The sequence below is a fragment of the Diaphorobacter oryzae DSM 22780 genome (genome assembly GCF_059568935.1).
The window spans coordinates 1-54,165 of record NZ_JCANUL010000006.1; the positions used below are offsets into that span (position 1 = coordinate 1).

The window sequence follows — 54,165 nt, forward strand, 5'->3', positions numbered from 1 at the left end:
GTCCCCGTCAAACGCGTGGTGGACTACAACGTGAAGGTCCGAGTGAAATCGGACAACACGGGCGTAGACATCGCGAACGTGAAGATGAGCATGAACCCCTTTGACGAGATTGCCGTCGAAGAGGCCGTACGCCTGAAGGAAAAGGGCATTGCCACCGAAGTCATCGCCGTCAGCTGCGGCGTGGCGCAGTGCCAGGAGACGCTGCGCACGGCGATGGCCATTGGCGCGGACCGCGGCATCCTGGTGGAGACCGATGCCGAACTGCAGCCCCTGGCCGTGGCCAAGCTGCTCAAGGCGCTGGTGGACAAGGAACAGCCCAGCCTCATCATCCTGGGCAAGCAAGCCATCGACGACGACGCCAACCAGACCGGCCAGATGCTGGCCGCGCTGGCAGACCTGCCCCAGGCCACCTTCGCCTCCAAGGTCGAAGTGGCGGACGGCAAGGCCAGCGTCACCCGCGAAGTCGACGGCGGCCTGGAAACCGTGCAGCTCGCCCTGCCGGCCGTGGTGACGACCGACCTGCGCCTGAACGAGCCGCGCTACGTCACGCTGCCCAACATCATGAAGGCCAAGAAAAAGCAGCTGGACACCGTCAAGCCCGAAGAGCTGGGCGTTGACGTGGCCCCGCGGCTGAAGACGCTGAGCGTGGTTGAGCCGGCCAAGCGCGGCGCCGGCGTGAAGGTGCCCGACGTGGCCACCCTGGTGGACAAGCTCAAGAACGAAGCCAAGGTCATCTAAGGCACGGCACGAAGGAGAACAGAACATGACCGCACTCGTCATTGCAGAACACGACAACGCCAGCCTCAAGGCCGCCACCCTCAACACCGTCACCGCGGCCGCCGCATGCGGCGCAGACGTGCACGTGCTGGTGGCCGGCGAAGGCGCCGGCGCCGCCGCCCAGGCCGCCGCGCAGATCGCCGGCGTCGCCAAAGTCATCCACGCCGACGGCGCCGCCCTGAAGGACGGCCTGGCGGAAAACCTCGCCGCCCAGGTGCTGGCCATCGCCGGCAACTACAGCCACATCCTGTTCCCGGCCACCGCCAGCGGCAAGAACGTCGCGCCGCGCGTGGCGGCCAAACTGGACGTGGCGCAGATCAGCGACATCACCAAGGTGGTGAGCCCCGACACCTTCGAGCGCCCCATCTACGCCGGCAACGCCATCGCCACCGTGCAAAGCGCAGATACCGTCAAGGTCATCACCGTGCGCGGCACCGGCTTTGACGCCGCGCCCGCCATGGGCGGCAGCGCCGCGGTGGAGACCGTGGCTGCGGCGGCCGACAGCGGCAAGAGCAGCTTCGTGGGCCGCGAAGTGACCAAGAGCGACCGCCCCGAACTCACGGCGGCCAAGATCATCGTCTCGGGCGGGCGTGCGCTGGGCAGTGCGGAGAAGTTCCAGGAAGTGATCACGCCGCTGGCCGACAAGCTGGGCGCGGCCATTGGCGCGAGCCGGGCGGCGGTGGACGCGGGCTACGCGCCGAACGACCTGCAGGTGGGGCAGACGGGCAAGATCGTGGCGCCGCAGCTGTACATCGCGTGCGGCATCTCGGGGGCGATCCAGCACCTGGCGGGGATGAAGGACAGCAAGGTGATCGTGGCGATCAACAAGGACCCGGAGGCGCCGATCTTCTCGGTGGCGGACTACGGGCTGGAGGCAGACCTGTTCGCGGCCGTGCCGGAACTGGTTTTGCAACAAGGAGCCTAGAGATGCGCGAACCCAAGTGGCGGCAGGAAGGGGTGGAGCCCGACTACCGCTTCTCTCTGGCGAATGAGCGTACTTTCCTCGCTTGGATTCGCACGGCACTGGCGCTGTTGGCTGGTGGTGTGCTACTGGCGCAGTTGCCCACCAAGCTGGGCTCGTACCTGCTGGTTGCTTCCCTGTCGGTCACGCTCGGCGCAGTGGCTGCCGTGCTGTGTGCTCTGGCCTATGCGCGCTGGCGCGCCAATGAAATTGCGATGCGCCATGCACGCCCATTGCCGGGAACACTCGCAATCCCGCTGATCTCTGCGGTCACGCTGGGCATCTCCGCGGTGATCGTGCTTCTTTTGTCGGCACAGACATGAGTCGGCGTGAGGTGGGCCAGCGGCGGCCTCGGGACCCAGGCTTGCAGGCCGAGCGCACGGCACTGGCCTGGAGCCGTACGGGCTTGGCAATGCTGGTCAATGCCCTGCTGGCGCTGCGCTCGGGTTGGACGGTCAGGGATGCGCCTATCACTGCCTTGGGCTTTGTGCTATTGGCTGCGTCAGGGGTGACCATTGTCTATGGCGCTTGGCGACGGCGCACTCTGCTGGTTGAATATGAGGTGTTTGCGCCATCTGCACACGCCGTTACGGCAGTGGTGGCCGTCACGCTGCTGGCGTGTGCTGTCGGAGTCGCGTCTGTTCTTGTGGGCGGGGGCAGTGATTCCGCGCCCCCCCGCAGCAGCTATCCCGGTGCGACAGGTCTCCAGATGCGGTGACATCGAACCCCGAGAGGGGGCGCATCGAGGACGCATGCGCGGTGAATGCTAGGCGCATGCCGGCCAAGAATGAACCGCGGCAACTGGTTCTGGGCCTTGGGAAGGAGGCATCTCCTGGAGGTGCCGCCACGCGCAGGCGGAGCGATATTCCGCCGGCCTGGAAAACAAAAAAACCCGCTATCTTTGCGATAGCGGGTTTTGTATTTGTGGTGGGCCCTGAGTGACTCGAACACTCGACCAACGGATTAAGAGTCCAGCCTTCAATCTAGCATCCATGCGGTTCTCGGGCCGATTCGTGGGAATTTTCACGTTCTCCTGACGGTCGCTCAGCGCGGCTTTGCTGAGCTGCCTTCCCGTGAAAACGGGCGCGATCAGAGCCCCTTGCGCACCGACACCCGCGAGCGGTCGTACACCTTGGCTGTGGTGTTCGTGTCCGCGTGCAGTTCGGGTAGGGCCCCGTACTGCGCCTTATGCTGGGTTGTGTAGTAGGCCCGCAGGTCGTGGAACGTGAAGCGGCGGGGCGCCACCTTGTCCTTCAGCGCCTTGGTCATTGCTCGTTGCCACGTTGAAGAGAATCCGCTATCGGTGTACGGGTTGCCATCCCTGGTGACGAACACATGCAGGCAGCCTTCAGGCCGCGGCAGCGCGCGGAGCCGGCGCACCAAGCCCTCCATGGCTTGCGAGATCAGCACGTTCTCCACACGCTTTGCGCCGCCGTGTTGCTTCGCGCGCATGAGCCGGATCACCTCGCCGTCGTCGTCAATCTGTGGCAGGGTCAGGTGAATGAACTCGATGCGACGCGAGCCCGCCAAAGCGGCGAACTCGGCCATCAGGGCGATCACCCGGCGTTGTCCGCCCTGGTCTTGTAGCCAATCGATGAACTTGGACAGCTCGGCCGGCTCGGGCGCCTCGGTGCGTGGCCGCTCCTGATTGCGCTTGACCTGCTTGCAGGGGTTGGCGTCAATGTCGCCGCGCTCCACAGCCACGTTCATCAGGTTGGACAGCAGAGCAACTTCCCGGTTTGCGCGCACTGGCGCGTCGGCGCGCTCCACGCGCAGGTAGCGCGCAACGTCTGCTGGTCGGATAAGCCGCGCTGACACCTTCCCCATCACCTCGAGCAGCTTCACGCTGTAGACCTCGTAGTCTGACTTCGTGCGCACGCCCAGACGCTTCCACTGTGGCATATCCTGATAGGCCCGCCACAACTCCTGCACCGTGCCGGTGTCGCTGCTCGTGCCATTCAGGTCCAGCACCTTCTGGATGGCGGCGCGCTTGTCCGTGCCCAGCGCGATCGGCTTGCCGCCCACGGGGTGGTAGCGGTAGCTGACTGTCTTGCCGTCACTCCAGGGTCGTGCTTCCATCCGGGGCAGCAGGCCGAAGCCGGATGCGCGATCTCGTTTTCGCCCCATCATCTACTCCAGTTGAAGCCGGCCGGAGCCTTGTATGTGCCGGCCTGGTTCAGACGCTCCTCGATCATCCGACGACCCACCAGCGGTAGGCCGTCAGGTCGGCGCGGCAAATTGTCCACCCCCAGCAGGGCGCAAAGGCGGCGCATCTGGGCGTGCCGTTGGGTGAGCGGCGCGCACAGCTCATCTACCTCGGCCGCCGTCAGAAAAGGAGTGGCAGGGGCATCAACCAACATGGTGGTGTTCCTTCTCTTGCGCGCGCACCAGCGCGCGGTATGCATCCAGTGCGGCGCGCAGGTCCGCGCGCAGCCCGCGGTTTTCGTCGGCGAGCTCGGCGGCCAGGCGCTCCAGAGTCTCCCGGTCCCATCGCGCAAAGTCGGCCATCAGTGCGTCCTCCTTGCTTTCATGGATTCCAGCAGCAGGTCTTGAACCTCACGCTTCGTGTCAATGCGTTGCATGACCAGCTCGTCTACCGTGTCGCGCGCCACTATGCTGTGGATGAACACCGGGCGGTCATGGCCGGCCTGCATCTGGCGGGTGGGCCCGACACGCTCGATCATCTGCAGGCGTTCCTCCAGGTTCCACCAGTGGCCGAAGAAGGCCAGGATGTTGCAGTGCTGCTGCAGGCCGTCCACGCCGTGACCCATGCTGGCCGGATGGCCGAACCAGATTCGGCCTTTGCCTGCCTGCGCCGCGCGTAGCCCGTCATCGGTGGACAGCAGCAGGCCATCAGGGAAGGCGCGTTGCAGGCGCGCGAGGTCGCTTTTGAAGTGGTAGGCCACCAGCACTGGCGCGCCGCCGGCCTCCTCCACGATGCTGTCCAGGGCCTGCAGCTTCGCGTCGTGCAGCTCCTTCCAGGTGTCGTTGCCTTCGCCAACGTAGGCCGCGCCGTTGGCGATCTGCAGGCACTTTATGGTGCGCGCTGCAGCGTTGAAGGCCTCCACCTGGTGGTTCTCGATCTCCGTGAACATGGCCTTCTCCATCTCGCGGTAGTGCTTGCGCGCCTGCATGGGCAGGTCCACAAAGATGTTGTTCACGATGGGCTCGCGCAGGTCAAACCAGTCCTTGGCGTCCACCGTGAGACACACGTCCCGCATCAGGTCCTGGATTTCGCGCTGGGCGTGGTCCAACGGCGTGGAGCCGTAGCCATCGTGCGAAGTCTGGAACCACCGCTGGCTGAAGGCGGAGTAGGTGCGCCCCAGGCGCTGGCCCTTGTCGATGAACCAGGCTTGGCCCCAGAGATCCTGCAGCCCGTTGGGGCTGGGCGTGCCGGTCAGTTCCACGAGGCGCCGCACGCGGCTGTGCGCCACCTGGGCCAGTGCCTTCGCGCGCTGGGTGCCCTGGCGAAGCCGGAACCCCTTGACCTTCGTGGCCTCGTCCAGCACCACGGTGCGGTAAGGCCAACGGTCGCCCCACTGGGCCACCAACCATGGCAGGTTCTCGTAGTTGACCGTGTAGACGCTGGCGGGCGTGCGAAGGGCCTGCAGCCGCTCGGGCTCGCTACCCACGATGGGCATCACGACCAGGCCGCGCAGGTGCTCCCACTTGCGGACCTCGTCGGGCCAGGTGGTGCGCGCCACGCGCAGCGGGGCGACCACGAGCACAGGGTCGTCCTCGACCAGCTGCAGGGCGTCGATTGCGTTCAGCGTGCTCACGGTTTTGCCCATGCCCATGCCTGCCCAGATCGCGCAGCGGTCGTGTGACAGGATGTGATTGGTGATCAGGTGCCCATAGGGGCGGGCAGTGAAGTGCTTGCGCGGGGTCACGGGGCCTCCGGGTGAGGGCAGTCTTCAGGCACATCCACCACGCACCAGACCGCGACGAACCTCTTCGAACCGTTGCGCGCGGGCTGCCAGCGGTCGATGTAGGCGTCGGGCATGCTGCGCAGCGAGCGCACCAGGTTGCCCGAATCGACGCCAATTTGCTGCTCCAGCTCAGAACAGGATGCGCCGTCCGTACCCCGCAGCAGCTTGCGAATGGCTTCGTGGTTCGACTTACGCATGGTGCGCCCCCAGCAGCCGCTCGATGCCGGCCTCGTCGTCAATGACGTGCACCGCGGCGCCGGCCGCGCGCATGCGCTCATGTTGGCGTACCTGCTCGGGGCGCGGGCGCTGCCCCTTGCGCTTGAGCTCCACGAACTCGGGCGCGCGGCCGGGCAGCATCACCACACGGTCGGGCACACCGCGCCGTCCGGGGCTGGTGAACTTCCATGCCAGGCCACCAGCGGCTTCCACACGCTTGACCAGAGCAACTTCTACTTTGCGCTCACGGATAATCTTTGGTTCAGTCATGTTGGAGAGTGGAGTATGTTGTTCGAAAAATGGGGGCGATTCGAAAGATTTATTGCTGTGTGGTCCCTTGCGCTTGGAACAATGTCTTTGTTCTATATTGCATTGGCTCTGAGTAAGCTGCTGTTTTCGGATTTAAATGTGGTTGCGAGTTGGGTTCAAGCATTCGGCTCTATCGCTGCTATTTGGGCTGGTTTCCGGTTGGCAAAAGAACAGTACTTTCGACGGCAAGAAGAAAGTAGGCGGATAGAGGCTGAGGCTCAGAGGAAAGCATCGATTTCATCTTTCTTGCTCTTTAGAACTATTTTTGATACTTGTGGAAAAAATTCAAAAGCCATAATTTCGATTTTGAAAAAATATGATGACGTTAGGCCGGCCGAGTTAAGTCTTGTGGCTAGCACAGTTCGAGGCTGCCTTGCTCCGCTTGAGCAAAATGCCATAAACCAATTAGCCCTTCCCGCAGCTTCTACTGTTGCCGAGTTGGTGAGGGTGGCGCTTGTGGGTGTCTTGTTCAATGTGGAGAAGGCATCCCAGAAAAGTCGGTTGAAATTTATTCGTAAAGTTGAGGGCGGATACGTTTTTTTGGCGCTTGACTCGGGATGCCCGGGGATGTCGCTGGAAAATAAAGAGGAGACTATTAAGTCCGTGCAGTACGCATTGGATTTGCTAAAAATCGGCGTGCGTTGGGCTGATGATCAAATTAAGCTTGCTGGCGGAATCGAAGAGCTAGAAGAATACGAGAAGCAAACGAAGGACATGATGTTGGTTATATCTAATAAATTTAATTAATCTTTCTTATACCGATCAGTCTCGAAGCCCGCTGCCGCCAGCGGCATGTCGGGCGCCCAGGGCGGGTTTGCTGCGAGCAGGCCGGCCAGGTGCGCGGCGCTGTAGTCGCTGGTGTTGGGCGCCTCGGTGATCACTTCGTCGTGCACCGTGAGCACGATTTGGTAGCCGGCGGCCTCGATGGCAGGCATGTTGTGGGCCATCACGTCGCGCGCGACGCTCTGGCAGACGTTCTCGAAAAGCTTGCCGCCATAGGTCTTCAGGCGCGACCACTTGCGGCTGTACTGGTTGTTGCCCGCGTACGTGATCTGGCCGCCCACCACCTGGGGCGACGGGTAGCACATGACGTTGCCCGAAGGGAGGCCGATGCGCAGCCAGTTGCCGTCGCGCCGGGCCTTGAGCATGCCGATGTGCACCGTCTGGCTGGGCCACTCGATGGCCTGTGTTACGCCCGCCTGCAACTCGCCCCATAGGCTGGCGATGGCCTTGTGCGCGCTGCGCCAGCCTAGCTTGAACGACTCGCACACCAACCATGCCAGATCGGACAGACCCAGGTCGTGGGGTGGGTTGCGGCCTTGGTCGCGGTGCCACTGCAGCATGATGTGCGCTTGGCCCATCGTCTCCGGCGGAATGGCGCGCGCGGCTTGTTTGGCCAGGGCCTCCAGGTCGATGCCGTAGGCGGCTGCGAATGTCACGAACGCGCCCACGCCGCCCTCATAGCCCAGGGCCAGCTCCTGCACCTTGCCGACCTGGCGCTGATCCTTGGTCACGTCGTCGGGCTTCACGCCGAACGACTTGCCGTAGGCCAGCTTGTAGAGGTCGGGGCCCGTGCCGGTGTCGAAGTCGCGGAAGGCCTGGAGCTTCCACTGCTCGCCCGCCAGCCATGCCTGATCGCGGCCCTCGATGTTCGAGAGGTCGGCGATCACCAGCTTGCAGCCGGGCCGCGCCACCAGCGTGCCGCGGATGGCTGAGCTGGCCAACTCCATGACGTTGCCATAGAGCAGGTCCGCGCAGCGCGACTTCATCGCGTCGATGCCCAGGTCAATGTCCTCCTGCTCCAGCACAGGCCGGGGCAGGTTCTGCGGCTGGAACAGGCGCCCGGCCCAGCGCCGGGTACGGCTGGCGCCCGAGAACTGCAGCGTGCCGCGCAGCCGGCCGTCGGCGCTGGTGGCGCGCGCCAGGGTCTTGTATTTGGCCGTGCTGGAGGTGCTGGCCTGCAGGCGGATGCCAAGCAGTTCGCGCAGCGCGGGCGGTAGGTCAGGGTCAGCGATGCGGCGCTCCAGCGTCGCCATCTGCGTGTCGGGCAGATCCACGCCGTGCTCCTCCAGCACAAACGCCAGCAGCTTGTCGCGCTTCGTGGTGCTTTCCACCTGGCCGGCGGTCAGCTCCTGCGTGCGCTCGGCCAGCGCCTGTTGCGCGTGCTCTACCGAGGCGATGGCGGCGTGCACCAGTTCCAGATCGACCGCGACGCCGCGGTCGTTGATCTTCTGATCGAGGTGCCACAGCGCCAGTTCGGCGCCCTTGTAGTTCCATACGGGCAGGCGCTTGTGCACCTCGCGCATGGCGTTGATGTCGAGGGCGGCGTATTCGACGAAGCGTGCCCACTCCACGGGGTGCGTCTCGCGGGTGGCGCGGCGAATCTTGCTGTTCTTGGGCCGGGGCTTGCAGAAAAGCTGGATCAGCTGCTTGCCGGCCTTGTCCTTGGCCTGATCGACGGGCACCTGCAGCACCTCGCACAGCGCACCCAGGGAGCCAGGCAGTCCGTGCACCAGCGCCTGCACCATGGTGTCGCGCCAGCGCTCAACGTCCTGGGCTGCGGCGTGGGCCGCCTTGCATGGCGCGGCGTGCTGCAGCACCGTGCGGTCGAAGTGGCTGTTGTGCGCCCAGATTTCGACCGCAGGGTCTTCCAATGCTTCAAGCAGATCGATAGGCACACGCACGACGCCGTTCGTGTTGGTGGTGCAGTCCCAAACAGAGACTGGGCCGTCGTCCACGGCCCAGGCGAACAGCATCACTTCGGCTGCGGCGGCGTAAACGTGCGTGCCGTGGGTGATCGGCACTTCGCTGTAGGTTTCGAGGTCGAGCCAGAGTTTCATGCTGCTTTCCGCAACTCAGCGGCCTCCGAGTAGTTGGCGGCCACGATCAGGCGCATTGGCAGCGGGCTCACGCCGTTGCCGGCCATGCGCACCTGGGCTGTCTTCGTGAGCGGCTTCCCGCTTGCGGTGCGGTCGATCACGTAGGTGGGCGGAAAGTCCTGGGCGTTGTAGAGCTCGCGCGGCACAAGCATGCGCAGCGTGATGTCCACGATCACCCACGGTTCGCCCTTGAGCCACACGGTCACGAGCGCCAGGCGGTCGTGCGTCGTGATGGTGGTCATCGGGTCGCGCAGGTCCGCCCACTGGCCGCCGCTGGCGTGGTAGCGCATGAGGAACGCCGCGCAGCGCAGGGCGCCGGCCTCGTCCTCCTGGCTCAGCTGGTACTGGATCAGCGCGTGATGCTTACCGCCAGCGGCCACAGTCGCCAGCGGTTCGCGCAGATCCCGGCCCGTGCTGTGGTGGCGCAGGGTTGCCAGGTGGGCCACTGCCAGCTGCTGCTGGCTGCCTGAGGTGGTGATCGTGGACACGCCGTCGCGCAGGTCGCGCGCATGCACGGTGTTGTGCCCGCCATTCGCCTGCACCATGAACGCCGTCGCCAGGCTCTGGCCGCCTCCGCTGGCAGTCACGGTGCCCATGGCTCCCGTGATGTCGTTGACGCCGTAGCTCCAGCGCTTGCCGCCGTCCTTTCCTTCGCCGTGGCCGGCCTGCACGAGGTAGGCAGAGGCAATGGCGTGTTTCCCGCCACCGGCAACCACGGTGCCTAGTGGCGCGCCCAGGTCCAGGGCGCGGGGTGCCTGCCCATCGCGTTCGCCGTAGCCGGTTTGCACCAGATGTGCGGTGATCAGGCCAATGGTGGTGCCTGTTCCTGGCCTTGCAGGCTTGCCGCCTGCAGTCACGGTTGGCACGGGATCGCGCATATCGCAGCCCGTGGAGCCGGTGTTGAACTTGGTGATGAAGTGCGCGGTCGCGCCTGGCGCGATGAACGGGTCATCGCTCTCCAACACGAACTTCTGCAGGCCGTAGGCAATGCGCCTCATGGTGGCCTGGGCCAGTTCCTTCTTGCGCCCGAAGATGCTTGCCCCGGCGATGCTCCAGTCGATGCAGTCCGACGCGGGGCGGAACTTCTGGAGCGTGCCAACGGGCTTGCGAGCGTGCGTCTGCTCGGGCCACACGATGGGCAATCCATCGCAGCGCGCGATCATGTAGAGCCGCGTGCGGGTACTGTGCGCGCCCAGGGTGGCATTGCAGATCACGCGCCACTCGACCTTGTAGCCCATTGCGCGCAGGCCTTCAACGAACCGGCGCCAGTTGTGGCCCATGCGCTTCTTGCACGGCACCAGGAACTGGTTGTGCCGCGGCACGACTTCGCCCGGGTTGGCCACGCGGTAGGTGGCCTTGCCCGTGGCTGGGTCGATCAACTTGTCCAGCGTGATGACGCGGCCAGTGGTCGGATCGCGCTTCGCCACAAGCGGGGACCGCTGCAGCATCTGCTCGACGTTCTCCAGCGTGATGACATCGGGCTTGGTCTTGCCGACCCAGCGATGCACCACCCATGCGAGCGAGCGGATTTCCTGGCTGCGCGGCTGGCCGCCCAGGGCCTGGCTGTGGTGGGTGCAGTCGGGCGATGCGTGCAGCAGGCCCACGCGCATGCCGCGCGTGACCGCCAGCGGATCCACCTCCCGCACATCAGCGCGGTAGTGGCGCGTCTGCGGGTGGTTGATCTCGTGCATGCCGATGGCGTCGGCATCGTGGTTGATGGCCACGTCCACATGCCGGCCGATGGCCTGCTCAATGCCCGTGCTGGCGCCGCCACCGCCGGCGAACAGGTCGATCACCAGCTTGGCAGCCAGCGGGAGGATGAACTGGGGAGTGAGCACTACGCCACCGCCTCGCGCACGCACTCGGCAACGGCTTCCACGGGCAGGGCCAGTGCTTGCGCCACGGCGGCTTCAGCCGCTTCGGGTTCACCATGCAGGCTCAGCGCGCGCTCGTAGGCCTCGCGGACTTTTTCTTTGGGAATGATGGTCATCTGGTCTTCTCCGTGCTTTGAGTGGCCCGCGTGCGCGGACCGGTCGAAACACCCTCAGGCCGTCGGCCCGAGGAACGATCAGGCGAGGTCGTCGGCCGTGGCACCTTCTGTCACGTCGTCGAAGTCATCCGCGCTGGCTGCGCTTGCGCCGCTGAACGAGTCGCCGTCACGGAAGAACTGCACGCCAGACAGGGAAGCGTTCACGCGCTTGCCGTACTTGTTGTCCTGGGCCCAGAGGTCGAGCACCGCGTTCACGTAGCAACCCGCATAGGGCTTCCCGTCAGCGGCTACGAGCGGGCTCTTGTCGGTGTTCAGCACCGTGGGGCGCACCTCGCTGCGCGCACTGATGTACAAGTTGCCCGGGAAGCCGTCGTAGCTGGCCTTGAGGTCGCCGTCGTGCAGGCACACCTTGTCGGCGGCGCGCATCTGCTTGAGGTACACCTCGGCCTTTGCTCCCCACTTGTCCTTTGCGCAGGCGTCAATCGCCGCATTGATCGTCTTGACCTGCGGGTCGGCAGGGTCGATCAGCAGCGCAGCACTGAATGCAGGCTTGCCTTCGCCGTTGACAGTCTTGGCCTCGAACAGGGCGGGGAAGGCGAGGCGCACGTTCGTCAGTTTCAGTTTCATGATGGTCTTTCGGGTGGTGGGTCAAGCGAGGTCGCACACGGCGTCAACGTGCTCGAAGTCGTCGGCAACAGCGCCCAGCACCAGGGCCGGGCGCTTGTCGGTTTCGGGCGCCACGCTGGGCTTGCCCTCGGCCTGGGTGATCAGGGCGGCCAGCTTGGGCCACTGGCGGGGGCCGATCACCTCGGCCTTCTGCAGCTTTTCGGCCGTGGTGGGGCTGATCAGGCTGTAGTCGTACATCTGGTCGTGCTTGACGCGCATGGCCTTGAGAGCTGCCTCGGCCTCTTCCTTCGAGGTCCACTGGCGGTTGCCCTTCTTGCCTTGCACCAGCTTCCAGCCGGGAACGGCCTGGCCCGCAAGCAGGCGAGTCTCCACCTCGCCGCGAACGGCCTTCAGCCACTGCTCGATGAGGTCTGCTGCTGCCAGCGCGCGCGCCAGGTCGTCCGAGCTTCCGGACTTGATGGGCTCGATCACCTGGGCGGTGCCGCTCACGGCGATCTCGTCGAAGCTCGCGCCGACTTCCTCCTGCACGCGCGCGGCGAGCGCGGGGCAGTTCGCCTTGGCGCGGCAAAACTTGCACTGTTTCTCGCCAGCTTGCAGGGGGGCCTGGCCTTCTCGCGTGACGGCGGCTGCCTCGGCGGCCTGGCGGCCGAAGGCCTCAAGATCAGCGATGGGCGTGGGCCATTCGCTCACCGCGTTGAGCCGGGGCTGGTGAATCACCAGGCGAGCCGAGGTGAAGTCGCCCAGAGCCTCGAACTCGCGCAGCGCGGCCAGCGCGTAGATCTGCAACTGCGGGTTGTGATCGGCGTCCACCGGGACGCCGCGGCCGTACTTCAGGTCGATCACGATCAGCTCATCGCCCGCCAACACCACGGCGTCGGCCGTGCCGTGGGCGCCCGGCTCGCCGGTGATGTGGTCGATGGGCAGGCGCTGCTCGACCAGCAGGTCGCCGCCCGTGCTGCTCACCACGTCGCGCACGTAGTCGAGGTAGGCCTGCACGTTGGTGGCCATGTCGAGGCCCACCGTGTGGCCCTTGCCCATGGTCTGGCCGATGCGCGATTCGGCGTTGCTGCCGTCGGCGAGGCAGAGTGCGGCTAGTTCGTGTGCGTCGGAGCCCTCGTCCGCGAAGTCGCTGGACTTGTCTGGCAGGCCCTCACAAGCGGCCACGCTGCCCGGGCAGGCCATCCAGCGCGCGGCGCTGGACGGAGAGAGGACTGCGTGCGTGCTCATGCCAACGCGCCTTCCACAAGCAGGTTCTTGGCGTGGGCCACGAACTCTGCGAACTGTTCAGGCTTGAGCTCGGGGCCTTTGGCGGCGCCGAACTTCGCCAGGGCGCCGGCGGCGACTTCACGACCTTTAGCCTTGGTCAGCTCGAGAATCAGCGGCTTCACGTCCTCGTAAGTCAAGTGTTTGGCGTCAGTCGCAGCAGTCGAGGCCTGCTGTTGGCCCACCACAGACTCGGCAGCGGGGTTGGGCGCGCTGGCCGTCTTCTCGGGCGCAGCGACCTCCTGCACCTTGGCAGTAGCTTGGCCAGGCGCAGCCCCGGAGGCTGCTGCAGGCTTTGGGGCGGGCGCGGGGCTCTTGGCTTGGCCGTTGAGCGCAGCGGCGACTAGGTCGAACTGGTCCTGGCTGTGGATGGTGATCGTGATTGGGAACATGGGGAGGGGCTCCTATGCTGTTGCGGTTTCGTCGGTGGATTCGTTCGTTGCGGCGGCCAACTCGGAAAGGCGTGTGAACACGTCGCCGGCATCGCTGGCGAGGGCGGAGAACTTCTCTGCCAGCTGCAGGTCGGCCTTCAGCGCGGCCGCGTTGTCGTAGCCTGCTTCGCCGATGGCGGAAAGCAGTTCGGCGGTGTTGCTGGCGCTGAAAATCACGGCCTCGCCTAGCTTGCGGATGTCGTCTGAGTCGAGGTCGAATTCGGCCGCGCTGTCGAGCACTACCGTATGCCGCGCGCGACTTCCTGCTCGAGGGCGACACCCGGGGCGACCGTTCGCGCGAGCTTCACGCGGCGGCTGTGGCGCTGTTCCAGTGCGGTTTGCCGGACGACGAGGTGTTCAGCCTCCTGGCCGCCAGCCCGCACGCGATGGAGGTGGCGCTCGACCACCGCCGCCAGGACCCCGACCGCGCGCTGCTGTACCTCTGGCGCGAGCACTGCATCAAGGCCAAGCCCAAGGGCGAGCAGGGCCGCGTGGCTACGGCCGACGACTTCGAGGATGTGACCGCCGAGGCGGCCGGCGGGGCGACTGTGCATGAGGCGATGGGCAAGTTGGGGAAGCCTTTGCGTTTTCAGTTTCAGCAGGCTGCCGAGTTCAGCACAGGCGAGCCCTTGGGCTACTGGATCAAAGGCCTGCTGCCGCGCGCGGAGCTGGCGGCTGTCGTCGGCGAGTCTGGCAGCGGCAAGACCTTCTTTGCCGTGGACGTGCTCATGGCTATCGCCCAAGGTGTGCCTTGGCGCGAGCGCCGCGTGACGCAAGGCGCCGTGGCCTATGTGTGCGCGGAAGGGGCCAGCGGCTTCCGCGGGCGTTTGCAAGCCTATGCCGAATACCGCGGCGTAGATCTAGCGTCCGTGCCCCTTCACGTACTGGGGGATGCACCGAACGTCTTGGAACGCGCGGACGTGCGCGACCTGCTCGCGGCCCTGCGCGCGCTACCCGTTATGCCGGGGGTCATCTGCCTCGACACCTGGGCCCAGGTGACGGCCGGAGGTGACGAGAACAGCGGTCAGGACATGGGCCGCGCGCTGGCCCACTGCCGCGCGTTGCACAAGGCCACGGGCGCCACGGTGCTGCTGATTGCCCACAGCGGCAAGGACAGCGATCGGGGCATGCGGGGCTGGTCCGGTGTGAAGGGGGCCATGGACGCAGAGATCACGGTTGATCGCTCAGGTGAGTACCGCGCGGCCCGTGTCACCAAGTTGAAGGACGGAATGGGTGAGGGCGACGAATACCCCTTCGAGCTCGACGTGGTGACGTTAGGCCAGGACGCGGACGGGGAGGCGGTGACGAGCTGTGTGCTCCGCGCCCGCCAGGCGGTGCCTGCGGCTCAACGGAAGGCGCCCCCTAAGGGCGTGTGGCAGCAGGTGGTTCTCAGGGTGGCGACGACCCTTGCCGACCTGGCCGATGGTGCGACCCCAAGCGAGCTGGTGGATGCCGTGGTGAACGAGATGCCTAAGGAAGAGGGCAAGCGCGACCGGCGGCAGTTCTTGGCCCAACGCGCGCAGGAGCAACTCATCGCCGGCGGCCACCTCACTATCGTGAACGGCCGTGTTTTGCTGGCACAACACGCAAACCATGCAGATGTGCCACTTGTGCCACCTCAGGGCGAGATCGGCACAAGTGGCACCGTAGCGGCACAAGTGGCACTTGTGCCAAACGAACGCGCAGATAACCGCGAATAGGGAGAAATTTGCATGCAATTTTTTGCAAACATGGTTGGCACAAGTGCGGCACAAGTGCCACTTGTGCAACCCCGGCAAGCACAGCCTTGGCCACAGGGACACAACCCCCTTAGGGGGGTTGTGCCCTGTGCCGAATGTGCCCCGATTTCGTGTGCCAGGAGCCAGGACCTGAACCGTGATCCCAAGGTGAACGAGCAAAAATCAACAGGTTCACGAACAACCGATTTTTTCCAGATTCCCGAAACCCGGGTGTGGACAGGTGTTGGGCGGGTGCTCGACCAACTCGGCTTGGAAGGCGGTGCTCGATGACCTGCGACACCCTCGAAGGCTTTGTGGAGGTGGCGCGCGAGCAGGTGACGGTGGCACGAGCTCGGGCTGCCAAGCCCGCAACCTTGCCCCTCGACTTGCGAGACGCCGACGAACTGCTGACGCGGTACGGCCTTTGGGCCCAGGATCGCTACCGCAAACAACGCTGCGCCAGTGCGGAAGGCGAATACCGCCCACCACACACACGCGGAGTGGACTGCGAAGAGCCCCTGGCGCCGTTCATCCCCGACTGGAACGCGATGAAGGTGCAGCACGCCTTGGTTGTGGTACCGATGCAGTACCGCCGTGTGCTGCAGGCTCACTACATCCCGCAGAAGGAACACCCCATGGCCGCGCGACGTCGGCACCGCATCACTGCCGCGACGTGGGAGGCCAGCCGTATCGAAGGGTTGCGTCATTTTTGGAGGGTATACAGGTTGCGATACGAGTTGGCCCGGGATACAGTCCCCCCACTTCTCCGCTACACCGTGTAGTGCGCCCCGGTTGCCCAACGGCAGCTGGAGGCGCGACCAAAGCAAAGCCCGCAAGGATCACCCCATGCGGGCTTTTTCGTTTGCGAATCGACCCGGCAAGCTAGCGCCGGCCACGCCCGAGCCGTTCGAAGGCGTGTGGCACTCCGCCGCGAACTGTCGCGGCCAAGACTGGCGCACAGCGAGGCACGCTCCAGCCCGGAAGGGTAGACCGATGGGGCGAAAGAACACGAAAGGCGCGTATGACCTGGAGCAAGACGAGTCGTCAGTCCCGGGGCTACGGCGCGCACTGGGACAAGCTGCGTGCCCAGATCCTCGAGCGCGACTGCCACCTTTGCCAATGCCCTGATTGCCAGGGCGGCAAGGTTCGTGCGCTCCCGGCCCACGAGGTGGACCACATCAAGCCCAAGGCTTGGTTCAAGTCGGGGAAGGCCACAGGCATACGCACCGCCACGGTGGAACTGTCGCTGACCACCAGTAAGTCCGGCATCGGCATCGTCGAGGTGCCGGCCCCGGTCGGCCCCTGATCAATCCCCCGGCCTTCGGGCCAATCCCTTGCACCGACGCAGCCGCTTCGCTCCTTCAGCGGGGCGGGTGGTTGCGCACGGGCATCACTTCTCTCCGCTGAAAAGGAAATTCCATGAATCTCAACATCAAGACCAAAGCAGTTGCCGCCACCTCGTTCCTGCACCTCAAGGACGCCTCGGACAACCTGATGTGGGCCGACGAGAACAAGACTCAGGCTGTTGGCGTGACCATCTATGGCCCGGGCTCCAAGGAGTTCCAGCAGGCCACCACGAAGGTCAACAACCGCGCGGTTAAGCGCTTGCAGAAGCGCGGCAACACCGACCAGACGGTCGACGTGAAGCTCAAGGAACAGGCCGAATACCTGGCGGACATCACCTCGGGCTTCCAGCACCTGGACTACGAAGGCAAGACCGGTCGCGACCTGGCCCTGGCCGTTTACGGCGACCCCTCCATCGGCTTCATCGGCGACCAGGTGGCTGAACATGTGAAGGACTGGGCAAATTTTTCTCAGACCTCGGCGACGGCCTGATCCTCTACGCTAGGCAGATTGCTTGGTGGTGTGCGCCGCAAAAGCGCCGGGAGAAGGTGGGCAAGACCGAGAAGGACGTCCAGCTACCCCCGCGCGCCGAGCAGGCAAAGGCCCGGGAAGCCGAGGTGTATTACCCGCCCCTGGCCGGCGAGGTCCGCTACCTGCTGGAGTACCTACAGGCGTTGGACTACGTCGAGCCTGGCATGGCTGGCCCGGTGCGCCTGAGCTATCGCGAGATCGAGGCGTGGACGCAGCTGAGCGGTGTTTCGCTGCGCCCTTGGGAGGTAACCACGCTGCGAGCCATGTCCGCGGAGTTTGCGCGGGAGATCAGGGCGGCAGAGGACCCCAAGCACCCTGCGCCGTGGGCGCCAGAGCCTGAGCAGCTGGACAGAAAGGCAGTGGCCCGGCGGATCAAGGATGCGCTGAGGGGATAGCATTACTCTTTTGCAAAGAGGAGGGGCAATGCGCACTATCGTTTTTGGGCTGATCGCTTTGGCGCTCGGGGGCTGCGCAGTTCAGGGCGGGACCATGTCGCAGGAGGAGCAGCTGCGCATCATGCGCGAGGTTGAGACGCGCAGGCAGTTATCGAACGAGGCGTATGCGACCTATTCTGGAATTTGCTTTGACGTTTTCCCCGGTGCGACCGACATGCAAAACGACGGTGACCTCCGGTTTTCCGAGCAAGGAAGTGTGAATGTCTCTTTGGCAGAAGGCGGAGAACATTACGTATGCTCAGTGAATATTGCAGAGCGCCGGGTTGACCGCGTTTTTGTAGGTCAACGGGCTTTGAGCATCGAAGAGTTCTTGGTCCTGCGGAGTGAGAAAAAGAGAGCACCTTTGGATGTTGCCAAAAGAGTCGCGGAAAAAGATGCTGAGCAAATTGCGAAAGGCAACTATGCTGGTTTCGTGAAGCGGGCTAAGCGCAACATTTCGGATAACTTCAAAGATCCTGATTCGGCAAAATTCCGTGACGTGATAATCAGCAAGCCGGATGTGCCTACATTGTGTGGGCAGGTCAATGCGAAGAATTCTTATGGTGGTTATGTTGGCTACAAGTTATTTCTTCATAACGCAGTGCATTCGATTGTCAGCGACTCAAGTAATGCAATTTCAGAGCTGAAATTCATAAAACTCTATTCGGAATTTTGCTCGGAAAAAATAGTTGATGTTGAATAAACTGTTCTTCAACTAATCGCGACAAACCGCCCTCGGGCGGTTTTTCTTTTTCAAGGCTCGCTTCGGCGGGCCTTTTGTTTTTCTGGACTCACCATGATCGCTGGTTCTCTTGAAATTCAGATGCTCGCCAACATGGCGGAGCTCAAGAAGCAGATGGACCAGGGCGTTGGTATCGTCAAGGGTGCGTCTGAACAGATGCAGAAGGCCGCCGATCTGGCCGGCAGAGCGTTGGGCATGATCGGCGTCACGCTGACCATCGGCGCGTTCACGGGGTTCATCAAGAACGCCATCAACGCAGCCGACGCGCTGGACGAAATGTCCGGACGTGTGGGTGTTTCCGCCAAAGAGCTTTCGCAGCTCAAGCTCGCCTACCAGCAGGCCGGCATGAGCGAAGACGCAATGACGTCGAGCCTGACGAGGCTCTCCAAGGAGATGAGCGATGGCAATGCAGGCCTGCGCGCTCTCGGGGTGAACGCGAAGAACACCGATGGCAGCCTGCGCAGCACCACGTCTGTGCTCCTGGAGGTGGCGGACAAGTTCACCGCTCTGGAGGATGGCGCCGGAAAAACAGCCCTGGCCGTCGAGATCTTTGGCAAGTCGGGGGCGGAAATGGTCCCGCTGCTCAACAGCGGTTCTGAGGGCATCCGCGAGCTCACCGAGATGTCGGAAAAGCTCGGTCTCGTGATTGAGGACGAAACGGCGGCCAAGGCCGGGCAGTTCAATGACACGCTTGAGCTGATGCAGCTTGGTGTGCAGGGTGTGGGTGCCCGCGTGGCGGCGCAGCTCCTGCCCACGCTCAACAACCTCACAGGCTCGTTTCTGGAGTCGATGACTTCGGGCGAACGTCTGAACGGCGTGGCCAACGCCTTGGCTGCGGGCATGAAGATCCTGTACACGGCCGGCGTGGCTGTCGTAGAGGTGTTCAGCACGCTCGGCAAAGCTGGGGAAACCGTGTGGGGTCCGATCAAGCGCCAGCTGGACAGCACACCCATCGCCAGTTGGGAGGACTATTTCTTCGCTCCATTCGACTTGCGCAGTACGTTCTTGGAGCTTGGCATCCCTACATATACCGACGGCGTGCTCAGGGTGCAAATTGACTCTGGAACCCCCATAGGAATTGGCAAGCTGATTGTGGGTGATGCCATCTACATAGGCGATACCAAAGTAGGCCCGCGCGTGCGTCGCCGCGGGTTCAGTACGGTGGATCGCGATGACTACGGTGAGCTGCGCGACATCGTCCCGCGCAAGTCGATTCCCCTGGTGTCTCAACGGATGCTGATCGAGAAACCGAGCATCCAACGCGCGCGGGCGGCGCTGGACTTTGCCGCAAGCGGAGTGCCCTGCGTGTTTGTCGGCCTGGACAACGACCAAGACGAGTACGCCGATCTGCTCACGCTGGTAGCCATTTGCACTGACTTTGAATTTGAACTCGTAGAGCACGAGCTTTCTGAACTCACACTCGAAACGGAGGGCGTTTAATGCCGAAACCCACCAAGCCGGCACCGGTCCCTCCAGTGCCGACACCTGTTCCTCAGCGCAACGACCGCGTCAACTTCGCCGCCCGGGGCGACGCGATGATGGCCGCCTTCCCCGGGATGGTCGAAGGCGTCAACGCCTCGGTGGACTATATCGACGCCGCTGCCGACTTTGTCGCTACGGAAGCCGATAGAGCTCAGACGCAGGCTGGAGCGGCAGACACTGCTGCCGGCACAGCAACGACAAAGCGGGATGAGGCTGTTGCCGCGGCTGAAACTGCGACCACGCAGGCCGGCATTGCCACATCGGCGGCAGCTACAGCCTCGACAAAGCGTGACGAAGCTGTTGCAGCGCGCGACATCGCCGTGCCCGCGGCTGCTGCAGCAGAGGCCGCGCGGGACCTGGCAGAAGACTACCGCGACCAGGCCGAGGTCTTCGCCACGCAGCAACTCAAGGCCAGCAGCACGACCAGCCTGACGCCCGGCGCGGGCAACAAGGCCTTCACGATCCAAACGGGGCGCTCTTTCGTGACAGGCATGTACCTCGTTGCCACCAGCGCAGGTACGCCCGCTGATCAGATGAGCGGCCCGGTCGTTAGCTACGACGGGGCCACAGGCCAGCTGGTCATCGCCGTGGATGCATTCGCTGGCAGCACCGCGCGCGCGGATTGGGTGATCGGAGTGGCAGTGCCGGGAAGTGTAGGTGGCATGACGCGGCAGGTGGTCACAGCAGACACGGCGTGCGTCGCCAATGTGGCCTACATCGTGGCAGCAGCTGGAATCACGCTCACGCTCCCTAGCAGCTGGGGTGTCGGCGACAAATTCGCGGTGGTTGAAGCAATCGGCAACGGGGCGCAGTACACGCTGGCCTTTGGCTTGACGCCGCTGCGCGGCCGTGCTGTGGGCTCGCAAGTGCTCTCAGCAGCATTCGGTGGCTCCGGTGAGCTGACATATCAAGACGCAACACGAGGACTCGTATGACCACGCTGGCAAATCTATTGGGACAGGGCGGCAGCGGCCTGCAGGTCTGGAGCGCAACGCGCACCATCAAACAGTGGGAATCTGTCATCAGCCCGCTAGACGGTGAGATCTACACGCGCAAGACGGCCACGGGTGTCAGCGCGATAGACCCGGCAGACGATCTGATCAACTACATCGCATCGAGCTATGTGCGCACCACATCCGTGGGTGTGCCTGCGATCCTGACTGCGGAGTCGGTCGTTGCGGCGCTAACAGGAGCTACCCAGGCCAATATTCCCGCTGCAATATCGTCGGGGGTGCGCACCCTGGTGCTGGAGGCTGTGGGGCGCGGGGCGCTGGGTTTTCTCTCGACGCGCACATCGATTTCAACAGCCATAGATGTGGCTGTGGAGCTGGAGATTGATGGTCGCGTTGTTGGCAGCACGATCCATCGTTCGACGTCGACTAGCGGCCAATCGCATTCGACGTTCTTGGGATCCGCTGTGCCTGGCCTGGCTCCCAATGGGGTGGCGGTGAACCGGTTCTTTGCCATGCCGCAGTCTGCGTGGGTGCAGTTCCGGCGCAGCATGCGCGTGTATTACACGCCCAACGTCGCCCTGACCGCCCCTGTACAGGCCGGGGTCAACTACATCATGCAGGGGATTCAGTGATGATCGAAATTGACCTGAACGGGCTGATCGTGCGGTCTGGTGAAGCAGCTATTCCAGCCGAGGCTCCACCTGACTTCCGAATTACGAACCTGGCGTTTGTCGATCGCTTCACCGACGCAGAGGCCATTGCTATTGACCTGGCTTCTATCGGCGCCACGGTTGAGGCGGCCCAGGTGAGACGCTACCTGGACAAGGTTTCAAAGGCCGCACACATCGACCTGTCGCGCGCCGATGCACAGGCCGGCGTGCTCGCGTTGGAGGCCGCGGGGCTCATTGCCGCCGGGCGCGCTGACGAAATTCTCCTGGCACCCATACAGGACACGGAGCGCCCGCGATGAAGGCCGCGTTTTACAAGGCGACCCGCCCCGGCCTGCAGGGCCTGTACAGCCGCGGCGTGCGGTTGATCGACCATGGCCCCTACAGCCACTGCGAGATCGTCTTCAGCGATGGCATGTGGGGCTCGGCCTCCTGGGTGGACGGCGGGGTGCGGCTCAAGCGCATCGTGGCCGATCCGGCGCACTGGGCCTTTCTGGCGCTGCCGCCCGGGCTGGAGGCCTATGCACGCGACTGGTTCGAGCGCAACGTGGGCGCGCCATACGACCTCATGGGCAATGTGCGCTTTGTGTTGCCATGGCTGCGCGACAGCGAGCGCGGGTGGTTCTGCAGCGAGGCGCTGGGCGCCGCGTTGCGCTGGTCGGAACCCTGGCGCTATGGCCCGAACGGCGCGGCGGCCATGGTGCGCACGATGTATGCGCAACCCATTCCAACAACCGGGGGAGAGGCGCATGCCTTTGCATGAGGGTTCAAACGACCGGCGCAGACCGGCCGAGGTGCGGCTGACGCAAGAGACCATCGACTACATGACGGAGTTGGTGCAGCAGGCAGTGAAACAGGCCGTGAGCGAAGGCATCAAGGGCGCGATCACCGAGGACACGGCGGCGCGCTTTTGGAGCGCCGGCATGCAGGCGCTGCAGCGTCAGGCCACGCACCGGGCAGGGCGCATGGTGCTGGGTGGCTTGGCGGGCATGCTCAGCCGCGGCGCCATGTTCCTGTTGCTTGGGGGCATCGTGTATGCGGTTGGCGGTTGGGCGCTGCTGGCCAAGTTGGCCAAGGCACTTTTTTCTGTGGGAGGTTAGGGTATGGCAACCATCAACGACCTGGCCCAGTGGCTGGACAACAGCACGAACCTGCGCGCGTTCCTGCGCATGCTGCGCTACGGCGAGGGCACCGGCGCAGATGACGGCTACCGCGTGATGTTCGGGGGCGAGCGGTTCGACTCGTTCGCCGACCACCCGCGCCGCAAGATCACCAAGCGGCTCGGCGGCAAGCCGATCACCAGCACGGCTGCGGGCGCCTACCAGTTCCTGGCGGGAACCTGGGACGGGCTGGTGAAGCAATACGGCTTTGCCGACTTCTCACCGCGCAATCAGGACCTGGGAGCGGTGGCGCTCATTCGGGGCCGCGCCGCGCTGCAGGATGTGCTGGCGGGGCGCTTCGACGAGGCGGTGCGCAAGTGCAACCGCGAATGGGCAAGCCTGCCGGATAGCCCGTATGGCCAACCAGTCATCAGCTGGGGAAAGGCGCGCGCGCTGTACCAGCAGCACGGCGGCCTGTTCGGCCAGGACGGGCCGGCCGTGCCGGCGCCCACAACTCCCACCCCCGCGCCGGCGCCGGCGCCGGCCGCGCCGCAGGCCTCCACCCCTTCCAACACCGCTTCATCGAAAGGATCGTTCATGGCCCCCTTCATTGCCGCCGTGCTGCCCACCCTGCTGGACCTGGTGCCCAAGCTGGGCACGTTGTTTTCCTCGGGCTCCGAAACGTCGGAGCGCAACATCAAGGCCGCGCAGATCGTGGTGGACACGGCCAAGGAGGCGATCAGCGCGAAGAACGAGCAGGACCTGCTGGAGATGATCCAGGCCGACCCCGCCGCGGCCGCGCAGGTGCGCCAGGCTATTGAGGCGAAGTGGTACGAGATCACCGAGGTGGGGGGCGGCATTGCGGCCGCGCGCGCGGCGAACGCAAAGTACCTGGAGCCAGGCACCCCGGGCTTCTGGCACAACCCGGCGTTCTGGGTCACGTTCACGCTGCTGCTGATGCCCTTCATGCTGCTGGTGGACGTGCTGTTCGTGCACCCCGATACCTATTCGGGCGAGCTGCGCGTGCAGATCGTCACGGCGGTGCTGACGGTGATTGGCGTGGTGGGGGCGTACTGGCTGGGTACCAGCTTCAGCAGCCAGCGCAAGACGGAGTTGCAGGCGGGGGCGCGACTGCCTGGGGCGTAATCGAGAGGGAACGATATTCCCACGGTGGGAATAAAAGAAAAACCCCGCTATCTTTGCGATAGCGAGGTTTCTTTGTATATGTTGGTGGGCCCTGAGTGACTCGAACACTCGACCAACGGATTAAGAGTCCGCTGCTCTACCAACTGAGCTAAGAGCCCCCTCTGCTTGTGTGCGCTGCACTGCAGCACAGCCATGAATTATGCACGAATTTTTTGGGTGCTCGCAGAATTGGGCGAAAAAATTACATCAACAGATGCTCTCCCGCGTTGTCGCCCCCCAGGATCACGTAGTTCACCTTGCGGATGTCCATGAGCTTCCTGCCGCCTGAGTAGCTGATGGAGCTCTGGATGTCCTGCTCCATTTCGGTCAGCGTGTCGATCAGCTTGCCCTTGATGGGTTCCAGGATGCGCTTGCCTTCCACGTGCTTGTATTCCCCCTTGTTGAAGTCGGAGGCCGAGCCGTAGTACTCCTTGAACAGTTCGCCATCCACTTCGACGGTGCGGCCGGGCGATTCTTCATGGCCCGCGAACAGCGAGCCGACCATCACCATGGAGGCACCGAAGCGCACGCTCTTGGCGATGTCGCCGTGGCTGCGGATGCCGCCGTCGGCAATGATGGGCTTGGTGGCCACGCGCGCGCACCACTTCAGCGCCGACAGCTGCCAGCCGCCCGTGCCGAAGCCGGTCTTGAGCTTGGTGATGCAGACCTTGCCCGGGCCGATGCCCACCTTGGTCGCATCGGCGCCCCAGTTCTCCAGGTCGATCACGGCCTCGGGCGTGCCCACGTTGCCGGCGATCACGAAGGCCGCAGGGATCTTGTCCTTCAGGTAGGCGATCATGTTCTTCACGCTGTCGGCATGGCCATGGGCGATGTCGATGGTGATGTATTCGGGGCAGATGCCCTCGGCCACGAAGCGGTCCACGGTGTCGTAGTCGGGCTGCTTCACGCCCAGCGAGATCGAGGCGAAGCAACCCTGGGCATGCATTTGCTTGATGAACTGCACGTTGTCCAGGTCGAAGCGGTGCATGACGTAGAAGTAGCCGTTCTTCGCCAGCCAGGCGCAGATCTTCTCGTCCACCACCGTCTTCATGTTGGCGGGCACTACCGGCAGGCGAAAGCGGCGGCCGCCCAGTTCCACGCCGGTGTCACATTCCGAGCGGCTTTCCACGCGGCACTTGCGCGGCAGCAGCAGGATGTTGTCGTAATCGAAGATTTCCATGAGGTTCCAAGCTCCTGTAGAGGTCGCTCGCGACGGATTTCGCGGGCGATGGGCGCTTGGCTTGTCCCGGTTTTCATGATGCGCGGGCGCAAAAAAACCGGGCGCAAGAAACTTGGGCCCGGTGATTGATTCTATACGGCCCGCCTCGAGAAAGAGGACTGGCCGTATAGCGATGGTGGGTATATGCCCAACCATGCGCGAGGGTGCCGCCCCGCGTGGCTGGCTGCGGCACTCCTGTCCCGTTATTCCGGCCTGATCTTGGCGCGGCGTACCACTTCGCCGTAGCTCACCAGACGGTCGGACATCAGCTTCTCGAAAGCGGCAGGCGTCATGTCTTCCGGAGGGATTACGGCGCGGTCGGTGAGCTGCTTGAGCATGGCGGGCTCGGTAGCCGCCTTGCGGATGGCCTGGAAGATCGTGTCCACCACCGGCTTGGGTACGCCTGCGGGGGCGGCAATGCCAGTCCAGGAGGTCTGGTTGAGCATGGGCTTGCCCAGTTCGCCGAACGTGGGCACATCGGGCAACTGGGTCAGGCGCTCGGGTGCCGCCACGGCCAGTGCACGCAGCTTTCCGGCCTTGATGTGCTCCAGGAAGATGACCAGGTTGTCGAAGGCGAACTGCACCTCGTTGGCCAGGACGGCCGTGATCAGAGGGGAGCCGCCCTTGTAGGGAATGTGGACAGCCTGGGTGCCGTACTCCATCTGGAAGGCTTCGGCGTTGAGCTGGCCCATGCTGCCCGCGCCCGCGCTGCAGAAATTGATCTTGCCCGGGTTGGCCTTCAGATAGGCCACGAATTCCTGCAGATTCTTGACGGGCAGGCTGGGGTGCACGGCCAACACATTGGGCTGGCGGCCCAGCATGGCCAGGTTTTCAAAATCCTTGATGGGGTCATATCCCAGGTTGGGTTGCACCAGGGGGTTGGCCAGGTGGCTGCTTTGCGAGGAAACCACCAGGGTATAGCCGTCGGGCTTGGCGCGGGCTACGAACTGTGTGCCGATGGAGCCGCCCGCACCGGGCTTGTTCTCGACGACGATGGCGGTACCCAGGATGCGGCCCAGCGCGTCGCTGTACATGCGGGCCATCACGTCGACCGAGCCACCGGGCGGAAAGGGCACCACCAGCGTGATCGGACGGCTGGGGAACTTGTCGGCAGCGGCCAAGGCGGGCAGGGCGGTGGCCAGGCCGGCACCCAGCAGTTGGCGGCGCGTGGGCAGAGTATTGCGTTCGTTCTTCATGTTGCGGGTCGATTCCAAGAGTGAGAAATGGGGTTAGCGCAGGGCCATCACGGTCAGCGCCAGGGCTTGGGCGCGTGGCACGAAAGTGCTCAGGTCGCAGAATTCGCGCTCGCTGTGGGCGTAGCCGCCCACGGGGCCCAGGGCGCACAGCGATGGAATGCCCATGGCCGAGGTGATGCCGCTGTCGGCTGCGCCGCCGGTGAATTCACCATCCACTTCAAAGCCCACCTGGGCGGCACTGGCGCGGTAGGTTTGTAGCAAGGCGTCGGGCGTCTTGGCCATGGGCAGTGTGCCGGTCATGGCCGTGATGCGGCCGCTGGTACGCGGCAGCGAGGCTTCTTCAATGATGGCGCGGATCTGGGCCAGCACGGCTTCCACATCGTTCTCGGCGGTGTAGCGCAGATCCAGATGGGCCTTGGCCAGCGGCGCCACCACGTTCGAGGCCATGCCGCCCTGCACAAAGCCCACATTGAGCGTGAGTCCGGGCTGCGAGCCAGTCAGCGCGTGCAGCGCCAGGATCTTGTGCGCCAGGGCTTCGATGGCGCTGGCGCCCTGCGCGGGGTTGATGCCCGCATGCGCGGCCACGCCCTGCACCTCGAAGTCGATGCGGTATGAACCTTTGCGCTCATTCACCACATTGCCGCTGATGCGGCCGGGTTCGGCGTTGAGCACGGCGCGTGCGCCCTGCGAAATCTCGCGGATCACCGTGCGGCAGGCGGGCGAGCCGACTTCCTCATCGCACGAGAAGAACAGCTGCACGGGCAGGGCATTGCCGCCGAAGCGCGCCAGTGCTTCGAGCACGAACACGTTCATCACCAGGCCCGACTTCATGTCGGCCACGCCCGGGCCGAAGGCCTTGTGGCCTTCCACGCGCCAGGGCCGCTCGGCCACCGTGCCCTGGGGGAACACCGTGTCCATATGGCCCATCAGTTGGATGTGCCCCGTGGCGTCGCTGCTGCCGGGCAGGCGCACCAGCAGGCACTCGCCCCAGCCGGGTTGCGGCAGCGTCTGCACGGCCATGCCTGCGGCTTCCAGGCGTGCGCGCAGCAGCGCGGCCACCTGCCGCACGCCTTCCTCATGGCCGCTGCCGCTGTCCACGTTCACGATCTGTGCGAGCAGTGCGTGCATGGCGTCTTCCTGGGTGGCCAGCCACTGCAACAGGGGCGCACTGGTCTCAAGTGCGGGGTGTATCGCGGGCGCAAAGGGAGTGGACTCGGACATGGGGGATTGGTCTGAAATAAATATTTCATCAATCATATGTAGTTGAAATGTGCATTGCAAATGGAGTACTTTCGGTATCCTGGGTCGACCCCGCCATTTGTCTCGTCCACCATGCTGCTTCCCGAACGCCTGGTTTCTCACGCGGCTCTGCTGACACAGCGCGAACGCGCTCTGGCCGAGCATCTGCGTTTGCATTACCCCGATGGCCTGCTCGACTCCGCCAGTGCCATGGCCGCGCAGGCCGGCACCAGCGCCTCCACCGTGGTGCGGTTGTTTGCCAAGCTTGGCTATGCCAGCCTGGCCGAAGTGCGGCGCGAGGCGCGCAGCGAGGTCACGACTTTGTTGCAGACCCCGGCCCAGCGCACGCGGGCCACGATTGGCGGCGCCCGCAGCCTGGCCGAATGCGTGGACGATGCCCTGCTGCACGACCAGCACAACCTGGCGGCCACGCGCCAGGGGTTGGATATGGCGGCCTTCGAATCGGTGGTGCGCGCGGTGGTCGAGTGCAAGGGCCGCGTCTTCGTCATGGCGGAGAAGAACAGCGTGCCTGTGTCCGCCTACCTGGCTTCGCACCTCAACATGTGCCGTCCGCAGGTGCACGAGTTGGCGGCGGGCGCGCCCTTCGAACTGGACCGGCTGCTGTGGATAGAGCCGCGCGATCTGTTGCTTGTCTTCACGATCCGGCGTTATTCACAGGGGGCGCAGCTGGCGGCGCGGCACTTTCGCGCCCAGGGGGGCACGGTGCTGGCCATGACCGACAGCCTGGCCTCGCCCATCGTGGCGCATGCGGACCACACCCTGTTGGTGGGTACGGCCAATGCGTCGCCGTTCGATTCGTACACGGCGGCATTCTTCTTGTGCAATGCACTGGTGTCGGCCGTGGCGCAGCTGCGTCATGTGCAGGTGGAGGCCGTCTTGCAGCAGCGCGATGCCTTGTGGCAGCAGGCGCAGGCCGATACGGCGCCGCCGCAGCGCCGCCGCAGGCCGGGTGGCCGTTGAATTCGGCGGGGTTCGTCGCAGGTACGGGGGCGCACGCCGGCTGCTATGGTTTTTCGGCGCTGCACTCCGGCGGCAGGGTGGGCCGCGGAGTGGTGGGGAACAACGGGCCGGGCTGGCACAGGTCGGTTTGCTCCACGCCCTCGGTGTATTCCTCCTGTGCCACGCGAGCTGCGATGCTGTCGGGCATGTAGGCACGGAAGCGATGCGACAGTTCGGTCAGGCTGGATGCGTCCACCACGTCGAAGCCGTATTTGCAGGATGCCTCCTGCGCCCAAAGCTGGCTGCTGGAGTAGGCCAGGCCTTTGGCCTCGATCTGCGGCGCATAGTGGTTTTGCAGCACCCATAGGTTGCTTCTGACGGTGTACTCAATGAGCCCCTCGGCATTGCGCTTCGGGACCGTTGCCATCTTGATCTGCACGGAGGGCCAGTTGCGTGGACCGATCGATTGCACGGGCCAACTGAACGGTGTGACGTTTTCGGTCACCCAGGCGCATACGGCGGCATCTGGCGTATAGGTGAGTGCAGGTGCAGGTGCAGGTGCAGGTGCAGGTGCAGGTGCAGGTGCAGGTGCAGGTGCAGGTGCAGGTGCAGGTGGGGGCACGGTTGGCGTGTCGCCTCCGCGATCTCCATCGCTGCCGCCGCCACAGGCCGACAGGGCCATGCTTGCCAGCGTGGCCCATGCCAGGCCGTGTTTGCGTATCTTGTCGCTCATTTCCTCTCCTCCTTGGATGGTTTGGGTTGCGATCATATTTCTACAATCACCCCATGCCCTCTTTCGATCCGCACGCCGGCGCGCCGGCGCCTCTCTGCATGGGCGATGCCGCATCGCCCCTTCTGCACAACCTCAACCCCGAACAACTGGCCGCAGTCACCCTGCCCGCGGGGCATGCCCTGATCCTGGCGGGCGCGGGTTCTGGCAAGACGCGCGTTCTCACCACGCGCATCGCCTGGCTGCTGCAAAACGGCCTGGCCACGCCGGGCGGTATTCTGGCCGTCACCTTCACCAACAAGGCCGCCAAGGAAATGGTGGCGCGCCTCACGGCCATGCTGCCCGTCAACGTGCGTGGCATGTGGATCGGCACCTTCCACGGCCTGTGCAACCGGCTGCTGCGCGCGCACCACAAGCTGGCGGGGCTGCCGCAGACCTTCCAGATTCTGGACACGCAGGACCAGCTCTCGGCCGTCAAGCGCCTGTGCAAGCAGTTCAACGTGGACGAAGAGCGCTTTCCGCCCAAGCAGCTGGCCTGGTTCATCAGCGGCTGCAAGGAGGAAGGCCTGCGCCCGCGCGATGTGGAGGCGCACGACCAGGACACGCGCAAGAAGGTAGAGATCTACCAGCTCTACGAGGAGCAGTGCCAGCGCGAGGGCGTGGTGGACTTCGGCGAGCTGATGTTGCGCAGCTACGAGCTGCTGCGTGACAATGACCCGGTGCGCGCGCACTACCAGCGGCGCTTCCAGCACATCCTGGTGGACGAGTTCCAGGACACGAACAAGCTGCAGTACGCCTGGCTCAAGCTGCTGGCGGGCGACGCGGTGGACGGCCGCCTGGTCACGCAGGGCAGCGTGATCGCCGTGGGCGACGATGACCAGAGCATCTACGCCTTTCGCGGTGCGCGCGTGGGCAACATGGCGGACTTTGTGCGCGAGTTCGACGTGCGCCACCAGATCAAGCTGGAGCAGAACTACCGCAGCTACAGCAACATCCTGGACTCGGCCAACGCGCTGATCGCCCACAACAGCAAGCGCCTGGGCAAGAACCTGCGCACCACGCAGGGCCCCGGCGAGCCCGTGCGCATCTACGAGGCCAGCTCCGACCTGGCCGAGGCGCAGTGGATGGTGGACGAGATCAAGCAGCTGGTGCGCAACGACGGCCTGGAGCGCAAGGAGATCGCCGTGCTCTACCGCAGCAATGCGCAGAGCCGGGTGATCGAATCCGCGCTGTTCAATGCCAGCATTCCCTACCGCGTCTATGGCGGCCTGCGCTTCTTCGAGCGCGCGGAGATCAAGCACGCGCTGGCCTACCTGCGCCTGCTGGAGAACCCGCACGACGACACCAGCTTCACCCGCGTGGTGAACTTCCCGCCGCGCGGCATCGGTGCGCGCACGCTGGAGGTGCTGCAGGATGCGGCGCGCAGCAGCGGCTGTTCGCTGCACGACGCGGTGAGCGCTGTGCCCGGCAAGGCGGGGGCCAATCTGGGCGGCTTCGTGGCCATGATCGATGTGATGCGCGAGCAGACCCAGGGCCAGAACCTGCGCGGCATCATCGGCCTGGTGCTCGAATCCAGCGGCCTGCTGGAGCATTACCGCAACGAAAAGGAAGGCGCGGACCGGCTGGAAAACCTGGACGAACTGGTCAGCGCGGCCGAGAGCTTCGTCACCCAGGAGGGCTTCGGCCGCGACGCCGTGGCCCTGCCGCTCGACGAGCACGGCAGCCCTCTCACGCAAAGCCCCGTCAGCCAGGGCCTGGACCCGGACGCGCCCATGGCCCCGGCCGCCGTGCCCGGCATCCTCGACGTGGACACCGGCGAAACCCTGTCGCCGCTGGCCGCCTTCCTGACCCATGCCGCGCTGGAGGCCGGCGACAACCAGGCCCAGGCCGGGCAGGACGCCGTGCAGCTCATGACCGTGCATGCCAGCAAGGGGCTGGAGTTCGACGGCGTGTTCATCGGCGGCATGGAGGAGGGGCTGTTCCCGCACGAAAACGCCATGAGCGACCAGGGCGGCCTGGAGGAAGAGCGCCGCCTGATGTACGTGGCCATCACCCGCGCGCGTAAGCGGCTGTACCTGAGCCATTCGCAGACGCGCATGCTGCACGGCCAGACGCGCTACAACGTCCGCAGCCGCTTCTTTGACGAACTGCCCGAAGGGGCGCTCAAGTGGCTCACGCCCAAGCAGCAGGGGTTTGGCTCTTTTGCTCCTAATTCAGGAGCTGCTAGCGCTTATGGTTCGGGCGCTAGAGGCCAATTTGGCTTCAAATCCGAGGCCTTCGCCAGCCCGCCCGTGCCGCAGCGCAAGGCCGAGCCAGCGCACGGCCTGCGCGCGGGGCTGGCGGTCTTCCACACCAAATTCGGCGAGGGCAAGGTGCTGGCCATCGAGGGCGCCGGCGACGACGCCCGCGCGCAGGTGCACTTCCCGCGCCACGGCACCAAGTGGCTAGCGCTGTCGGTGGCCAAGCTCACCATCGTGGAGTGAGCGCCGCCGCCGCGCCATCCCGCGGGTGGCCGGCCGGGCGCTACTGAAAACAGAGCTGCCTGCGCCCAGCCGGCGGGCGCCTGGCCGCTTCTGGCTGGCGATCAGGCGGGCAGGCAGCGCACCACCGTGCGGTCCGACGCGAGCTTCTCGGCAAACAGGCCCTGGCGTTCGGGCGACAGCAGCGCCGCCAGGCCCTGCATGACCACCACCTCGGCGCCGGCCGGGGCGTCGCGGTAGCACTGGCCCAGCAACTGCAGCGTGTCGAGCAGCGCCCGTGACTGCGCGGGCGACTGCTTGTCCAGCGTGGCGGCCTGCTGGCGCAGCCATGCCTCATAGCTGGCCAGGTCCTGGGCCGGCAGCTTGGCGCGTTCGGCCTCGGGAATCATGGTGGCGTACAGGGCCTGCAGGCTCTGCGCACCGGGCTGGCCTAGGTGCAGCACGGCGTCATAGCGTGCCTCGAACGGTCCCTGGCGGTACAGCACATGCTGCACGCGGTAGCGCAGCTCTCCGGCATCGCCGCCCAGCGTGCGCACCAGGTCGCGCGCGGCGGCATTGTGCGGGTCCTGGATGAACTGGGCCTGCAGTGCGGCCTGGACCTGGGCGTCCGTGGGAAATGCGATGGAGCCGGGGTGAAAGCCCTCATTCTTGCCCGAGCAGGCCACGAGGGCCATGGCCAGACCGCCCAGGATTATTCCGCGTGCAGTGAATTGCCTGATTTTCATGAAATATTTATGACTATTAAGTGGTTGAATAAATATTCTGCCGTTGAGATAGGCGTGGCGACTGTGATACTGGTTTCTTGATTATTCAAAGAGTAACTCATTGATTCGATTTGAGTGCCTGGTTCAAAGCGTTGCTACCCCATCGGGGTGGGTATTTGTAAGTGAATTTGTATTTTCTGAAGAAGGCTGAGCTGCTTCTTCCCAGCGCACGGGAATGTCCAGCAGAAGAGAAGTGAAAATGTCAGTGCTTACACACTTTGGGTTTGCAGGGGCAACTTTTGATTACATCAATGCCGGCGGATGCTAATGAGAATCCGGCTCGCAGCCCCAAGGCCGCGTTTTTGCATTGCCGATTACCCCCATTCATTCGAAAGGATCCTTGAAATGCGAAAAATCGCAGTAACCGCCATCGCCGCACTGTCCATGACCTGTGGCGCCGCCTTTGCCCAGAGCGGCAACGTCACCATTCCCGGCATGCTGTCCGGCAAGGGCTCGGCCGGTTCGGAAATCACCAACAGCCGCATCACCGTGACGGGCAACAAGGCCACCAACGTGATCGCTGGCGGCGGCAAGGCCGGCATCAAGGTGGCAGAGGTGTCGATGGACGGCGTGGCCAACGTCAACAGCATCAACATCACCGGCTCCAAGATCCGCAACTCCGAGATCACGGTCAGCGGCAACGAAGCCACCGACATCAAGGCCTTTGGCGGCACCGCCAACGTCAACAGCATCAACATCAACTGACGAGCCGCCGGGTGCCGTTCGTGGTTCTTGCCTGGGCGCCGCTGCGACGTGTGCCCGGGCGGTGGCCACGGGCGGTGGCCCGTATCCAGGCAGGGCGCATTCAGCGTTCTGCCGTGTGCGCTGGGCCTTGGCCGTGCGGCGCAGACGACAGGGCGTTTCAGCAAAAGGACATCCAGGTGCAAGTGAAAGACCGGCCGCTGGCCATTCTCTGGTTCATGGGCGTGGCGATCGCGGCGGTGCCGCTGCGCGGCGTGGCGCAGGAGTCGATGCTGGCGGGCCTGGGCTGGCACAAGAACAGCGCCGGCACGCAGGTGGACGGCACCAGCGACGTGCGCGTGCAGGGCAACCGCTCCAATGCCCAGGTGGTGTCCACGGGCGGCAAGGGCTCTGCCTTGGCCAATGCCGGCATGCGTGTCGATCTGGCGGGCACGGCGCAGGCCAACGTGGCGGGCCTGGCGGCCATGGAGCTGCGCCAGGCGCGGGTGCATGTGCTGGGCAACCAGGTATCGGGGTTCATCAATGCGCTGGGCGGCGCGGCTACGGCCAACACGGTGCTGGCCGCCAGCGGCACGGGCGCCCAGCCGCTCACGGGTTCCAGCCTCGTGGTGCAGGGCAACCGCGCGGCCGGAGTCTCGGCGTTCGGCGCCAAGGGCGACGTGATGTTGGGCACGGGATCGCTGCAGATGCCCGGCCGCGCCAGCGCCAACAGCATCCTGCTGGATGGCACGGCGGCGCGGCAGTCCCAGGTGCTGCTGTCGGGCAATACCGCGCGCGAGGTGACCTCCATCGGTGGCGCGGCCCTGGCCAATGGCGTGACCGCGGCGCGCAGCACATTGAACCGCACCGAGATCACGCAGACCGGCAACGAGGCCGCTGACGTGCGGGCCGGCGGCGGCGCGGCCGGCGTGGGCCGCGGCACGATTGCCCAGGCGAATCTGACGGGGGTGGCGGCCGCGAATGCGGTGTCGCTGGCGTCGAGCGAAGTCACGGGCCTGCGGGTGCTGCAGTCGGGCAACAAGGCGTCGCAGGTGCAGGCCCATGGTGCCAGCGCGCTGGCCAACAGCCTGAGCCTTTCCGAACACCAGTCCGGCACCGGCGGCCGTTACACGGCCCTGCTGGCGGGCAATGCGGCCACGGACGTGCGCGCCTGGGGCGGCGAGGCGTCCGTGCTGCGCGGCGCCCTGGCGGATGTGCGCATGTCCGCCACGGCGCTGGCCAACAGCATCTCGGTGACGCGCGGCGCCCTGGGCGCGGGGCCAGAGCATGCCGTGGCGGGCAATCAGGCGCGCGGCGTGGTGGCCACGGGCGGTGCGGCCGTGGCCAACAGCCTGTGGCTGGACGACGCCACGGTGGACGGCGGCCGCGTCAGCGTGGCGGGCAACCAGGCCGCGCAGGTGCAGACGGCGGGCGCGTCGGGCAGCATTGGCGGCGGCGCGGTGGCGGCCCTGGAGCGCAACGGCCGGGCCCTGGCCAACGCGGTGGTGGCCGATCGCCAGTCGACGCTGGCCCAGGCGCAGATCGCCGTGGCGGGCAACAGTGCGCAGCAGCTCACGGGTTCGGGCGGACTGGCTGCGGCCAATGCCTTGCTGGTGAGCGAGGCCCGGGTGCAGCAGACCGCCGTGGCCTTGGCGGGCAACCGTGCCGATGGCGTGAGCGCCACGGGCTACGCCGCGCAGGCCGGCGGCGGCGTGCTGTTTTCGGCGACGCAAAGCGCGTCGGCGCTGGCCAATACGCTGGCCGTGACGGGCTCGCAGCTCGACGCCGCGGGCCTGACCGTGGCGGGCAACACGGCGTCGGGCATCAGCGCGCGTGGCGGCATTGCCATGGCCAACAGCGTGGCGCTGGAGCATGGCGCAGGCCAGGCATCGCGCCTTTCGGGTTCGGGGGCGCTGGTGGGCAACAGGGCCGCCGATGTGTCCACGCAGGCAGGCTCGGCATCGGCCGGCGGTGGCGCGGTGTCGCGCAGCGCCAGTGCCAGGGCGGCGGCCAATGCGCTGGTGCTGCATGACGGGGCGGCGCTGGATGCGGGCTCTTCCTGGGCCATCGCCGGCAACCAGGCCAGCCGCGTGCAGGCCCATGGCGGTACGGCCCTGGTGAATGCGCTGGCAGCCTACCGCGGCGCGCGCCTGGTGGGCAGCAGCGTCGTGATCGCCGGCAACGCGGCCGAGGACGTGCGAGCGCGAGGGGGCTCCGGGCAGGCCCTGGGCGTGGGCTCCAGCAGCAATGGCGTGCTGGCGGCCAATGCGCTGTACATGGACGGCAATGGTGCGACGCAGTTGCAGGGTTCCGCGCTGGTGGTGGCGGGCAATTACGCCCGGCAGCTGCAGGCCCAGGGCGGGCGCATCAATGCCAACGCGCTGGCGCTCAACGGCCAGGGCCGTGCGCAGGCCAGCAGCTTCACGCTTGCGGGCAATACGGCCTCCGGCATACGCAGCGAAGGGCGGGAGGGCACGCTGGCAGGCGTTGCCGCCTTCGGCAAGGGCGTGGGGCAGGCGAACGCGAATGCCATCCAGGCGCTTGCGCAGCTGCGCGCCGCCAGCATCCAGCTGGCCGGCAACCAGGCCGCCCATGTGCGTGCCGACGAGGGTCTGGCCGCGGCCAACAGCTTCGTGCAGGGCGGGGGCAGCGCCGAGGGCGTGCAGGTCACCGTGGCGGGCAACATGGCCGGCGGCGTGTCGGCCAGCGGCGGCCAGGCCGCGCTGGCCAACAGCCTCCAGACCAATGGCAGCCTGCAGGGCAGCGCCGTGACGATCGCGGCCAACCAGGGCGAGGCACATGCCAGCGGGGGGCGCGATGCGCTGGCCAACAGCGTGCGGGTGCGCCAGGGTGCGCGCCAGCGTGGCGCGCAAGTCACGGTGGCAGGCAACCAGGGCTCCGCGCGGCAGGGCGTTGCCAACAGCGTGGACATCGCAGGCTCTTTGCAGGGCGGCAGCATCACCATCCTGGGCAACCAGGGCAGTGCCAGCGCGGGCGGTGTGATCAACAGCATTGCGGGCCAGGGCAGCATTTCCGGCAGCCAGATTGCATTGATGGGCAACCAGGGAACGACCAGGGGCGGCAGCGGCAACAGCGTGCGCAACAGCGGCACCATCAGCGGCGCCAACATCACCATTTTGGGCAACCAGGCGAGCGTGCAGGGCGGTGGGCAGGTGAACACGCTGGACAACGGTGGCTCGCTGCGTGGCGCCCAGGTGCTGATCGCGGGCAACACCGGCAGCGCCAACGGCGGCGGCGTGGTCAACAGCGTGCGCAACCGCGGCAGCATCCAGGGCGCCAACATCGTCATTGCGGGGAACCAGGGCAGCGCCACGGGGGGCGGCACCGTGAACAGCGTGGACAACCGGGGGCTGCTCTCGGGCAACGTGGTGATCGCAGGAAACCGGGGCAGCACGGCCATGGGCGGCACGGTGAACTCGGTCGTGAACCAGGGCGTGCTGACGGGCACGGTGGCGATCATTGGCAACCAGGGGCGCGCGGCCCTGGGCGGAGTGTCGAACTCGCTGATCAACCATGGCGTGGTTACCGGCGCCGTCACCATCGTCGGCAACATGACGGCCGCCGCAGCGGGCATGACGTCGGGCAGCGTGCGCAACGTGGGCGGCGCCATCACTGGCGTGGCAGGGGTGGCGGGCAATTCGGCGTTCGCCGCGAACCCCGGCTACACCTACACCGTGCCTTCGTCGGGGGTGGTCAACCAATCGGTGACGGTGCTGCCGGCCGTGAACCTGGTGAGCATGTGATGCGCAGCCCTGTCCCGACTTCTTCTTTTGTATCGAGCAAGGAGCGTTCTATGAACCAGAGCAAGACAACACACCGCACCGCGTCCCGCGCGCTGGCGGTTGGCGTGGTGCTGGCCGCCGCAGGCCTGACCGCGCAGGCCCAGATGGTGAACTACGGGGAGCAGCTGGGCTCCTACAAGGACATGGCGCAAAGCGGCGTTCGGCTCAACGACGGCGTGTACCCCTCGGTGAGCGCCAAGGCGCGCGTGGCCCGGGCCATCGCCCGCAACACGCTGGTGGACCAGAGCGCGCTGCTGCAGCCCGACGGCACGCTGCAGCTGCCGGACAACCAGCAGAACGTGGTCATCCGCACCAGTTACTCCGATGTGCATCGTGGCGCTGATGGCTCGCTGCGCATTGCCAGCCCGGTGATCCAGGGCAACGTGACCGGCAACGTCACGCTGTACGTGGAAGGGCGCGGCGTGGAAAACATCACCGTGCTGAATTCGCGCCGATGAGCGCCATGCGGCGGTGTGTCCGCCGTAGTGCGCCTGGCGGCGCAGTGGCCCGCAGGGGCCGGTCAATCGATGAAGAACATCACCATGAAAAAAAATAACTGTTTGCGAATGGGGGGAGCCGTGCTGGCGCTGGCGCTGCTGGCAGGCTGCGCCACGACGGAAAACGCGCTCAAGGACGCCAATGCCTTGATGGCGGAGCGCGAGGCCGACAAGCTGCTGCCCGTCACCAATCTCAGCCCCTATGCCCAGGCCTTGGGGCGCTTCGGGCGCATGCTCGACATCTACAAGGACGGCGACCCGGTCATCTACCTGCAGACGCGCAGCATTCTGGATGCAACCAATCTGTCGAGCCCGCTGGCCGGCGCCGAGATTCCGGGCGACATCACGGAAATGGTGCGCACGGCCGTCAACCGCATCGGTGTGCGTGTGGTGTATGTGCCCTACCACCCCGAATACCTGGTCGCCCAGGCCCAACTGGGCGCGAAGTTCGGCGTGACCATGCCGGACTTCCTGATCACGGGCGCACTCACCGAATTCGACCGCGCCATCGCCGGCGCGGGGCGCGTGAACTCGGTGGGCATCGAGTTCGGCGGCGGCAACGGCACGGTGACGCTGGGCGGCGACGTCAAGCGCACGGCCATTTACTCGGCCCTGGCACTGGACCTGAACCTCGTGAGCTTTTCCACCCAGCAGATGGTGCCGCAGATCCAGGCGTCCAACGTGGTCAAGGTGCTGAACTTCAGCTCCGAGGACAACGCCAGCCTGGGCTTCTATGGCGACGCCTTCGGCTTCAAGATGGAGGGCAAGTATCTGCAGGGGCGCCATTCGGCCATCCGCACGCTGGTGGATCTGAGCGTGCTGGAGCTGGTGGGCAAGGCCACGAACACGCCGTACTGGCGCTGCATTCCCGGCGGCACGCCCGACCCGGTGGTGATCGCCAACATGCGCTCCGCGTTCAACGGCCTGACGCCCGAGCTGAAGATCGGCCTCATCCAGGTCATGCTGCGCAAGTATGGCGAGCCCGTGGAGGTGTCCCAGAAATACGACGCACCCACGCGCGCCGCTCTAGAGAAGGTGTACGGCAGCCGCTTCGCGCATTTGGGCGAGGTGGACGTGATGACCTGGGAGGGATTCCAGCCCCTGTTCTTCAATGTGCCCATGGCCTGGGAGGAGGAGGCGCAGGTCGCCGCGACACCCGCCAAGGACACGCGGCAGCCGCAGGCCGTCCCGGCCGGCAATGACAGGACTGGTACATGAGGGCGGCCATGGCGAAGGCCTGGTGGGCCGGTGCGGTGTGCGCCTGCTGGGCGTTGACGGCCCCGGCGCAGGTGGCCGGCGGCGGGGCGGCGCAGCCGGCCGGCGCCTCCATGCCCGCCGGTGGCGCGGCGGTTGCGGCGCGGCAGGCGCCGGCGCCGGCAGCCAGTGCGGGCGCGCGGTTTCTGGAGGCCTGCAATCAGTCGCTGGAAAAAGGCGTGACCGATCTGGGGTGCCAGGGACCGCTGTACCGCAACGAGCTGGAGCGTCTCAAGAGCGAGGCGCTGACCACGCAGAACCCGCAGCTGCTGTCGCTGGTCGGCAATGCTTACGAGAGCCAGCGGGCGGGCTTTGCCGACGTGGGGCAGGCCTATCGCTGGTATCTGATGGCGGCCGTGCGGGGTGACCCCCGTGCCATGCAGCGCCTGTCGGAGATGAACCGCCGCGGCAGCGGCGTGCCGCAGGACAAGGTCAAGGCACTGGGCTATGCCCGCCTGGCACAGCGCCTGGGCGCGCCGGGCTCGGCTGCTGCGGCCCATGACGTTGCGCAGACCATCAACGAACTCGGCACGGAGATGGCCGCAGAGGAAATGGCCCTTGCGGAGCGCTTTGCGCTGGAGCTGGAGTCCATGGTGCGGCGCCAGTCCTCGGGCGAACCCGCGAGTGGTTCCGATGCCCTGCCGGCGCCTGCCTCCGGGCCGGCCCGCGCGGTGGAGGTGCCGCCGCTGCCCGGCAGGGGCCTGCCCGGGGTGCCGCAGCATGTGGCGCCGGGTGGCGCCGCCGTGCAGCCTGGAACAGGCCTGCCGGGCATGCCCGCGCCGCGCTAGACCAGAGAAGGGAAGACGGAGATGAGACGCAGCGTGCACGGCCGCCCCGCACCTTGGGCGGGCGGCCTGGCCATGTGGATGGCGATGGCGGCATGGGCCGGTGATGGCGTGGGGCCCCAGGGCGTGATCGGTCCGTCGGGGCCGGTGGGTGTGCCGGGAAAGCCTGCGGCGGCCGCGCGGCAGGCTGTGCCCACGGCGCCCGTGGCGGCGCCCGGAGCGGGCAACCATATCGAGGTAACGGGCAACCAGGCAGACGGCGTCGCATGCGGCGATGCGTCGGTGAACAGCGTGGACGTGCGCGGCGCGCGCCTGGAAGGCCGAACGGTCATCGTGCAAGGGCGCAATGCCAGGGGCGCGACGGCGCGCGACTGTGCCGGCGCGGGCTCGCCGGCGCGTGGCCCTGCGCCGGGCGCTGGTACAACGGTCAACAACATTCGCATCCGCTGATGGGATGCGGGGACAACCGAGGAGTGATCATGAACCCCCCATTTTTTTCCGCTGCTGCTGGCATGCGCCAGGCCGGGTGGCTGGCGCTGACGGCGGCCATGCTGTTGGTGGCAGGCTGCAAGGATCAGGCGCCGCCAGCGCCCGTGGTGTCCGCGCCGGCTGCGCCGCAGGCGGCGGCACCCGCCGCGGCCCCTGCGCCGGCGGCAGAGCCTGCGGCGGCCCCCGCGCCTGCCGTGGCCGCCCGCGTGGCCGAGCCCCGGAAGCTGCCGCTGGGCGTGCAAGGCGTGGCGCCGGCGGGCGTGACGGTGCGCGTCAAGAGCGTGGAGATCGGGGGCGACGCCACCGTGCTCGACGTGAGCATCTCGTTTGCCAATCGCATCACCGACACCACCATGCTGGCGCTGGCCGACACCTTCCTGGAGGACGAGGGCGGCGCGCGGCTGCACATCAAGCGTCCCGAGAACAACCGCGACATCACCATCCGCGAGGGGCAGACGCTGGACGGCCATCTGGTGTTCCTGGGCAGTGTGCCGGCCACGGCGCGCAAGCTGCGGCTGGTCTTCAACGAAGGCAACGACGGCGACAACATCGTGGCGCCGGGCCTGTCCATGGACCTGCCGCTGCAGGGGGGCTGATGCCGGTGGCGCGCATGGTTTGGGTGGGGGGGCTGATGGCGGCCGCCTTTGCATGCACCATGGCCGGTGCGCAAGGCATGGCCGTGGTGCGGGGAGAGCGCCCGCTGGCGCAGACGCCCACGCAGCTGCAGCCCGCGGCAGGGGCACCCGCGACGGCATTGCAGGACAAGAGCGTGTCGGGCGGGCTGGCTCCGCGTGCGGCGCAGACGCAGCTGCAGCAGCGCGCCGGCCCCGAAACCCTCCTGCGCGCGGCAGAGATACCGCCCCACCGCCTGGAGCAGACGAAGGCACTGCTGGTGGAGCTGAAGGCGCAGCCCACGCCGGAGCAGGCGATCTCCATCGACCTGCCGGCCGATGTGCTCTTCGATTTCGACAAGGCCGATCTGCGGCCGGATGCCGCCCCCTCGCTGGCAAAGGCGGCCGAGCTCATCAAGAGCTACCCCCAGGCGCCGCTGACCGTGGTGGGCCACACGGACGGGAAGGGGACGGACGCCTACAACGATGGGCTGTCCCTGCGCCGCGCGCAGGCCGTGGCCCAGGCGCTGCAGCAGCAGACGGCGCGACAGGCGGCGACACAGGGCATGGGCAAGCGCCAGCCCGTCGCGGCCAACAGCACGCCGGACGGGCGTGACGATCCGCAGGGGCGCCAGCTGAACCGGCGGGTGCAGATTCTCATCGGCGCGCTGGCGGGACGCTGAGGCATGGCTCTGATTCGCTGTCCCGAATGTGCGCGAGAGGTGTCGTCGCACGCGCCTGTGTGCCCGGGATGCGGCTACCCCCTGCAGGGCGGCGGCGCCACGCAGCCGGCATGGAAGTCCGCGCATGTGTGGGGCCGGCTGGCGCTGGCGCTGGGCGCGTGGCTGGTCACGCCGTGGATCGCGCGCCTCATCGTGGCACTGGCCGTTTGCGTGGTCGCCTACTTTCTGTTCACCGGGAAGTAGCCACCCTGGCGCGGCTCGTGGCCGCGGCGTCTGGCGGGGGGGGGTGTCTTTGAAATGTCATGAAGAGGTCATGCGCGCGTCACGGGGGCTTCCTACGCTCGCGGGGTTTGAATCAACCACCCCACTAAGGATCTCCATGAACGACCGCGTGAACGTGCCGCAGACGGCCGTCGACTTCAACGATGAAGACTCCAACACCACGAACAACCCCACCTTCGAATCGGTGCTGACCGCGCGCCTGTCGCGTCGCGGTTTGCTGCGCGGTGGCGTGGGCTCCATGGGGACGGCGCTGCTGGGTGGCCTGGCCGTGGCAGGTTGCGGTGGCAATGACGACGACGAAACGCCGACGACCCCCACGCCCAAGCTGCTGGGCTTTACCGCCGTGGCCAAGAGCCTGGCCGACTCGGTGAGCGTGCCTGCCGGCTACAAGGTCAGCGTGCTGTATGCGCTGGGCGATCCCGTGGTTCCCGGCACCTCGGCCTTCAAGAACGACGGTACCGATGCCGACTTCGACCGCCGCGGCGGCGACCACCATGACGGCATGGAGTGGTTCGGCCTGGGCGCCGACGGCAAGCGCAACGACAGCGCCATCGAGCGCGGTCTGCTGGCCATCAACCACGAGGCCACGACAGACGAAAAACTGTCCTCCTTCTTCATCCACGCCAATGGCGGCACGTCGACGCTGCCCCGTCCTGCCTCCGAGGTGGACAAGGAAGTGGCCCTGCACGGCATCGCCGTGATCGAAGTCGCCAAGACCGGCGGCAAGTGGGCCTATGCCCCCAATTCGGCCCTGAACTTCCGCCTGACGCCGCTGTCGCCCATGGAGATCTCCGGGCCCGCACGCGGCCACGCGCAGCTCAAGACGCTGTATTCGCCCAACGGCACGGCCACCCGCGGCACGCTGAACAACTGCGGCACGGGCAAGACCCCCTGGGGCACCTTCCTGACCGGCGAAGAGAACTGGGCCGGCTACTTCACGCGCGACGCCGCCGACGATGCCGCCCGCGGCAACGACAAGAGCGTGGCCTCGCTCAAGCGCTACGGCCGCAGCCAGGGCGCAGCCTCGCGCCACGGCTGGGAAACGGGTGGCGTGGACGACCAGTACCGCCGCTGGAACAACAGCAAGACCGGCACCACGGTCGATGGCGTGGACGATTACCGCAACGAGATGAACGGCATGGGCTACATCGTCGAGATCGACGCCTACGACAAGAGCCGCACCGCCAAGAAGCGCACGGCCCTGGGCCGCTTCGCGCACGAGAGCGCCGCCTTCGGCAAGGTTGAGGCGGGCAAGCCGCTGACGGTGTACATGGGCGATGACTCGCGCGGCGAATACATCTACAAGTTCGTGTCCACGGCCCTGTGGAGTGCCGCCGACGCCAACGCCGCCGACCGACTGGCCGTGGGCGACAAGTTCCTCGACAGCGGCAAGCTGTATGTGGCCAAGTTCAACAACGACGGCACTGGCGTCTGGGTGGAACTGAGCACCGCGAACGCCGCGATTGCCGGGTACGACAAGTACAAGTTCGAGGACGCCGGCGAAATCGCCATCCACACCCGCCTGGCCGCCGACGCCGTGGGCGCCACCAAGATGGACCGCCCCGAGTGGAATGCCGTGAATCCCGCCAACGGCGAGATCTACTTCACGCTGACCAACAACAGCAACCGCTCCATCGACCCCACGGGCAGCCAGTACCTGCCCGACCCCGCCAACCCGCGCGCCTACACCGACATGAAGGGCAGCTCGGCACAGCGCGGCAACCCCAACGGCCACCTGGTGCGCCTGAAGGAAGGCGCCAGCGTGACGGCCTTCGCATGGGACGTGTACCTCTTCGGTGCCGAAGCCGGCGCGGACAAGTCCCTGGTGAACATCTCCTCCCTCACCGCCGATCAGGACTTCTCCAGCCCCGACGGCCTGGTGTTCAGCAAGGCCACGGGCATCTGCTGGATCCAGACCGACGACGGCGCCTACACCGACGTGACCAACTGCATGATGCTGGCCGCCGTGCCGGGCAAGGTGGGCGATGGCGGCAAGAAGACGCTGAGCTACACCAAGGCCGACGGCAGCAAGCTCAACCTGGACACCTACGTGGGCAAGGCCGCCACGCCCGACACGCTCAAGCGCTTCCTGGTGGGCCCCAAGGGCTGCGAGATCACCGGCCTGGCCGAGACGCCCGATGGCAAGGCCATCTTCGTCAACATCCAGCACCCGGGCGAGAACACCAAGATGGCCGACGTGGCAGACCCCACGAAGTACCAGAGCCAGTGGCCCGCCAACGCCGGCTACGGCGCCGGCAAGCGTCCGCGCTCCGCGACCATCGTCATCACCAAGGATGACGGCGGCGTGATCGGTACCTGAGCCTGGCTGGCGGCGGGCAGCCCCCGCCTCGGTCCATGAAAGAAAAAAGCCCCGCGGCGCATGCCGCAGGGCTTTTTTTTTCGGGGCGGTCCGAGGGGTGCCCTGCCTTCACTCCCCGGTGCAGATGCTCAGGCGTCGGTGCCTGCGGAATCCGAGGGCGGCGGACTGAGCTGCGGCGGCTCGGGCGCCTCGAAGCTGTCGCGGAAGGTGAACACGACCGACGAGAAGAACATGGCGGCCAGCATCATCGCCGTGGCCACCATGATGCCGCCGACCAGGCCGGCCCCCAGGCCGGCCGCGGCCAGCAGGGTGACCACCAGGCTGATGGCGATGCCGGCGCCCAGGAAGACGCCCATCCAGGACAGGCCGTACACGGTGAAGGCGCCGAAGTTGCGCATGCAGGCCACGATGCTGAAGAACAGCGCCTTCACGGGCGGCACGTTGTGCCAGTGCACCAGGCCCGGCGCGTGCCAGAACAGCAGCGACAGCGGCACGTACAGCAGCAGCGACAGCCACATGGCGGCCTGGAAGTCGCCGGCCTCGGCCATCTCGCGCGTGAGCGGCTGGCCGCCGAGGTAGACCTGCGCGAACTGGCCGTCATCGATGAGCGCCGACAGCCCCATTACCCCCAGAAAGCCCACGGCATAGAGCGTGCCCAGGGTCAGCATGGCGTGCAGCCGCTGCTTGCCCGCGCGAAAGGCCACCAGCAGCAGGGCCGGCGTGGGCGTGCGGCCCTGGCTGGCCTCGGCGGCTGCCACCATCATGGCCAGCGTGGCCGAGGGCAGCAGGGCCAGCGCCACGGCGGGGCCGATCAGGGGCAGCATGGTGGCCAGCGATATGGCCGCCATGGTCATGAAGAACAGCGCGGCCAGGGCCATGGGCTGGCGCCAGAACACGCGGATGCCCAGGCGTACCCATTCCAGGCCCGTGCGTGCGGGGACGATGTGCAGTTTCATGAGTCGGAATCAAAGATGTGCGCGGCGGCGCGGTTGCCGGGCGCACGGCGAATGTACTCCAGCGGGCACCGGGCCCGCGCGCCTGGGGCCTTGGCCGCCCGCGCCGGGCGGTGTCAGGGATGGATGGCGTGGGCCACGCGCTGGCGCAGCACGCGCTCGAAATGCGTGGGGTCGTGGGGCGTAAGCAGGGCGGCCTCGCGTGGCAGGTGGAAGTCCCACAGGCGCGAGACCCAGAAGCGCAGCGCGCCCGCGCGCAGCATGGCCGGCAGCAGCGTGCGCTCGTCCGCGGTGAGCGGGCGCACGCTCTGGTAGGCGTTCAGCATGGCCTGAGCGCGCAGCGGTGCGTGCGCGCCGGTCGGCAGGTCGATGCACCAGTCGTTCAGGCACACGGCCAGGTCGAACAGGAAGGTGTCCACGCCCGCGAAGTAGAAGTCGAAGAACCCCGTGAGCTCCTCGCCGTCGAACATCACGTTGTCGCGGAACAGGTCGGCGTGGACGGGGCCGCGCGGCAGCGCCGCGTAGCCGGACGACGCGGCCACATGGTTCTGGTAGGCCAGCTCGGACTGCAGCAGGGCGGCCTCTTCGGCGCCGATGTGCGGCAGCACCACGGGCACCGTCTCGTTCCACCAGGGCAGGCCGCGCAGGTTGGGCTGCTGGCGCTCGTAGCTGCGCCCCGCCAGGTGCATGCGCGCCAGCATGGCGCCCACGGCCGCGCAGTGCGCCTCCTGCGGGGCCAGCTGGCTCTTGCCGCGCAGCTTGGTGGCCAGGGCGGCGGGCTTGCCGGCCACCTGGTGCAGGATCTCGCCGTACTTGTCGGCCTGCGGGTCGGGCACGGGGATGCCGGCGTGCGCCAGGTGCTTCATCAGGTGCAGGTAGAACGGCAGCTGCTCCGCCGTGAGGCGCTCGAACAGCGTGAGCACGTACTCGCCCTGTTCGCAGGTGAGGAAGTAGTTGGTGTTCTCTATGCCGCCCTCGATGCCGCGCAGCGCGACCAGCTTGCCCAGTTGCAGGCGGCGCAGCAGCTCGCGCGCCTCTTTGTTGGAGACTTCGGTGAAAACGGCCATCGGTCAGCGGAAAAACGTGCGGCGAAGGGTGGGGTGGACGGATGCGCCGCGGGCGCATCGCGCAGAGGGGGGTAGGGCGCCGGCCGGCGCACCGGGGGGCTCAGAACTTGCGCAGGTTCCACACGCGCGGCGCGGTGACGGTGTCGGACTCGTTGAAGTTGCCGGGCCGTGCGCGCGCGCCGTCGTTGGACTGCACTTCGTACGAGGGCAGGGGCGTGCCGGTCTTGGGCTGCACCGTGATGCTCTGCGTCTGCCCGCCCACGCGCAACTCATCCACGCGGCTGCCGGCGTCCTCGACCACGATGCGCTCCACGCGCTGGTTGCGGCGGCCGTCGGCATTTTGCTCTTGTTTCAATAGCTTCTCACGCCCATCGGTACTGGGCTGAGTGGCATTTTGGCTCGTATTTTGAGCCCAGGCGGGGGCGCTGGCCAGGGCCAGCAGCAGCAGGGAATGAACGGCGCGCATGGGCGCGATTGTAGGCTTCAGCGCCGGGCGGCGGCTTCGTCGTCCACGGCCTGCTGTACGGCGCGGTAGAACGCCTCGCGCGCCGGGCCGGCCACGGGGTCGCGGGCGCCGCCGGCCCAGTTGGCGCTGGAGACGATGACCAGCTGGCGCGCCGGGTCGATGAACAGGCCCTGGCCGAAGATGCCGCGCGCGGTGAAGCTGCCGTCGTCGTAGGTCCACCACTGGTAGCCGTAGCCGCGCCCCGGCTGGCCGATGCCGGTGCGCGCGGTGGTGGCATCCGCCAGCCAGCCGCCGGGCACGATGCTGCGGCCCCGGACCTGCGCGCCCTCCAGGATGAACTGCCCGAAGCGCGCGAAGTCCCGCGGCGAGGCCTGGATGCAGCAGCCGCTGATCTCGCGCCCGGTCTTGCTGAGCAGCCAGGTGGCCTGCCGCTCCATGCCGGCGGGTTGCCAGATCTTCTCTTGCAGGTACTGGGCCAGGGGCTTGCCGGTGGCCTGGGCGAGCAGCACGCCCACCAGATTGGTCTCGCCCGTGCTGTAGTTCCAGCGCGTGCCCGCGGGCGCCGCGCGCGGCAGCTGGCGCAGGTAGCTCACCAGGGCGTCCACGCCGGGCTCGGGCCGGTGGTTGTTGAACCGGGCCACGTCGGACTGCGGGTCGGCGTAGTCTTCGTTCCAGCGCACGCCGGAGGTCATGGTCAGCAGCTGGCGGATGCTGACCGCGTCGTAGGCCGAGCCCTTCATGTCGGGGAGGTAGTCGCTCACCTTGTCGTCCAGGCTGCGGATGTGGCCGTCCTGCAGCGCCGCGCCCACCAGCGTGGAGGTGAGGGACTTGGCCACCGAAAAGCTGGTCCAGCGCCCGCCGTCCTCGAAGCCCAGGCCGTAGCGTTCCAGTCGCAGCCGCCCGCCCTGCAGCACCAGCAGGGCGGCGCTGCGCTGGCCGGCCATGTAGGCGTCGATGTCCAGTGCCAGCGCCAGCGGCGGGCCGGGCGGCAGCGGCCGGGGGCTGGCCCCGGGCTGCACGACATGCCAGCGCACCAGAAAGGGCAGCCGGTCCATGGCGCGGAAGGCCGCGTCGCGCTGCGGCTGGCTCCAGAACAGCAGGTCGCGGTTGGTGGGCAGGGTCTGCAGCAGGCCGCGGGTTTCCGCATCCAGGCGGTACCAGCCGGCCGTGGCGGCCAGGGCCAGCGCGGCCAGCGCGCCCAGGGCGATCTTCTTGGCTGGTTTCACAGGCATCGCGCGATTGGACCGCCCGCCCGCGCGGCATGCCATGGGGCATGCCCGGGGGCCGTGTCGCGTCAGGGACGCGCGGGGCAGGTGCCTGCCGCGCAGGCCACGGTGCGCTGCGCGATGAAGCTGCGGAAGTTCTTGCCCATCTGGCCCATGTCGGCGCACACGTCGCCGCGCGCGTCGAACGCGAAGCCCTGCGTGGCACCGGCATTGAGCAGCTCCACCCGCGTGAGCCCATAGGCGGCGAACTGTTGCGGGTGGCGCCACTGCTGCGCGCAGATGTTGTGGAAGACGAAGGTGGAATACACCAGCTCGGTGACCTCGGGCTTGTCCATCTGCGCCCGCAGCACGCCGCCATCGAGCTGCGCCGTCTTGATCGCGCTGCCGTGCAGCGCCTTTTGCAGCGTGGGCGGCACGTTCCGGAACTCGGTGTCCGCAACCGCCAGCGTGGAGGCGGCGCACAGGAGCAAGGCAACGACGTGTTTCATGGGGACATTTTTCCAGGAAAGAGGGCCGATTGTGCCGCTTTGCGGCGGGCGCTTGTGTGCACAATCCCCCCATGAGCGACTCCAAAACACTGGTGCTGGTGGATGGTTCCAGCTATCTCTACCGCGCCTTCCATGCCATGCCCGACCTGCGCGCCGTGCCGGGCGATCCCCAGAGCGCGGCCACGGGCGCGATACGCGGCATGATCAACATGCTGCAGGCGCTCAAGAAAGAGGTGCACGCCGACTACGCGGCCTGCGTGTTCGACGCCAGCGGCCCCACCTTCCGCGACGCGCTGTACCCCGACTACAAGGCCCACCGCGCCCCCATGCCCGACGACCTGCGTGCGCAGATCGAGCCCATCCACGAGGTGGTGCGCCTGCTGGGCTGGCCGGTGCTGTGCATCGGCGGCGTGGAGGCCGACGATGTGATCGGCACGCTGGCCACGGTGGCGGCGGGCCAGGGCATACGGGTGGTCATCTCCAGCGGCGACAAGGACCTGAGCCAGCTGGTGAACGAGCACATCACCATCATCGACACCATGAACGGCAAGAAGCGCGACGTGGCCGGCGTGACGGCCGAGTTCGGCGTGCCGCCCGCGCTCATGGTGGACTACCAGACCCTGGTGGGCGACACCGTGGACAACGTGCCGGGCGTTCCCAAGGTGGGCCCGAAGACGGCCGCCAAGTGGCTGACGGAATACGGCTCGCTCGACAACCTGATCGCCCATGCCGGCGCCATCAAGGGCGTGGCCGGCGAGAACCTGCGCGGCGCGCTGGACTGGCTGCCCACGGGCCGTACGCTGGTCACCATCAAGACCGACTGCGACCTGAGCGAGCATGTGGCGGGCCTGCCTGCTATTGATTCAATAGCTTTTGGCGCAGAGCAGACGGGCGCTCTGCGCGATTTTTATCAAAAGTACGGCTTCAAGGGCCTGGCCCGCGCGCTGGAAGTGGCGCCGCAGCCGGGCGCCGCGGCCGGCAGCGGCGACCTGTTTGACATGCCCGACGCCAGCATCGTCGCCACGCAGGCGCAGCACCGCGACGTGGCCTACGACACCATCCTCACCTGGGAGCAGCTCGACGGCTGGCTGGCCCGGCTGCGCGCCGCGCCGCTGGTGGCGCTCGATACCGAGACCACCTCGCTGGACGAGCTGCGCGCCGAAATCGTCGGCATCTCCTTCAGCGTGGAGCCCGGCGCGGCCGCCTACATTCCGCTGGCGCACGACGGCCCCGACGCGCCGCCGCAGCTGCCGCTGGCCGAGGTGCTGGAGCGCCTGCGCCCCTGGCTGGCAGACGCCGCGCACCCGAAGCTGGGACAGCATGTCAAGTACGACCGCCATGTGTTCGCCAACCATGGCATCGAGGTGCGCGGCTACGCGCACGACACCATGCTGCAAAGCTACGTGCTCGAAGTGCACAAGCCCCACGGCCTGACCAGCCTGGCCGAGCGCCACGCGGGCCGCACCGGCATCAGCTACGAAGACCTGTGCGGCAAGGGCGCCAAGCAGATTCCCTTCTCGCAGGTGCCGGTGGACAAGGCCGCGGCCTATTCGTGCGAGGACTCCGACCAGACGCTGGACGTACACCGCGTGCTGTGGCCGCAGCTGGAGGCCGACGACAAGCTGCGCGGCATCTATGCACTGGAGATGGCCTGCAGCGAGACGCTGTTTCGCATCGAGCGCAACGGCGTGCTCATCGACGCCCAGCAGCTGGCCAGCCAGAGCCATGCGCTGGGCCAGCGCATCCTGCAGCTGGAGCAGGAGGCCTACGAGATCGCGGGCCAGCCGTTCAACCTCGGCAGCCCGAAGCAGTTGGGCGAGATCTTCTTCGACAAGCTGGGAATGCCCGTGGTCAAGAAGACCGCCACCGGCGCGCGCAGCACCGACGAGGAGGTGCTGGAGAAGCTGGCCGAGGACTACCCCCTGCCCGCCAAGCTGCTGGAACACCGCAGCCTGTCCAAGCTCAAGGGCACCTACACCGACAAGCTCAGCGCACTGGCCGACCCGCGCACCGGCCGCGTGCACACGCACTACGCCCAGGCCGTGGCGGTGACGGGGCGGCTGTCGAGCAACGACCCGAACCTGCAGAACATCCCCATCCGCACGCCCGAGGGCCGGCGCGTGCGCGAGGCCTTCGTGGCTCCGCCGGGCCGCGTGATCGCCAGCAGCGACTACAGCCAGATCGAGCTGCGCATCATGGCCCACATCAGCGGCGACGCGGCGCTCTTGCGCGCCTTCCGCGAGGGCCTGGACGTGCACCGCGCCACGGCGGCCGAGGTGTTCGGCGTGGCGCTGGACCAGGTGAGCAGCGAGCAGCGCCGCTACGCCAAGGTCATCAACTTCGGCCTGATCTACGGCATGAGCAGCTTCGGCCTGGCGAAGAACCTCGGCATCGAGACCAAGGCGGCTGCTGCTTACATTGACCGCTACTTCCAGCGCTACCCCGGCGTGAAGCAGTACATGGAAGAGACCAAGGCCCAGGCCAAGGCCCGCGGCTACGTGGAGACCGTGTTCGGCCGGCGCCTGTACCTGCCCGAGATCAACTCCCCCAACGGCCCGCGCCGCGCCGCGGCCGAACGCGCCGCCATCAACGCGCCCATGCAGGGCACGGCGGCCGACCTCATCAAGAAGGCCATGGTGGCGGTGCAGGCGGTGCTGGATGCCGACAAGCCCGAGGTACTCATGATCATGCAGGTGCACGACGAACTGGTGTTCGAGCTGCCCGAGGGCGAGGTGGACTGGCTGCGCCGCGAGATCCCGCACCTGATGGCGGGCGTGGCCGAGCTCCAGGTGCCGCTGCTGGCCGAGGTGGGCGTGGGGCCCAACTGGGACAAGGCGCACTGACCGCGGCAAGGGCGGGGCGGTGCGGGCCATCGCCCGATGGCGCAAAAAAAGATGCGCGCCTCCTCTTGACATGGTTGCTAAGATCAAAAGAGCCCTCCGCAAAGAGGACTGCGCCGCCCCCGCAGCAGAGACTGTCAAGCCCTTCGGGGCTTTTTTTGATGGTGCGAAGGCGGATCTATTTTCAAGAGAAATTGGCCATTAGGCCAGTACAGATAAGCGCGAGTAGCTATGACATTGGTAGCAATCATTCTGGCCACCCTGGCCGCAGGCATCGGCAGTGTGTGGGTCGCGGCGGCGCTGCTGCGCGTGGGCATGGGGCGCCACCGGCATGTGGGGCCGCAGCACCTGCTGAGCCTGGCCGCCGGCGCGCTGCTGGCCACGGCCTTCATGCACCTGCTGCCCGAGGCCTTTGAGAGCCAGGCCAGCGCGCACGACCTCTTCGCCACGCTGCTGCTGGGGCTGGTGTTCTTCTTCCTGCTGGACAAGGCCGAGCTGTGGCACCACGGCCATGAGCACCGCCCGGCCGAGCGGCAGATCCACGGTCATGCGCACCACGATCACGGCCATGACCACGACCATGACCATGACCACCCCGGTCACGGCCATCACCACGGCCACGGACACCATGGGCATGGCGGCTGGTCGCTGCTCACCGGCGACAGCGTGCACTGCTTTGGCGACGGGGTGCTCATCGCCTCGGCCTTCGTCGCCGACATGCGCCTGGGCATGGTGGCGGCGCTGTCGGTGCTGGCGCACGAGGTGCCGCACCACATCGGCGACCTGGTGGTGCTGCGCCACAGCAGCCGGCACCGCAACGCGGCCCTGCTCAAGGTCTCGCTGGCCGGGGCCGTGACCGCGCTGGGAGGCGTGGTGGGCTACTACCTGGTGGGGCTGTGGGACGGTGCGCTGCCGTACTTCCTGGCGGTCGCCTCCAGCAGCTTCGTCTATGTGGCGCTGGCGGACCTGATCCCCCAGCTGCAAAAGCGCCTGCCGGCGGCGCAGACGCTGGCGCAGATCGCCTGGCTGCTGGCCGGCATCGCGGTGGTGACCTTCGTGAGCGGGCTGGCGCACGCGCATTGATACGCCATGAAGGCCCACCCCGCGCCCACCCCCCCTGAGCCGCCCGTGCCGGCGGCCTGCCATGCGCTGGCGCAGTCGCTGGCGGACGATCCCTTCTACCGGGCCATCACCGCCGCGTCCGCGCATGCAGCGGCGCGGCTGGCCCTGCTGTCGCGGTACTTCGCCCTGGCCATCGCCGAGGCGCAGGCCTGCGGCGAGGTGCAGTACGCCGGCGCGCAGGGCTGTGCGATATGGATCACGGACGAGGCCGGCCCCGCGCAGACCGCCCAGCACCGGGACCGGCGGCATGCCGCCCTGCGCGAACTGCTGGGGCCCGGCGGGTACGACAGCTATTGCCGGATCAGCGCCGCCATGTCCGCCCAGGTGCCCGCGCATCTGCAGGAGGCCTGGTACCTGTCCATCCTGGGCGTGCAGCCGGCCGTGCGGGGCCGGGGGCTGGCGGCCGGCCTGCTCGGCCTGACCTTGGAGCGGGCGGATGCGCGCCGCGTGGCGTGCTACCTGGAAACCTTCAACCCCTTGAGCCTGCCCTTTTACCGGCGTGCCGGCTTCGTGCAGGAATACCCGCTGCACGAGCCCATCACCGACCGGCCCTACTGGCTGCTGGCCCGGCCCGCCCGGTAGCCTGCCTGGGGTTGCCCGCTGCAGCGCCTCAACCGGCCGCCAGGGCCTCGCGCACCGCGGCCACCTGGCGGCGGGAGACGGGCAGGGGCTCGGTCAGCCCGTGCAGGCGCACGGCCCAGCCTTCGCCCTCCTCGGCGTCGTAGTAGCGCTCCAGCGCCTGCATGGCGCGGCGGGCCACCAGCGTGCTGCGGTGCACGCGCAGGAAATGCGCGGCGTGGCGCGCTTCCAGCTCCGACAGGGAGCCATCCATCACGAAGCTGCGCGTGACGGTGCGCATCGTCAGGTACTTCTGCTCGGCGCGCAGGTAGAGCACGTCGTCCAGCGGCACGCGCTCGGTGCGCCCGCGGTCCTGGATCAGCAGGGCCTCGCTGGCGGGCGGCGGCAGGGGCGAGCGCGCCGCGGCGGGCTGGCCGCAGGTGCGCCGGACCTTGGCCAGCGCCTGCTGCAGGCGCTGCAGGCGCACGGGCTTGGTGAGGTAGTCCACGGCGTCGAGCTCGAAGGCGCTCAGCGCATGCTCCGCATGGGCGGTGACGAACACGATGGCCGGCGGGTGCGGCAGGCGCTGCATGTGGTGCGCCAGCGCCAGGCCGTCCTGGCCGGGCATGTGGATGTCAAGCAGCGCCAGGTCCACGGCGCGGCCGGCGCTGGCGCTCAGCTGGGCCATGGCGTCGGCGGCGTGGGCCGCCTCGGACACGGTGTGGCGGCCATCGCAGTCGCCCAGCAGCGTGCGCAGGCGGCTGCGGGCCAGGGCTTCGTCGTCCACGATGAGAATGTGCATGGTCGTCAGTGTGCGGGTAGGGAGATGCGGACCCGGTACAGGCCATTGTGCACGCCGGCGCTGAAGTCGCAGTCCACGTCGTGCAGCAGGCGCAGGCGGTCGCGCACGTTGGCCTGGGCGATGCCGTGGCCGCGCGTGCGCTCGCCGGCGCCCTGGCCGTCGGAGGGCAGGGTGTTGGTGATGGTCAGCACCACGCGGCTGCCGCGCCTGTCGGTGCTGATGCGCAGCTTGGCCAGTCCGCGCGTGGTGGGCTCCACGCCGTGCTTGACGGCGTTTTCCACCAGGGGTTGCAGTAGCAGCGGCGGCAGGCGCGCGGTGCCCGCGCGCGGGTCCAGCAGCCATTGCACGCGCATGCGCTCGCCGAAGCGCACCTGCTCGATGTCCAGGTAGCGGCGCGCCAGCAGCACCTCCTCCTCCAGCGTGGCCGACTCGCCCTGTTCCACCAGCGCATGGCGGAACAGGTCGCTCAGGTCTTCCAGCAGGGCCTCGGCCTTGGCGGGCTCGTCGCGCACCAGGGCGATGGCGCTGTTGAGCGTGTTGAACAGGAAGTGCGGGCGGATGCGCGCCTGCAGCTCGGTCAGCCGCGCCGTGGTGGCGGCTGGCATGCGCGCGCGCGCGCGCAGCACCAGCGCGGCCACCAGCAGCGCCGACAGCAGCGCCCCGCTGGCGGCGCTGGCCAGCCAGGGCGGGCCGTCCGCAGCGGGGCCGGCCAGGGCCAGCATGGCGCAGGCATACAGCCCGGCCAGCGCGCCCAGCAGCACGCCGGCCGCGTACTGCAGCGGCTCGCGCAGGCGCTGCAGAGCCTTCTTCAGGCTGCAGGCCGTGATCAGCCAGGCCAGCGTGGCGGGCAGGGCGCCGCCCGTGAGCAGGGCCAGGCGCGCCAGCCAATCGGCCAGCGTGGTGGCGCCGAACATGGCACCCACGCCCACCACGGCCTCCACGAAGAGCACGGCGCGCAAAATCACGCCCACCTGGCAGGCGTCGAACACCAGCGCGCGGCCCAACACCGCACCGCGCTGCGCGGGTTCGTTCAGGGGCGGGGGGCGGGTCGATAAAATTTGCGTCTCTTGCATCGCGGCATCCGGACGTTCCGGGTGCCGGAACCATCGGA

At 66.8% G+C, this 54,165-nt stretch carries 58 protein-coding genes and 1 tRNA gene; 33 read left to right on the forward strand and 26 right to left on the reverse strand.

Annotated features, from left to right (window positions below; all coding sequences use genetic code 11):
• From BP68_RS11115 to BP68_RS11130, 4 genes are all read left to right on the forward strand, one after another.
• A partial coding sequence (locus tag BP68_RS11115; RefSeq protein WP_496371662.1) for an electron transfer flavoprotein subunit beta/FixA family protein occupies nucleotides 1-738 on the forward strand: 738 nt, incomplete at its 5' end.
• Between the two features lie 25 nt (nucleotides 739-763).
• Complete coding sequence (locus tag BP68_RS11120; RefSeq protein WP_496371664.1) at nucleotides 764-1,702, forward strand: electron transfer flavoprotein subunit alpha/FixB family protein; 939 nt, start codon at nucleotides 764-766, stop codon at nucleotides 1,700-1,702.
• 2 nt (nucleotides 1,703-1,704) lie between these two features.
• On the forward strand, nucleotides 1,705-2,061 hold the full coding sequence (locus BP68_RS11125) for a YidH family protein (protein WP_496371666.1): 357 nt from the start codon (nucleotides 1,705-1,707) through the stop codon (nucleotides 2,059-2,061).
• Entirely contained in the window at nucleotides 2,058-2,456 is a 399-nt protein-coding gene (locus BP68_RS11130) for a DUF202 domain-containing protein (protein ID WP_496371668.1), read from the forward strand. Before BP68_RS11125 ends, BP68_RS11130 begins: the two co-directional genes overlap by 4 nt.
• 371 nt (nucleotides 2,457-2,827) lie before the next feature.
• Here BP68_RS11130 and BP68_RS11135 read toward each other — a convergent pair whose 3' ends face one another.
• From BP68_RS11135 to BP68_RS11160, 6 genes are read right to left on the reverse strand one after another with little or no spacing between them, the layout of a single operon-like run.
• Entirely contained in the window at nucleotides 2,828-3,865 is a 1,038-nt protein-coding gene (locus BP68_RS11135; RefSeq protein WP_496371670.1) for a tyrosine-type recombinase/integrase, read from the reverse strand.
• Nucleotides 3,865-4,098: a hypothetical protein gene (locus BP68_RS11140; protein ID WP_496371672.1), complete on the reverse strand. Its 234-nt coding sequence runs from the start codon at nucleotides 4,096-4,098 to the stop codon at nucleotides 3,865-3,867. The genes BP68_RS11135 and BP68_RS11140 overlap by 1 nt, the downstream gene beginning before the upstream one ends.
• Nucleotides 4,088-4,246, reverse strand: coding sequence for a hypothetical protein (locus BP68_RS11145; RefSeq protein WP_496371674.1), 159 nt, complete (start codon nucleotides 4,244-4,246; stop codon nucleotides 4,088-4,090). The genes BP68_RS11140 and BP68_RS11145 overlap by 11 nt, the downstream gene beginning before the upstream one ends.
• On the reverse strand, nucleotides 4,246-5,628 hold the full coding sequence (locus tag BP68_RS11150) for an SNF2-related protein (RefSeq protein WP_496371676.1): 1,383 nt from the start codon (nucleotides 5,626-5,628) through the stop codon (nucleotides 4,246-4,248). Before BP68_RS11150 ends, BP68_RS11145 begins: the two co-directional genes overlap by 1 nt.
• Nucleotides 5,625-5,864, reverse strand: coding sequence for a hypothetical protein (locus BP68_RS11155; protein WP_496371678.1), 240 nt, complete (start codon nucleotides 5,862-5,864; stop codon nucleotides 5,625-5,627). The genes BP68_RS11150 and BP68_RS11155 overlap by 4 nt, the downstream gene beginning before the upstream one ends.
• The gene (locus tag BP68_RS11160) at nucleotides 5,857-6,153 is read right to left on the reverse strand and encodes a PDDEXK family nuclease (protein WP_496371680.1); all 297 of its coding nucleotides are present in this window, start codon (nucleotides 6,151-6,153) and stop codon (nucleotides 5,857-5,859) included. The genes BP68_RS11155 and BP68_RS11160 overlap by 8 nt, the downstream gene beginning before the upstream one ends.
• A 15-nt stretch (nucleotides 6,154-6,168) precedes the next feature.
• On the opposite strand from BP68_RS11160, the gene BP68_RS11165 reads away from it, so the two are divergent.
• Complete coding sequence (locus BP68_RS11165) at nucleotides 6,169-6,939, forward strand: hypothetical protein (RefSeq protein ID WP_496371682.1); 771 nt, start codon at nucleotides 6,169-6,171, stop codon at nucleotides 6,937-6,939.
• On the opposite strand, the gene BP68_RS11170 is transcribed toward BP68_RS11165, so the two are convergent.
• From BP68_RS11170 to BP68_RS11200, 7 genes are all read right to left on the reverse strand, one after another.
• On the reverse strand, nucleotides 6,936-9,032 hold the full coding sequence (locus tag BP68_RS11170; RefSeq protein ID WP_496371684.1) for a DNA polymerase family A protein: 2,097 nt from the start codon (nucleotides 9,030-9,032) through the stop codon (nucleotides 6,936-6,938). The genes BP68_RS11165 and BP68_RS11170 overlap by 4 nt on opposite strands.
• Nucleotides 9,029-10,909, reverse strand: a complete 1,881-nt coding sequence (locus tag BP68_RS11175) for a DNA cytosine methyltransferase (RefSeq protein WP_496371686.1) — start codon at nucleotides 10,907-10,909, stop codon at nucleotides 9,029-9,031. The genes BP68_RS11170 and BP68_RS11175 overlap by 4 nt, the downstream gene beginning before the upstream one ends.
• On the reverse strand, nucleotides 10,909-11,061 hold the full coding sequence (locus BP68_RS11180) for a hypothetical protein (RefSeq protein ID WP_496371688.1): 153 nt from the start codon (nucleotides 11,059-11,061) through the stop codon (nucleotides 10,909-10,911). Before BP68_RS11180 ends, BP68_RS11175 begins: the two co-directional genes overlap by 1 nt.
• A 78-nt stretch (nucleotides 11,062-11,139) precedes the next feature.
• On the reverse strand, nucleotides 11,140-11,688 hold the full coding sequence (locus BP68_RS11185; RefSeq protein WP_496371690.1) for a DUF2815 family protein: 549 nt from the start codon (nucleotides 11,686-11,688) through the stop codon (nucleotides 11,140-11,142).
• Between the two features lie 21 nt (nucleotides 11,689-11,709).
• Entirely contained in the window at nucleotides 11,710-12,915 is a 1,206-nt protein-coding gene (locus tag BP68_RS11190; RefSeq protein ID WP_496371692.1) for a DUF2800 domain-containing protein, read from the reverse strand.
• The gene (locus tag BP68_RS11195; protein WP_496371694.1) at nucleotides 12,912-13,343 is read right to left on the reverse strand and encodes a hypothetical protein; all 432 of its coding nucleotides are present in this window, start codon (nucleotides 13,341-13,343) and stop codon (nucleotides 12,912-12,914) included. Before BP68_RS11195 ends, BP68_RS11190 begins: the two co-directional genes overlap by 4 nt.
• Nucleotides 13,344-13,355: 12 nt before the next feature.
• The gene (locus BP68_RS11200; protein WP_496371696.1) at nucleotides 13,356-13,622 is read right to left on the reverse strand and encodes a hypothetical protein; all 267 of its coding nucleotides are present in this window, start codon (nucleotides 13,620-13,622) and stop codon (nucleotides 13,356-13,358) included.
• Between the two features lie 77 nt (nucleotides 13,623-13,699).
• Here BP68_RS11200 and BP68_RS11205 point away from each other — a divergent pair, with 77 nt between their 5' ends.
• From BP68_RS11205 to BP68_RS11265, 13 genes are all read left to right on the forward strand, one after another.
• Nucleotides 13,700-15,082, forward strand: coding sequence for an AAA family ATPase (locus BP68_RS11205; protein ID WP_496371698.1), 1,383 nt, complete (start codon nucleotides 13,700-13,702; stop codon nucleotides 15,080-15,082).
• Between the two features lie 305 nt (nucleotides 15,083-15,387).
• Entirely contained in the window at nucleotides 15,388-15,882 is a 495-nt protein-coding gene (locus BP68_RS11210) for a hypothetical protein (RefSeq protein ID WP_496371700.1), read from the forward strand.
• A 239-nt stretch (nucleotides 15,883-16,121) separates the two neighbouring features.
• Complete coding sequence (locus tag BP68_RS11215; RefSeq protein ID WP_496371702.1) at nucleotides 16,122-16,406, forward strand: HNH endonuclease; 285 nt, start codon at nucleotides 16,122-16,124, stop codon at nucleotides 16,404-16,406.
• A 113-nt stretch (nucleotides 16,407-16,519) separates the two neighbouring features.
• Nucleotides 16,520-16,936 (forward strand): hypothetical protein, encoded by a 417-nt coding sequence (locus BP68_RS11220; RefSeq protein ID WP_496371704.1) that lies wholly within the window; start codon nucleotides 16,520-16,522, stop codon nucleotides 16,934-16,936.
• Nucleotides 16,937-16,992: 56 nt separating this feature from the next.
• Complete coding sequence (locus tag BP68_RS11225; protein WP_496371706.1) at nucleotides 16,993-17,370, forward strand: hypothetical protein; 378 nt, start codon at nucleotides 16,993-16,995, stop codon at nucleotides 17,368-17,370.
• 28 nt (nucleotides 17,371-17,398) lie between these two features.
• Nucleotides 17,399-18,112 carry a hypothetical protein gene (locus BP68_RS11230; protein WP_496371707.1) on the forward strand — a complete coding sequence of 238 codons (714 nt, stop codon included), beginning with the start codon at nucleotides 17,399-17,401 and terminating at the stop codon, nucleotides 18,110-18,112.
• 93 nt (nucleotides 18,113-18,205) lie between these two features.
• Nucleotides 18,206-19,591, forward strand: a complete 1,386-nt coding sequence (locus BP68_RS11235; RefSeq protein WP_496371709.1) for a phage tail tape measure protein — start codon at nucleotides 18,206-18,208, stop codon at nucleotides 19,589-19,591.
• On the forward strand, nucleotides 19,591-20,568 hold the full coding sequence (locus tag BP68_RS11240) for a hypothetical protein (protein ID WP_496371711.1): 978 nt from the start codon (nucleotides 19,591-19,593) through the stop codon (nucleotides 20,566-20,568). The genes BP68_RS11235 and BP68_RS11240 overlap by 1 nt, the downstream gene beginning before the upstream one ends.
• A complete protein-coding gene (locus tag BP68_RS11245; RefSeq protein WP_496371713.1) occupies nucleotides 20,565-21,218 on the forward strand; it encodes a hypothetical protein in 654 nt (217 codons plus the stop codon). Before BP68_RS11240 ends, BP68_RS11245 begins: the two co-directional genes overlap by 4 nt.
• Nucleotides 21,218-21,556 (forward strand): hypothetical protein, encoded by a 339-nt coding sequence (locus tag BP68_RS11250; RefSeq protein ID WP_496371715.1) that lies wholly within the window; start codon nucleotides 21,218-21,220, stop codon nucleotides 21,554-21,556. Before BP68_RS11245 ends, BP68_RS11250 begins: the two co-directional genes overlap by 1 nt.
• Nucleotides 21,553-22,017: a hypothetical protein gene (locus BP68_RS11255; protein ID WP_496371717.1), complete on the forward strand. Its 465-nt coding sequence runs from the start codon at nucleotides 21,553-21,555 to the stop codon at nucleotides 22,015-22,017. Before BP68_RS11250 ends, BP68_RS11255 begins: the two co-directional genes overlap by 4 nt.
• Nucleotides 22,004-22,354 carry a hypothetical protein gene (locus BP68_RS11260; protein ID WP_496371719.1) on the forward strand — a complete coding sequence of 117 codons (351 nt, stop codon included), beginning with the start codon at nucleotides 22,004-22,006 and terminating at the stop codon, nucleotides 22,352-22,354. The genes BP68_RS11255 and BP68_RS11260 overlap by 14 nt, the downstream gene beginning before the upstream one ends.
• Before the next feature lie 3 nt (nucleotides 22,355-22,357).
• Nucleotides 22,358-23,500, forward strand: coding sequence for a glycoside hydrolase family 24 protein (locus BP68_RS11265; RefSeq protein ID WP_496371721.1), 1,143 nt, complete (start codon nucleotides 22,358-22,360; stop codon nucleotides 23,498-23,500).
• 82 nt (nucleotides 23,501-23,582) lie between these two features.
• Here BP68_RS11265 and BP68_RS11270 read toward each other — a convergent pair.
• The 4 genes from BP68_RS11270 to BP68_RS11285 all read right to left on the reverse strand — a co-directional run bounded on the left by BP68_RS11270 (nucleotide 23,583) and on the right by BP68_RS11285 (nucleotide 27,175).
• Nucleotides 23,583-23,658: transfer RNA gene (locus BP68_RS11270), tRNA-Lys, on the reverse strand.
• A gap of 83 nt (nucleotides 23,659-23,741) precedes the next feature.
• The gene (locus tag BP68_RS11275) at nucleotides 23,742-24,719 is read right to left on the reverse strand and encodes a GMP reductase (protein ID WP_496371723.1); all 978 of its coding nucleotides are present in this window, start codon (nucleotides 24,717-24,719) and stop codon (nucleotides 23,742-23,744) included.
• 242 nt (nucleotides 24,720-24,961) lie between these two features.
• Entirely contained in the window at nucleotides 24,962-25,954 is a 993-nt protein-coding gene (locus tag BP68_RS11280) for a tripartite tricarboxylate transporter substrate binding protein BugE (RefSeq protein WP_496371725.1), read from the reverse strand.
• A gap of 33 nt (nucleotides 25,955-25,987) precedes the next feature.
• Nucleotides 25,988-27,175 carry a M20 family metallopeptidase gene (locus BP68_RS11285; protein ID WP_496371727.1) on the reverse strand — a complete coding sequence of 396 codons (1,188 nt, stop codon included), beginning with the start codon at nucleotides 27,173-27,175 and terminating at the stop codon, nucleotides 25,988-25,990.
• A 111-nt stretch (nucleotides 27,176-27,286) separates the two neighbouring features.
• Here BP68_RS11285 and BP68_RS11290 point away from each other — a divergent pair, with 111 nt between their 5' ends.
• A complete protein-coding gene (locus tag BP68_RS11290) occupies nucleotides 27,287-28,174 on the forward strand; it encodes a MurR/RpiR family transcriptional regulator (protein WP_496371729.1) in 888 nt (295 codons plus the stop codon).
• A 43-nt stretch (nucleotides 28,175-28,217) separates the two neighbouring features.
• Here BP68_RS11290 and BP68_RS11295 read toward each other — a convergent pair whose 3' ends face one another.
• On the reverse strand, nucleotides 28,218-28,886 hold the full coding sequence (locus BP68_RS11295; protein ID WP_496371731.1) for a hypothetical protein: 669 nt from the start codon (nucleotides 28,884-28,886) through the stop codon (nucleotides 28,218-28,220).
• Between the two features lie 53 nt (nucleotides 28,887-28,939).
• Here BP68_RS11295 and BP68_RS11300 point away from each other — a divergent pair, with 53 nt between their 5' ends.
• Complete coding sequence (locus BP68_RS11300; protein ID WP_496371733.1) at nucleotides 28,940-31,366, forward strand: UvrD-helicase domain-containing protein; 2,427 nt, start codon at nucleotides 28,940-28,942, stop codon at nucleotides 31,364-31,366.
• 101 nt (nucleotides 31,367-31,467) lie between these two features.
• On the opposite strand, the gene BP68_RS11305 is transcribed toward BP68_RS11300, so the two are convergent.
• Nucleotides 31,468-32,088, reverse strand: a complete 621-nt coding sequence (locus tag BP68_RS11305) for a hypothetical protein (protein WP_496371735.1) — start codon at nucleotides 32,086-32,088, stop codon at nucleotides 31,468-31,470.
• A 384-nt stretch (nucleotides 32,089-32,472) separates the two neighbouring features.
• Here BP68_RS11305 and BP68_RS11310 point away from each other — a divergent pair, with 384 nt between their 5' ends.
• The 10 genes from BP68_RS11310 to BP68_RS11355 all read left to right on the forward strand — a co-directional run bounded on the left by BP68_RS11310 (nucleotide 32,473) and on the right by BP68_RS11355 (nucleotide 43,532).
• Nucleotides 32,473-32,832 carry a hypothetical protein gene (locus tag BP68_RS11310; RefSeq protein WP_496371737.1) on the forward strand — a complete coding sequence of 120 codons (360 nt, stop codon included), beginning with the start codon at nucleotides 32,473-32,475 and terminating at the stop codon, nucleotides 32,830-32,832.
• A gap of 176 nt (nucleotides 32,833-33,008) precedes the next feature.
• Complete coding sequence (locus BP68_RS11315) at nucleotides 33,009-36,572, forward strand: beta strand repeat-containing protein (protein WP_496371739.1); 3,564 nt, start codon at nucleotides 33,009-33,011, stop codon at nucleotides 36,570-36,572.
• 50 nt (nucleotides 36,573-36,622) lie between these two features.
• A complete protein-coding gene (locus tag BP68_RS11320) occupies nucleotides 36,623-37,069 on the forward strand; it encodes a hypothetical protein (protein ID WP_496371741.1) in 447 nt (148 codons plus the stop codon).
• 108 nt (nucleotides 37,070-37,177) lie between these two features.
• The gene (locus tag BP68_RS11325) at nucleotides 37,178-38,326 is read left to right on the forward strand and encodes a hypothetical protein (protein WP_496371743.1); all 1,149 of its coding nucleotides are present in this window, start codon (nucleotides 37,178-37,180) and stop codon (nucleotides 38,324-38,326) included.
• Between the two features lie 8 nt (nucleotides 38,327-38,334).
• Nucleotides 38,335-39,150 (forward strand): sel1 repeat family protein, encoded by an 816-nt coding sequence (locus BP68_RS11330; protein WP_496371745.1) that lies wholly within the window; start codon nucleotides 38,335-38,337, stop codon nucleotides 39,148-39,150.
• 21 nt (nucleotides 39,151-39,171) lie between these two features.
• Nucleotides 39,172-39,597 (forward strand): hypothetical protein, encoded by a 426-nt coding sequence (locus BP68_RS11335; protein ID WP_496371747.1) that lies wholly within the window; start codon nucleotides 39,172-39,174, stop codon nucleotides 39,595-39,597.
• 29 nt (nucleotides 39,598-39,626) lie between these two features.
• On the forward strand, nucleotides 39,627-40,232 hold the full coding sequence (locus BP68_RS11340) for a hypothetical protein (RefSeq protein WP_496371749.1): 606 nt from the start codon (nucleotides 39,627-39,629) through the stop codon (nucleotides 40,230-40,232).
• Nucleotides 40,233-40,291: 59 nt separating this feature from the next.
• Entirely contained in the window at nucleotides 40,292-40,930 is a 639-nt protein-coding gene (locus tag BP68_RS11345; RefSeq protein WP_496371751.1) for an OmpA family protein, read from the forward strand.
• A 3-nt stretch (nucleotides 40,931-40,933) separates the two neighbouring features.
• On the forward strand, nucleotides 40,934-41,173 hold the full coding sequence (locus BP68_RS11350; RefSeq protein WP_496371753.1) for a zinc ribbon domain-containing protein: 240 nt from the start codon (nucleotides 40,934-40,936) through the stop codon (nucleotides 41,171-41,173).
• 136 nt (nucleotides 41,174-41,309) lie between these two features.
• Nucleotides 41,310-43,532 (forward strand): PhoX family protein, encoded by a 2,223-nt coding sequence (locus BP68_RS11355; RefSeq protein WP_496371755.1) that lies wholly within the window; start codon nucleotides 41,310-41,312, stop codon nucleotides 43,530-43,532.
• Between the two features lie 128 nt (nucleotides 43,533-43,660).
• On the opposite strand, the gene BP68_RS11360 is transcribed toward BP68_RS11355, so the two are convergent.
• The 5 genes from BP68_RS11360 to BP68_RS11380 all read right to left on the reverse strand — a co-directional run bounded on the left by BP68_RS11360 (nucleotide 43,661) and on the right by BP68_RS11380 (nucleotide 47,732).
• Entirely contained in the window at nucleotides 43,661-44,488 is an 828-nt protein-coding gene (locus BP68_RS11360; RefSeq protein WP_496371757.1) for a BPSS1780 family membrane protein, read from the reverse strand.
• A 113-nt stretch (nucleotides 44,489-44,601) separates the two neighbouring features.
• The gene (locus BP68_RS11365) at nucleotides 44,602-45,552 is read right to left on the reverse strand and encodes a homoserine kinase (protein ID WP_496371759.1); all 951 of its coding nucleotides are present in this window, start codon (nucleotides 45,550-45,552) and stop codon (nucleotides 44,602-44,604) included.
• Nucleotides 45,553-45,652: 100 nt separating this feature from the next.
• On the reverse strand, nucleotides 45,653-46,018 hold the full coding sequence (locus BP68_RS11370; RefSeq protein ID WP_496371761.1) for a hypothetical protein: 366 nt from the start codon (nucleotides 46,016-46,018) through the stop codon (nucleotides 45,653-45,655).
• Nucleotides 46,019-46,035: 17 nt separating this feature from the next.
• Entirely contained in the window at nucleotides 46,036-47,250 is a 1,215-nt protein-coding gene (locus BP68_RS11375) for a serine hydrolase domain-containing protein (RefSeq protein ID WP_496371763.1), read from the reverse strand.
• 62 nt (nucleotides 47,251-47,312) lie between these two features.
• Nucleotides 47,313-47,732 (reverse strand): hypothetical protein, encoded by a 420-nt coding sequence (locus BP68_RS11380; protein ID WP_496371765.1) that lies wholly within the window; start codon nucleotides 47,730-47,732, stop codon nucleotides 47,313-47,315.
• Between the two features lie 71 nt (nucleotides 47,733-47,803).
• Here BP68_RS11380 and polA point away from each other — a divergent pair, with 71 nt between their 5' ends.
• From polA to BP68_RS11395, 3 genes are all read left to right on the forward strand, one after another.
• Complete coding sequence (polA, locus tag BP68_RS11385; RefSeq protein ID WP_496371767.1) at nucleotides 47,804-50,575, forward strand: DNA polymerase I; 2,772 nt, start codon at nucleotides 47,804-47,806, stop codon at nucleotides 50,573-50,575.
• A 228-nt stretch (nucleotides 50,576-50,803) separates the two neighbouring features.
• The gene (locus tag BP68_RS11390) at nucleotides 50,804-51,655 is read left to right on the forward strand and encodes a ZIP family metal transporter (protein ID WP_496371769.1); all 852 of its coding nucleotides are present in this window, start codon (nucleotides 50,804-50,806) and stop codon (nucleotides 51,653-51,655) included.
• Between the two features lie 6 nt (nucleotides 51,656-51,661).
• A complete protein-coding gene (locus tag BP68_RS11395; protein WP_496371771.1) occupies nucleotides 51,662-52,276 on the forward strand; it encodes a GNAT family N-acetyltransferase in 615 nt (204 codons plus the stop codon).
• A gap of 28 nt (nucleotides 52,277-52,304) precedes the next feature.
• Here the strand turns inward: BP68_RS11395 and BP68_RS11400 are convergent, their stop codons facing one another.
• Complete coding sequence (locus tag BP68_RS11400) at nucleotides 52,305-53,054, reverse strand: LytR/AlgR family response regulator transcription factor (RefSeq protein ID WP_496371773.1); 750 nt, start codon at nucleotides 53,052-53,054, stop codon at nucleotides 52,305-52,307.
• 5 nt (nucleotides 53,055-53,059) lie between these two features.
• Entirely contained in the window at nucleotides 53,060-54,127 is a 1,068-nt protein-coding gene (locus BP68_RS11405) for a sensor histidine kinase (protein WP_496371775.1), read from the reverse strand.
• Nucleotides 54,128-54,165: the final 38 nt, after the last annotated feature.

Excerpts from the sequence above, each read along its gene's own strand:
- BP68_RS11120 (WP_496371664.1), top strand. The coding sequence starts at position 764 with ATGACCGCACTCGTCATTGCAGAACACGACAACGCCAGCCTCAAGGCC.
- BP68_RS11125 (WP_496371666.1), top strand. The coding sequence starts at position 1,705 with ATGCGCGAACCCAAGTGGCGGCAGGAAGGGGTGGAGCCCGACTACCGC.
- BP68_RS11130 (WP_496371668.1), top strand. The coding sequence starts at position 2,058 with ATGAGTCGGCGTGAGGTGGGCCAGCGGCGGCCTCGGGACCCAGGCTTG.
- BP68_RS11135 (WP_496371670.1), bottom strand. The coding sequence starts at position 3,865 with ATGGGGCGAAAACGAGATCGCGCATCCGGCTTCGGCCTGCTGCCCCGG.
- BP68_RS11140 (WP_496371672.1), bottom strand. The coding sequence starts at position 4,098 with ATGTTGGTTGATGCCCCTGCCACTCCTTTTCTGACGGCGGCCGAGGTA.
- BP68_RS11145 (WP_496371674.1), bottom strand. The coding sequence starts at position 4,246 with ATGGCCGACTTTGCGCGATGGGACCGGGAGACTCTGGAGCGCCTGGCC.
- BP68_RS11155 (WP_496371678.1), bottom strand. The coding sequence starts at position 5,864 with ATGCGTAAGTCGAACCACGAAGCCATTCGCAAGCTGCTGCGGGGTACG.
- BP68_RS11160 (WP_496371680.1), bottom strand. The coding sequence starts at position 6,153 with ATGACTGAACCAAAGATTATCCGTGAGCGCAAAGTAGAAGTTGCTCTG.
- BP68_RS11165 (WP_496371682.1), top strand. The coding sequence starts at position 6,169 with ATGTTGTTCGAAAAATGGGGGCGATTCGAAAGATTTATTGCTGTGTGG.
- BP68_RS11170 (WP_496371684.1), bottom strand. The coding sequence starts at position 9,032 with ATGAAACTCTGGCTCGACCTCGAAACCTACAGCGAAGTGCCGATCACC.
- BP68_RS11180 (WP_496371688.1), bottom strand. The coding sequence starts at position 11,061 with ATGACCATCATTCCCAAAGAAAAAGTCCGCGAGGCCTACGAGCGCGCG.
- BP68_RS11185 (WP_496371690.1), bottom strand. The coding sequence starts at position 11,688 with ATGAAACTGAAACTGACGAACGTGCGCCTCGCCTTCCCCGCCCTGTTC.
- BP68_RS11190 (WP_496371692.1), bottom strand. The coding sequence starts at position 12,915 with ATGAGCACGCACGCAGTCCTCTCTCCGTCCAGCGCCGCGCGCTGGATG.
- BP68_RS11195 (WP_496371694.1), bottom strand. The coding sequence starts at position 13,343 with ATGTTCCCAATCACGATCACCATCCACAGCCAGGACCAGTTCGACCTA.
- BP68_RS11210 (WP_496371700.1), top strand. The coding sequence starts at position 15,388 with ATGACCTGCGACACCCTCGAAGGCTTTGTGGAGGTGGCGCGCGAGCAG.
- BP68_RS11215 (WP_496371702.1), top strand. The coding sequence starts at position 16,122 with ATGACCTGGAGCAAGACGAGTCGTCAGTCCCGGGGCTACGGCGCGCAC.
- BP68_RS11220 (WP_496371704.1), top strand. The coding sequence starts at position 16,520 with ATGAATCTCAACATCAAGACCAAAGCAGTTGCCGCCACCTCGTTCCTG.
- BP68_RS11230 (WP_496371707.1), top strand. The coding sequence starts at position 17,399 with ATGCGCACTATCGTTTTTGGGCTGATCGCTTTGGCGCTCGGGGGCTGC.
- BP68_RS11235 (WP_496371709.1), top strand. The coding sequence starts at position 18,206 with ATGATCGCTGGTTCTCTTGAAATTCAGATGCTCGCCAACATGGCGGAG.
- BP68_RS11240 (WP_496371711.1), top strand. The coding sequence starts at position 19,591 with ATGCCGAAACCCACCAAGCCGGCACCGGTCCCTCCAGTGCCGACACCT.
- BP68_RS11245 (WP_496371713.1), top strand. The coding sequence starts at position 20,565 with ATGACCACGCTGGCAAATCTATTGGGACAGGGCGGCAGCGGCCTGCAG.
- BP68_RS11250 (WP_496371715.1), top strand. The coding sequence starts at position 21,218 with ATGATCGAAATTGACCTGAACGGGCTGATCGTGCGGTCTGGTGAAGCA.
- BP68_RS11255 (WP_496371717.1), top strand. The coding sequence starts at position 21,553 with ATGAAGGCCGCGTTTTACAAGGCGACCCGCCCCGGCCTGCAGGGCCTG.
- BP68_RS11260 (WP_496371719.1), top strand. The coding sequence starts at position 22,004 with ATGCCTTTGCATGAGGGTTCAAACGACCGGCGCAGACCGGCCGAGGTG.
- BP68_RS11265 (WP_496371721.1), top strand. The coding sequence starts at position 22,358 with ATGGCAACCATCAACGACCTGGCCCAGTGGCTGGACAACAGCACGAAC.
- BP68_RS11275 (WP_496371723.1), bottom strand. The coding sequence starts at position 24,719 with ATGGAAATCTTCGATTACGACAACATCCTGCTGCTGCCGCGCAAGTGC.
- BP68_RS11280 (WP_496371725.1), bottom strand. The coding sequence starts at position 25,954 with ATGAAGAACGAACGCAATACTCTGCCCACGCGCCGCCAACTGCTGGGT.
- BP68_RS11285 (WP_496371727.1), bottom strand. The coding sequence starts at position 27,175 with ATGTCCGAGTCCACTCCCTTTGCGCCCGCGATACACCCCGCACTTGAG.
- BP68_RS11290 (WP_496371729.1), top strand. The coding sequence starts at position 27,287 with ATGCTGCTTCCCGAACGCCTGGTTTCTCACGCGGCTCTGCTGACACAG.
- BP68_RS11295 (WP_496371731.1), bottom strand. The coding sequence starts at position 28,886 with ATGAGCGACAAGATACGCAAACACGGCCTGGCATGGGCCACGCTGGCA.
- BP68_RS11300 (WP_496371733.1), top strand. The coding sequence starts at position 28,940 with ATGCCCTCTTTCGATCCGCACGCCGGCGCGCCGGCGCCTCTCTGCATG.
- BP68_RS11305 (WP_496371735.1), bottom strand. The coding sequence starts at position 32,088 with ATGAAAATCAGGCAATTCACTGCACGCGGAATAATCCTGGGCGGTCTG.
- BP68_RS11310 (WP_496371737.1), top strand. The coding sequence starts at position 32,473 with ATGCGAAAAATCGCAGTAACCGCCATCGCCGCACTGTCCATGACCTGT.
- BP68_RS11320 (WP_496371741.1), top strand. The coding sequence starts at position 36,623 with ATGAACCAGAGCAAGACAACACACCGCACCGCGTCCCGCGCGCTGGCG.
- BP68_RS11325 (WP_496371743.1), top strand. The coding sequence starts at position 37,178 with ATGGGGGGAGCCGTGCTGGCGCTGGCGCTGCTGGCAGGCTGCGCCACG.
- BP68_RS11330 (WP_496371745.1), top strand. The coding sequence starts at position 38,335 with ATGGCGAAGGCCTGGTGGGCCGGTGCGGTGTGCGCCTGCTGGGCGTTG.
- BP68_RS11335 (WP_496371747.1), top strand. The coding sequence starts at position 39,172 with ATGAGACGCAGCGTGCACGGCCGCCCCGCACCTTGGGCGGGCGGCCTG.
- BP68_RS11340 (WP_496371749.1), top strand. The coding sequence starts at position 39,627 with ATGAACCCCCCATTTTTTTCCGCTGCTGCTGGCATGCGCCAGGCCGGG.
- BP68_RS11345 (WP_496371751.1), top strand. The coding sequence starts at position 40,292 with ATGGCCGGTGCGCAAGGCATGGCCGTGGTGCGGGGAGAGCGCCCGCTG.
- BP68_RS11350 (WP_496371753.1), top strand. The coding sequence starts at position 40,934 with ATGGCTCTGATTCGCTGTCCCGAATGTGCGCGAGAGGTGTCGTCGCAC.
- BP68_RS11355 (WP_496371755.1), top strand. The coding sequence starts at position 41,310 with ATGAACGACCGCGTGAACGTGCCGCAGACGGCCGTCGACTTCAACGAT.
- BP68_RS11360 (WP_496371757.1), bottom strand. The coding sequence starts at position 44,488 with ATGAAACTGCACATCGTCCCCGCACGCACGGGCCTGGAATGGGTACGC.
- BP68_RS11365 (WP_496371759.1), bottom strand. The coding sequence starts at position 45,552 with ATGGCCGTTTTCACCGAAGTCTCCAACAAAGAGGCGCGCGAGCTGCTG.
- BP68_RS11370 (WP_496371761.1), bottom strand. The coding sequence starts at position 46,018 with ATGCGCGCCGTTCATTCCCTGCTGCTGCTGGCCCTGGCCAGCGCCCCC.
- BP68_RS11375 (WP_496371763.1), bottom strand. The coding sequence starts at position 47,250 with ATGCCTGTGAAACCAGCCAAGAAGATCGCCCTGGGCGCGCTGGCCGCG.
- BP68_RS11380 (WP_496371765.1), bottom strand. The coding sequence starts at position 47,732 with ATGAAACACGTCGTTGCCTTGCTCCTGTGCGCCGCCTCCACGCTGGCG.
- polA (WP_496371767.1), top strand. The coding sequence starts at position 47,804 with ATGAGCGACTCCAAAACACTGGTGCTGGTGGATGGTTCCAGCTATCTC.
- BP68_RS11390 (WP_496371769.1), top strand. The coding sequence starts at position 50,804 with ATGACATTGGTAGCAATCATTCTGGCCACCCTGGCCGCAGGCATCGGC.
- BP68_RS11395 (WP_496371771.1), top strand. The coding sequence starts at position 51,662 with ATGAAGGCCCACCCCGCGCCCACCCCCCCTGAGCCGCCCGTGCCGGCG.
- BP68_RS11400 (WP_496371773.1), bottom strand. The coding sequence starts at position 53,054 with ATGCACATTCTCATCGTGGACGACGAAGCCCTGGCCCGCAGCCGCCTG.
- BP68_RS11405 (WP_496371775.1), bottom strand. The coding sequence starts at position 54,127 with ATGCAAGAGACGCAAATTTTATCGACCCGCCCCCCGCCCCTGAACGAA.